General features: G+C 69.4%; 50 protein-coding genes and 1 pseudogene. 23 read left to right on the top strand and 28 right to left on the bottom strand.

Going from position 1 to position 57,379, the window contains the following annotated elements:
- Both DNK54_RS18770 and leuE read right to left on the bottom strand, forming a co-directional pair.
- Positions 1–541, bottom strand: a pseudogene (locus DNK54_RS18770) (hypothetical protein); the annotation flags it as partial.
- 137 nt (positions 542–678) lie between these two features.
- Positions 679–1,332 carry a leucine efflux protein LeuE gene (leuE, locus tag DNK54_RS18775; RefSeq protein WP_110208546.1) on the bottom strand — a complete coding sequence of 218 codons (654 nt, stop codon included), beginning with the start codon at positions 1,330–1,332 and terminating at the stop codon, positions 679–681.
- A gap of 112 nt (positions 1,333–1,444) precedes the next feature.
- On the opposite strand from leuE, the gene DNK54_RS18780 reads away from it, so the two are divergent.
- The gene (locus DNK54_RS18780) at positions 1,445–2,917 is read left to right on the top strand and encodes an NAD-dependent succinate-semialdehyde dehydrogenase (protein ID WP_110208547.1); all 1,473 of its coding nucleotides are present in this window, start codon (positions 1,445–1,447) and stop codon (positions 2,915–2,917) included.
- 79 nt (positions 2,918–2,996) lie between these two features.
- On the opposite strand, the gene bar is transcribed toward DNK54_RS18780, so the two are convergent.
- The 12 genes from bar to DNK54_RS18840 all read right to left on the bottom strand — a co-directional run bounded on the left by bar (position 2,997) and on the right by DNK54_RS18840 (position 18,783).
- Positions 2,997–4,091, bottom strand: coding sequence for a barbiturase (bar, locus tag DNK54_RS18785; protein ID WP_110208548.1), 1,095 nt, complete (start codon positions 4,089–4,091; stop codon positions 2,997–2,999).
- 56 nt (positions 4,092–4,147) lie between these two features.
- Positions 4,148–5,086 (bottom strand): carbamate kinase, encoded by a 939-nt coding sequence (locus DNK54_RS18790; protein ID WP_110208549.1) that lies wholly within the window; start codon positions 5,084–5,086, stop codon positions 4,148–4,150.
- A gap of 88 nt (positions 5,087–5,174) precedes the next feature.
- Entirely contained in the window at positions 5,175–6,002 is an 828-nt protein-coding gene (locus DNK54_RS18795) for an NmrA family NAD(P)-binding protein (protein WP_110208550.1), read from the bottom strand.
- A gap of 7 nt (positions 6,003–6,009) precedes the next feature.
- The gene (locus DNK54_RS18800) at positions 6,010–7,953 is read right to left on the bottom strand and encodes a hydantoinase B/oxoprolinase family protein (protein WP_110208551.1); all 1,944 of its coding nucleotides are present in this window, start codon (positions 7,951–7,953) and stop codon (positions 6,010–6,012) included.
- Positions 7,950–10,052: a hydantoinase/oxoprolinase family protein gene (locus DNK54_RS18805; protein ID WP_110208552.1), complete on the bottom strand. Its 2,103-nt coding sequence runs from the start codon at positions 10,050–10,052 to the stop codon at positions 7,950–7,952. The genes DNK54_RS18800 and DNK54_RS18805 overlap by 4 nt, the downstream gene beginning before the upstream one ends.
- Positions 10,053–10,240: 188 nt before the next feature.
- The gene (locus DNK54_RS18810) at positions 10,241–11,623 is read right to left on the bottom strand and encodes an amidase (protein ID WP_239460189.1); all 1,383 of its coding nucleotides are present in this window, start codon (positions 11,621–11,623) and stop codon (positions 10,241–10,243) included.
- Between the two features lie 8 nt (positions 11,624–11,631).
- Complete coding sequence (locus tag DNK54_RS18815) at positions 11,632–12,279, bottom strand: SRPBCC family protein (RefSeq protein WP_110208554.1); 648 nt, start codon at positions 12,277–12,279, stop codon at positions 11,632–11,634.
- A 13-nt stretch (positions 12,280–12,292) separates the two neighbouring features.
- Positions 12,293–14,674, bottom strand: coding sequence for an aerobic carbon-monoxide dehydrogenase large subunit (gene cutA, locus DNK54_RS18820; protein WP_110208555.1), 2,382 nt, complete (start codon positions 14,672–14,674; stop codon positions 12,293–12,295).
- Complete coding sequence (locus DNK54_RS18825) at positions 14,674–15,183, bottom strand: (2Fe-2S)-binding protein (RefSeq protein WP_110208556.1); 510 nt, start codon at positions 15,181–15,183, stop codon at positions 14,674–14,676. Before DNK54_RS18825 ends, cutA begins: the two co-directional genes overlap by 1 nt.
- Entirely contained in the window at positions 15,176–16,018 is an 843-nt protein-coding gene (locus tag DNK54_RS18830) for an FAD binding domain-containing protein (RefSeq protein WP_110208557.1), read from the bottom strand. The genes DNK54_RS18825 and DNK54_RS18830 overlap by 8 nt, the downstream gene beginning before the upstream one ends.
- Before the next feature lie 4 nt (positions 16,019–16,022).
- On the bottom strand, positions 16,023–17,393 hold the full coding sequence (locus DNK54_RS18835) for a uracil-xanthine permease family protein (protein WP_204164695.1): 1,371 nt from the start codon (positions 17,391–17,393) through the stop codon (positions 16,023–16,025).
- A gap of 133 nt (positions 17,394–17,526) precedes the next feature.
- Positions 17,527–18,783, bottom strand: a complete 1,257-nt coding sequence (locus DNK54_RS18840; RefSeq protein WP_162602553.1) for a PucR family transcriptional regulator — start codon at positions 18,781–18,783, stop codon at positions 17,527–17,529.
- Between the two features lie 81 nt (positions 18,784–18,864).
- Here DNK54_RS18840 and DNK54_RS18845 point away from each other — a divergent pair, with 81 nt between their 5' ends.
- The 7 genes from DNK54_RS18845 to DNK54_RS18870 all read left to right on the top strand — a co-directional run bounded on the left by DNK54_RS18845 (position 18,865) and on the right by DNK54_RS18870 (position 24,970).
- The gene (locus DNK54_RS18845) at positions 18,865–19,587 is read left to right on the top strand and encodes an oxamate carbamoyltransferase subunit AllH family protein (RefSeq protein WP_110208559.1); all 723 of its coding nucleotides are present in this window, start codon (positions 18,865–18,867) and stop codon (positions 19,585–19,587) included.
- On the top strand, positions 19,584–21,062 hold the full coding sequence (locus tag DNK54_RS18850) for an FdrA family protein (protein WP_110208560.1): 1,479 nt from the start codon (positions 19,584–19,586) through the stop codon (positions 21,060–21,062). Before DNK54_RS18845 ends, DNK54_RS18850 begins: the two co-directional genes overlap by 4 nt.
- Before the next feature lie 18 nt (positions 21,063–21,080).
- Positions 21,081–22,469, top strand: a complete 1,389-nt coding sequence (locus tag DNK54_RS18855) for a YlbE family protein (protein WP_110208561.1) — start codon at positions 21,081–21,083, stop codon at positions 22,467–22,469.
- A gap of 70 nt (positions 22,470–22,539) precedes the next feature.
- Positions 22,540–23,241, top strand: a complete 702-nt coding sequence (locus DNK54_RS18860) for an energy-coupling factor ABC transporter permease (RefSeq protein ID WP_204164696.1) — start codon at positions 22,540–22,542, stop codon at positions 23,239–23,241.
- The gene (locus tag DNK54_RS21345) at positions 23,238–23,540 is read left to right on the top strand and encodes a PDGLE domain-containing protein (RefSeq protein ID WP_204164697.1); all 303 of its coding nucleotides are present in this window, start codon (positions 23,238–23,240) and stop codon (positions 23,538–23,540) included. The genes DNK54_RS18860 and DNK54_RS21345 overlap by 4 nt, the downstream gene beginning before the upstream one ends.
- 3 nt (positions 23,541–23,543) lie before the next feature.
- Positions 23,544–24,233 carry a cobalt ECF transporter T component CbiQ gene (cbiQ, locus tag DNK54_RS18865; protein ID WP_110208562.1) on the top strand — a complete coding sequence of 230 codons (690 nt, stop codon included), beginning with the start codon at positions 23,544–23,546 and terminating at the stop codon, positions 24,231–24,233.
- Positions 24,230–24,970, top strand: coding sequence for an energy-coupling factor ABC transporter ATP-binding protein (locus tag DNK54_RS18870; protein ID WP_110208563.1), 741 nt, complete (start codon positions 24,230–24,232; stop codon positions 24,968–24,970). Before cbiQ ends, DNK54_RS18870 begins: the two co-directional genes overlap by 4 nt.
- 109 nt (positions 24,971–25,079) lie before the next feature.
- Here the strand turns inward: DNK54_RS18870 and DNK54_RS18875 are convergent, their stop codons facing one another.
- On the bottom strand, positions 25,080–26,309 hold the full coding sequence (locus DNK54_RS18875) for a serine hydrolase domain-containing protein (protein WP_110208564.1): 1,230 nt from the start codon (positions 26,307–26,309) through the stop codon (positions 25,080–25,082).
- 143 nt (positions 26,310–26,452) lie between these two features.
- On the opposite strand from DNK54_RS18875, the gene DNK54_RS18880 reads away from it, so the two are divergent.
- On the top strand, positions 26,453–27,772 hold the full coding sequence (locus DNK54_RS18880; RefSeq protein WP_110208565.1) for a D-arabinono-1,4-lactone oxidase: 1,320 nt from the start codon (positions 26,453–26,455) through the stop codon (positions 27,770–27,772).
- Positions 27,773–27,916: 144 nt separating this feature from the next.
- The gene (locus tag DNK54_RS18885; protein ID WP_110208566.1) at positions 27,917–31,615 is read left to right on the top strand and encodes a hypothetical protein; all 3,699 of its coding nucleotides are present in this window, start codon (positions 27,917–27,919) and stop codon (positions 31,613–31,615) included.
- A 105-nt stretch (positions 31,616–31,720) separates the two neighbouring features.
- On the opposite strand, the gene DNK54_RS18890 is transcribed toward DNK54_RS18885, so the two are convergent.
- Positions 31,721–32,317, bottom strand: a complete 597-nt coding sequence (locus DNK54_RS18890) for a TetR/AcrR family transcriptional regulator (protein ID WP_110208567.1) — start codon at positions 32,315–32,317, stop codon at positions 31,721–31,723.
- Between the two features lie 138 nt (positions 32,318–32,455).
- Here DNK54_RS18890 and DNK54_RS18895 point away from each other — a divergent pair, with 138 nt between their 5' ends.
- Entirely contained in the window at positions 32,456–32,893 is a 438-nt protein-coding gene (locus tag DNK54_RS18895) for a universal stress protein (RefSeq protein WP_110208568.1), read from the top strand.
- A 13-nt stretch (positions 32,894–32,906) separates the two neighbouring features.
- Here DNK54_RS18895 and DNK54_RS18900 read toward each other — a convergent pair whose 3' ends face one another.
- A complete protein-coding gene (locus tag DNK54_RS18900) occupies positions 32,907–33,668 on the bottom strand; it encodes an inositol monophosphatase family protein (protein WP_239460190.1) in 762 nt (253 codons plus the stop codon).
- A 260-nt stretch (positions 33,669–33,928) separates the two neighbouring features.
- Positions 33,929–34,579, bottom strand: coding sequence for an NAD(P)-dependent oxidoreductase (locus DNK54_RS18905; RefSeq protein ID WP_110208569.1), 651 nt, complete (start codon positions 34,577–34,579; stop codon positions 33,929–33,931).
- Positions 34,580–34,721: 142 nt separating this feature from the next.
- Between DNK54_RS18905 and DNK54_RS18910 the strand changes: the two genes are divergently transcribed.
- Entirely contained in the window at positions 34,722–35,093 is a 372-nt protein-coding gene (locus DNK54_RS18910; RefSeq protein WP_110208570.1) for a winged helix-turn-helix transcriptional regulator, read from the top strand.
- 15 nt (positions 35,094–35,108) lie between these two features.
- On the opposite strand, the gene pruA is transcribed toward DNK54_RS18910, so the two are convergent.
- Together pruA and DNK54_RS18920 are read right to left on the bottom strand one after the other, a co-directional pair.
- Positions 35,109–36,758, bottom strand: coding sequence for an L-glutamate gamma-semialdehyde dehydrogenase (gene pruA / locus DNK54_RS18915; protein ID WP_110208571.1), 1,650 nt, complete (start codon positions 36,756–36,758; stop codon positions 35,109–35,111).
- 18 nt (positions 36,759–36,776) lie between these two features.
- On the bottom strand, positions 36,777–37,712 hold the full coding sequence (locus DNK54_RS18920; protein ID WP_110208572.1) for a proline dehydrogenase family protein: 936 nt from the start codon (positions 37,710–37,712) through the stop codon (positions 36,777–36,779).
- 81 nt (positions 37,713–37,793) lie between these two features.
- On the opposite strand from DNK54_RS18920, the gene DNK54_RS18925 reads away from it, so the two are divergent.
- Positions 37,794–38,954, top strand: coding sequence for a PucR family transcriptional regulator (locus tag DNK54_RS18925; RefSeq protein WP_162602554.1), 1,161 nt, complete (start codon positions 37,794–37,796; stop codon positions 38,952–38,954).
- A gap of 39 nt (positions 38,955–38,993) precedes the next feature.
- Here DNK54_RS18925 and DNK54_RS18930 read toward each other — a convergent pair whose 3' ends face one another.
- A complete protein-coding gene (locus DNK54_RS18930; RefSeq protein ID WP_110208574.1) occupies positions 38,994–39,215 on the bottom strand; it encodes a hypothetical protein in 222 nt (73 codons plus the stop codon).
- 103 nt (positions 39,216–39,318) lie between these two features.
- Between DNK54_RS18930 and DNK54_RS18935 the strand changes: the two genes are divergently transcribed.
- The gene (locus DNK54_RS18935) at positions 39,319–40,011 is read left to right on the top strand and encodes a lysoplasmalogenase (RefSeq protein ID WP_110208575.1); all 693 of its coding nucleotides are present in this window, start codon (positions 39,319–39,321) and stop codon (positions 40,009–40,011) included.
- Here DNK54_RS18935 and DNK54_RS18940 read toward each other — a convergent pair.
- Complete coding sequence (locus DNK54_RS18940; RefSeq protein ID WP_239460191.1) at positions 40,008–40,790, bottom strand: serine aminopeptidase domain-containing protein; 783 nt, start codon at positions 40,788–40,790, stop codon at positions 40,008–40,010. The genes DNK54_RS18935 and DNK54_RS18940 overlap by 4 nt on opposite strands.
- 117 nt (positions 40,791–40,907) lie before the next feature.
- Positions 40,908–42,164, bottom strand: a complete 1,257-nt coding sequence (locus tag DNK54_RS18945; RefSeq protein WP_110208576.1) for an NADH:flavin oxidoreductase/NADH oxidase family protein — start codon at positions 42,162–42,164, stop codon at positions 40,908–40,910.
- A gap of 63 nt (positions 42,165–42,227) precedes the next feature.
- Between DNK54_RS18945 and DNK54_RS18950 the strand changes: the two genes are divergently transcribed.
- The 5 genes from DNK54_RS18950 to DNK54_RS18970 all read left to right on the top strand — a co-directional run bounded on the left by DNK54_RS18950 (position 42,228) and on the right by DNK54_RS18970 (position 45,809).
- Positions 42,228–42,806, top strand: coding sequence for a TetR/AcrR family transcriptional regulator (locus DNK54_RS18950; RefSeq protein ID WP_110208577.1), 579 nt, complete (start codon positions 42,228–42,230; stop codon positions 42,804–42,806).
- A 108-nt stretch (positions 42,807–42,914) separates the two neighbouring features.
- Positions 42,915–43,838: an acetoacetate decarboxylase family protein gene (locus tag DNK54_RS18955; RefSeq protein WP_204164698.1), complete on the top strand. Its 924-nt coding sequence runs from the start codon at positions 42,915–42,917 to the stop codon at positions 43,836–43,838.
- Positions 43,839–43,843: 5 nt separating this feature from the next.
- Positions 43,844–44,536 (top strand): type 1 glutamine amidotransferase domain-containing protein, encoded by a 693-nt coding sequence (locus tag DNK54_RS18960; protein WP_110208655.1) that lies wholly within the window; start codon positions 43,844–43,846, stop codon positions 44,534–44,536.
- A gap of 42 nt (positions 44,537–44,578) precedes the next feature.
- The gene (locus DNK54_RS18965; protein WP_110208579.1) at positions 44,579–45,214 is read left to right on the top strand and encodes an alpha/beta hydrolase; all 636 of its coding nucleotides are present in this window, start codon (positions 44,579–44,581) and stop codon (positions 45,212–45,214) included.
- Positions 45,215–45,311: 97 nt separating this feature from the next.
- Entirely contained in the window at positions 45,312–45,809 is a 498-nt protein-coding gene (locus tag DNK54_RS18970; RefSeq protein WP_110208656.1) for an O-acetyl-ADP-ribose deacetylase, read from the top strand.
- A 33-nt stretch (positions 45,810–45,842) separates the two neighbouring features.
- Here DNK54_RS18970 and DNK54_RS18975 read toward each other — a convergent pair whose 3' ends face one another.
- Positions 45,843–47,207 carry an amidase gene (locus DNK54_RS18975; RefSeq protein WP_204164699.1) on the bottom strand — a complete coding sequence of 455 codons (1,365 nt, stop codon included), beginning with the start codon at positions 47,205–47,207 and terminating at the stop codon, positions 45,843–45,845.
- Positions 47,208–47,813: 606 nt separating this feature from the next.
- On the opposite strand from DNK54_RS18975, the gene DNK54_RS18990 reads away from it, so the two are divergent.
- The 3 genes from DNK54_RS18990 (at position 47,814) to DNK54_RS19000 (ending at position 53,032) form a co-directional block, all read left to right on the top strand.
- Complete coding sequence (locus DNK54_RS18990) at positions 47,814–50,306, top strand: fibronectin type III domain-containing protein (RefSeq protein WP_162602555.1); 2,493 nt, start codon at positions 47,814–47,816, stop codon at positions 50,304–50,306.
- Positions 50,307–51,121: 815 nt separating this feature from the next.
- Entirely contained in the window at positions 51,122–52,492 is a 1,371-nt protein-coding gene (locus DNK54_RS18995) for an ApeA N-terminal domain 1-containing protein (protein WP_162602556.1), read from the top strand.
- Between the two features lie 48 nt (positions 52,493–52,540).
- On the top strand, positions 52,541–53,032 hold the full coding sequence (locus DNK54_RS19000) for a hypothetical protein (RefSeq protein WP_110208584.1): 492 nt from the start codon (positions 52,541–52,543) through the stop codon (positions 53,030–53,032).
- A gap of 604 nt (positions 53,033–53,636) precedes the next feature.
- On the opposite strand, the gene DNK54_RS19005 is transcribed toward DNK54_RS19000, so the two are convergent.
- The 4 genes from DNK54_RS19005 to DNK54_RS19020 form a co-directional block, all read right to left on the bottom strand.
- Positions 53,637–54,317: a nucleotidyl transferase AbiEii/AbiGii toxin family protein gene (locus tag DNK54_RS19005; RefSeq protein WP_110208585.1), complete on the bottom strand. Its 681-nt coding sequence runs from the start codon at positions 54,315–54,317 to the stop codon at positions 53,637–53,639.
- The gene (locus DNK54_RS19010) at positions 54,272–54,793 is read right to left on the bottom strand and encodes a helix-turn-helix transcriptional regulator (RefSeq protein WP_110208586.1); all 522 of its coding nucleotides are present in this window, start codon (positions 54,791–54,793) and stop codon (positions 54,272–54,274) included. The genes DNK54_RS19005 and DNK54_RS19010 overlap by 46 nt, the downstream gene beginning before the upstream one ends.
- A gap of 38 nt (positions 54,794–54,831) precedes the next feature.
- Positions 54,832–55,623, bottom strand: coding sequence for a hypothetical protein (locus DNK54_RS21180; RefSeq protein WP_162602557.1), 792 nt, complete (start codon positions 55,621–55,623; stop codon positions 54,832–54,834).
- A gap of 493 nt (positions 55,624–56,116) precedes the next feature.
- On the bottom strand, positions 56,117–56,500 hold the full coding sequence (locus DNK54_RS19020; protein ID WP_204164700.1) for a nuclear transport factor 2 family protein: 384 nt from the start codon (positions 56,498–56,500) through the stop codon (positions 56,117–56,119).
- Positions 56,501–56,714: 214 nt separating this feature from the next.
- On the opposite strand from DNK54_RS19020, the gene DNK54_RS19025 reads away from it, so the two are divergent.
- Complete coding sequence (locus DNK54_RS19025) at positions 56,715–57,368, top strand: hypothetical protein (RefSeq protein WP_110208589.1); 654 nt, start codon at positions 56,715–56,717, stop codon at positions 57,366–57,368.
- The last annotated feature ends 11 nt before the right edge of the window (positions 57,369–57,379 follow it).

Consider the following 57,379-nt stretch of genomic DNA (forward strand, 5'->3'; position numbering starts at 1 on the left):
CGATCACCCGCCCCGGCGCCTGGGTACCCAGCATCGGCGCGACCGCCTGATCCACCACCCAGGTCTGATCAGCCGCTAGGACACGAGACAGGCGCGCGACCTTCCGGGCCACCCACACCTCCCCCTGCCCCGAACACAGCTGGCGCCACAGCAACGGCAACCTGTGGCGCAGATCCAGTGCATCGGCCAGCAGGTTCATCGTCGCCATCAACCCCGCCGAACGCGCCAACGCAATCTCACCCAGGCACCACTCCTGCACCCGCGGCGTACCCGCCCCACCCACACGCACCAGACACGGAGACGACCGACCCTGCCGAGGCTTACTCCTGCTGCCGGCGCCTGTGCCGTTGTCACCGCCGGTGTCGTTGTCGCCGCCGGTGTCGTCGTCGCCGCCGGTGTCGTCGTTGTCGTTGCTGTGCAGATCAGCCCACTGCAACAACAGTTCCAACTCCCGCACCTCGGCAACCCGGCGTACGCGGACCTCTTCGGTAGCGGCGGTGAGGACCTCACCCGCAGACAACTCCACGACCGAATCACTCATCACACCCACCTCCCGAACACCGGCTGAACCTTGATGAACCCACTCTCCTCGCAGGGTCCGACACTCGACGGCCTCAACCACCAGGTCTCGACAAGCTCGACCACCGGGGCAAGCTCGACCGCCGGGGCGGGTTCGGGTCAGGCGGCGGAGGCTAGGGCCAGCTTCACGGCGAAGCCGAGGAAGACAGCACCGACGACGGTGGTGCCACCGGCGGAGAGGGCACGGCGGCGGCGTACGGCACTGGCCAGTCGAGCGCCGGCGAAGATCAGGGCAGTCAGGTAGAGGAAGCTCGCGATCTCCACCAGCGTGCCGAGCACCAGGAACGACAAGGCCGGGCGCGGGTAGCTCGGGTCGACGAACTGCACGAAGAACGCGATGAAGAAGAGAATCGCCTTCGGGTTGAGCAGGCTGATCACCAGGGCCCGCCGGTAGGGGCGCTCCATCGAGACCCGAGCGTCGACCACGTCCCCGGCGATCTCAGCGTCGCGACGTCGCCATACCGAGCAGGCACCGCGCAGCATCCCCAACGCCAGCCATCCGAGGTACCCGGCTCCGAGATACTTCACCACGTCGAAAGCGACCTCGTTGGCCTTCAGCACCGAGGCGACGCCGGCGGCCGACAGCACCATGAGCACGGCGTCACCGGTGAACACACCGCATGCGGCAACGTACCCACTGCGAATCCCTCGGCGGGCGGCGACCGAGAGCACGTACATCGAGTTCGGTCCCGGCAACAGGATGATCAGCACGAGTCCGACCAGATAGGTCCCCAGGTCCGTGATGCCCCACACGCCGGAAATGATCCCACGTCGAGTGGCTCGTGCACGAGCGGAACGGCCCATCGGCTGCGGCGTACTGTCGGCGGTGCAGGCGTTGGTTCGTATCCCCGACTCAGGAGGCTTGATGTCCACCGTCCCCGAAGCGCTCCGCACCTACGTCTCCGGCCTGGAGCCCTCGCTCGGCATCTGGGTCGGCGGCGGGACCGCAGCCGACAACGACGAGACCTTCGCCGTGCACGACCCGGCCGACGACAGCGAGATCACACAGATTTCGGACGGCGGCGTCTCCGACGCGGTCCGCGCCGTCGATGCGGCCGAGGCTGCCGCCGCCGGCTGGGCGGCGACCGCTCCCCGCGAGCGCGGCGAGACACTGCGCCGGGCGTTCGACCTCATGCATGCCCAGGGCGAGGAACTCGCCGGCCTGATGGCCTGGGAGAACGGCAAGTCGCTGGCGGACGCACGCGCCGAGGTGACCTACGCCGCAGAGTTCTTCCGCTGGTTCGCCGAGGAGGCAGTGCGTCCCGATGGTGGCTACGGCAGCTCGCCGGCCGGCGGCACCCGCACCATCGTGACCCAGCGGCCGGTCGGTATCGCGGCGATGGTGACCCCGTGGAACTTCCCCGCGGCGATGGCCACCCGCAAGATCGGCCCCGCCCTGGCCGCGGGCTGCACGGTGGTGCTCAAGCCTGCCGCCGAGACCCCCCTGACCGCGCTTGCCGTGGCGCGCATCCTCGGCGAGGCCGGCGTGCCGGACGGCGTGGTCAACGTGGTGCCCACGACCCGCGCGGGCGATGTGGTGAGTGCCTGGCTCGACGACTCCCGGGTTCGCAAGATCTCCTTCACCGGATCGACCGGTGTCGGCCGCCGCCTGCTCGCCCAGGCGGCCGAGCGGGTGGTGAACACGTCGATGGAGCTGGGCGGCAACGCCCCCTTCGTCGTCGGCCCCGACGCCGACGTCGAGGCAGCGGTGACCGGTGCGATGCTGGCCAAGTTCCGCAACGGCGGCCAGGCCTGCACAGCCGCCAACCGCTTCTACGTGCATGAGGCAGTGGCCGCCGACTTCATCGCCCGCTTCGGGGCCGAGATCGAGCGGCTCACCGTCGGACCGGCGTTCGACGACAGCCAGATCGGTCCGCTGATCACCGCACAGGCACAACAGAAGGTGACCGCGCTGGTGTCGGAGGCGACCGCTGCCGGTGCGCGGATCGCCCACCAAGGCAGCTGTCCAGACGGAGCGGGCCACTTCTATCCGCCGACGCTGGTCGCCGACGTACCAGCGGACTCCCCGCTGCTCAGCGAGGAGATCTTCGGCCCCGTCGCGCCCGTCGTCACCTGGCATGACGACGCGGAGGTGCTTGCCCTGGTCAACGGCACCGAGTTCGGGCTCTCCGCCTATGTCTACGGCGAGCTGGGTTGGGCGCTCCCCTTCGCCGAGCGGGTCGAGGCCGGGATGGTCGGCATCAACCGCGGCCTGGTCTCCGATCCCGCGGCCCCGTTCGGGGGCGTCAAGCAGAGCGGGATCGGTCGGGAGGGTGCCCACGAAGGCATCCGCGAGTACCTCGAGACGCAGTACTTCTCGGTGGCCTGGCCGAGCTAGCCGGACGGCCGAGAGGGCGGACCGTGAATCCGGCCCGCCCTCTCCTCACCTCATCCCCACGGGGTCTGTGCGTACGCCGTCAGGACATGTCGACGATCGCGGCCACCGGGCCGCCACCCTCGGGCCCCTGGTGCGCCGCGGAGACCGAGACGAAGACCGCCGGGTCTCCGGTGACGGCAGCGGTCACGCCACCGACGCAGGACTTGATCTGACGGTGCCAGTGCACGTCGGAGTCGTCGAGCATGGCGTTGCGACGGCCGCGCACCTCGCCGGACTGGGACGCCTCGCACTTGAGGAAGACGTTGACCAGGCGGCCGTCGAGGTCCGAGGTACGTGGGCGCTCGGGCAGGTCGAGGCCGGCGTCCTTGATCGCCTCCCAGATGCCGTCAGCGTCGAGCGCGTCCTTCATCACCGAGTGACCGATCCGGTACTTGCCGCCGACGCCGCGAGCGTTGCCGACCACCACGATCTGGGCCTGGTCGAGCTCCACCCCCGAGGAGCACGAGGCGACCGAGGAGTAGAGGTCACGGCTGTTCATCACGTCGGCGTCGGTCGGCATCTCGATCTCTCCGAGCGCGACGGCGATGCCGAGTCCGGTGACGCCGTTGGAGAGATCCATCGACTCGTGGGTGTGCTCGGTCCACACCTCCTTGCCGCGCGACTTGGCGTCGCGGATCGTGTGGATCGTCAACAGCGGCGTCTTGGTCTGCACGTAGTGCACGTCGGCAGGGTCGGTGATGCCGGCCCGCTCCATCGCCACCTTCACCCCGGCCGCGACCTTCTCGATCATCGCGACGTAGCCGATCTCCTCCGGCAGGATCGGCTCGCTCATGGCGAAGCCGACGGTCAGCCGCAGCTCGTCACTCGGCTCGGCGTCAGTGGTCGCGAAGATCGTCGCGTGCGGGCTGATGACACCGTCGGTGCCACCGGACCAGACGATCGGCACCTGGCGGACCTGCTCCTCGGGTGCCCCCTTCTCGATGAGCACCTCGCGGAACGCACGGTCGGCGATGATCCGCGTGTAGTCGTTGACGCCGCCGTTGCCCTCGGTCTTGCCGATGATGGCAATCACGCGCTCGGCGGCCATCACGCCGTCGTCGATCAGCTTGGCCAGCTCCGAGGCGTCCGCAACGGAGTGGATCGGGACCTTGCGCACCTCAATGGCAGAAGGCATGGAGTGTTCCTTTCGGTTGTGCGAGCGATGTCTCGACGGGGTCAGAAGTAGGGGAATCAGGGATCGGGGACGACGCGGGTGCCGGCCTGGCCGTGCACAGCGTCGGTGATGGCGGAGAGGCTGGTGATGATGCCGACCTGGCCGGTGGCCTCGACGAACCTGCAGACCGCGTCAACCTTCGGCCCCATCGAGCCGGAGCCGAAGTGTCCCTCCGCGGCATAGGCACGCATCTGGGAGAGCGTGACCTCCCCGACCGGCTCCGCCTCAGGGGTACCGAACCGCAGCACGGCCTGCGGCACATCGGTGGCGATCACGAGCACGTCGGCACCCACCACGCGGGCGAAGAGCTCGGCACCGAGGTCCTTGTCGATCACTGCCGGGACCCCCGTCAACGAACCGTCCTCACGGCGCACCACGGGGATGCCGCCGCCGCCGTTGGCAATGACGACGAAGCCGGCCTCGATCAACGCCAGCGCGGCCGGCGCGTCGATGATCTCCAGGGGCGCCGGGGAGGCGACCACGCGGCGCCACCCCTTCGCACCCATGTCCTGCCAGGTCTCGCCGTGGTCGATGAGCACCTGCGCCTCCTCGGCCGGCAGGTGCCGCCCGATGGGCTTGGTCGGATGGGTGAACCCGGGGTCCGCGGCGTCCACCCGTGCGCGGGTGACCAGGGTCGCCGTACGGCGGGAGACATGACGGCGAGCCAGCTCGGCGTCGAGCGCATCCATCAGGATGAGCCCGAGGGTGGCCTGGGTCTGGGCCCCGCACCAGTCCAGCGGGACCGGCGGCACCACCTGGGCGGCGAGCTCGTTCTTGACCAGCAGGTTGCCGACCTGGGGTCCGTTGCCGTGCGTGACGACCACGTCGTGGTCGTGCTCCAGCAGCCCGGCCACGGCCGCCATCGCCGTCTCCGCTGCCGCGATCTGGTCCTCGGGACGGGCTCGCCCCTCGGCATTGGTCATGGCGTTTCCGCCCAGTGCCATGAGTACTCTCATGACGCCAAGTTAGTGGCGTGGGTCACGCCCGATCACCGTCAACTTCGGCCAGACCCACGCCGGTTCCTCGGCACTTATTGCCTACGGGTCAGAGGTCGCGGCGGAGGATGTCGTCCAGCGGCAACGGGTCACGGCCCAGGACCGCCCGGACCCCCCGGCCGCCGACCGGCAGACCGTAGTGGTCGTAGTGGTCGAACATCCGCAGCAGCCAGTCACGCTCCCGCGCCGGGAGTGTGGCGCCCGGACCGGAGGCCCACTCCCCCGCATCCGTACGCCGGCACTCGACCTCCCGGCCCAGCACCCGGCCGGCGGCGCTCGCCACGTCGCGGACAGTCGCCAGCGCCGGCCCGGCCACCTCGTAGGTGGCACCGCTGTGGCCGTCGGGCGCTGCCAGGATCTCGGCCGCCATCGCCCCGACGTCGGCAAGGTCCGCGAACCCGAAGGGCAGGTCGACGGCGTAGGGCACGGTCAGCGCAGGCGGCTCGGCACGCAACGCCGGAAGGAAGTTCTGCAGGTAGGCGCCGGGCTGGAGGATCGTCCAGTCCAGCCCACTGCGACGGACCAGGTCCTCGGAGTGCGCCTTGGCCAGATGGTGCGGCATCGAGGGCGCGAAGGGCGTCGCCACCGAGTGGTAGACGACCTTGGTCACGCCTGCGGCCGAGGCCGCCTCGAGGGCGCCCCCGGTGTAGCCGACCTCGTCCGGATGCATGTTGGGAGCGAGCAGGTAGAGCGCCGCGCAGCCGCTCAACGCGGCCCGGAGGCCCCCGGGAGCAGCCAGGTCGGCGCGGCCCAGACCGCGCACCCCGAGCCCTCGCGAGACGAGCGCCGCAGTGACCGCCTGCCCGGTCTTGCCCGAAGCACCGAGCACCGCGACGACGGATCCCTCCGTCGTCGCGGTGCTCGTCGTGTTGATCATCACCGGGTCAGCGGACGTCCACGTCCGCCCGGGTCGCGCCGCCGGCAAGCTGGGCGTAGCCCGGACCGCGGTCGAAGAACGCGTCGTCGTCGGCCTCCCACGCCGGTCGGCCGGCTCGCTCGGCGGTGGTCGCAGCGGCGTCGTACCCCAAGGTGTCGTCGTCGAGCGAGCCGGTGAGCACCACGCCGTAGTCGGCAAGTGCCGCCTCGGGCGAGACCTTGCGCCAGACCACGTCCCGCACGACCAGCTCGGGGTCGCGCTTCAGCGGGTCGCCCCAGCCACCACCGCCGGTGGTGCGGATCCGGATCACCTCGCCGGCCTTGACCTCCTCGGCGTCGGCCAACGCGTCGACCTCCCGCTCGTTCGGGCCGCCCGGATCGATGGTGACCTCGAACGGACGTCCGGCCTTGCCGCCCTTGACGCCCCAGCAGGCCAGGATCGAGCGGTCGGCGATCGACATGAAGTGGGCGTCCTTGAGCATCCGGATGTGCTTCTCGTAGCCGAGGCCGCCCCGGTAGGTGCCCGCGCCGCCGGAGTCGACAGCGAGGGTCAGCGACTCGACGAGGAACGGGAACCGTGACTCGGTGAACTCGCTGGGCAGGTTGCGGGAGTCGGGGACCACGTGGATGGTGTCCTCACCGTCGGCGTAGTAGCGGCCGCCTGAGCCTCCACCGAGCACCTCGCGCATCAGGTAGGGACGTCCGTCGCGGTCCTCGCCGTACACACCGGTGTAGCGGATCGTCTCCTGGTCGGCCGGCATCTTGCCGTCGACCGCCTTGGCGACCACACCGGCCAGCACGCCGAGCAGCCGCAGGATCACGAAGGTGCGGGCGTTGGTGGGTGCCGGGAAGATCGGCGTCAGCAACGTCCCCGGCTCCGGGAAGCGCATCTCGATGAGCGGCACGATGCCCTCGTTGACGTCGAGCTCCGCCATCCGCTCCGGGGTGTCGGCCAGGTTGCGCAGGATCGGAGCGAGCCACTTCTTGAGGAAGACGCCGTCGGCATAGTCCCCGCAGTGGTTGATCGGCCCCTTGGCCTGCGGACTGGTCCCGGAGAAGTCCAGGATCAGCCGCTCTCCCTCGGGATCGTCGGCAGCGGTCCGGGTGAGGGTGATCCGCTGCGTGTGCAGCTGCGGCTCCTCGACACCGTCGTGCTCGGCGTAGTCCTCCCAGACCCACGAGCCGACCGGGATCTTGGCCAGGATCTCGCGGCGGTAGGTCTCGGTGGTGCGCTCGAGGATCGCGTCGAAGCACGACTCGACGGTCTCGACGCCGTACCGCTCGAAGAGCTCACCGAGCCGACGGGCGCCCATCAGGCAGGCGGAGCACTCGGCGTCCAGGTCGGCGGCGAGCGACTCCGGCATCCGGGAGTTGCGGGTCATGATCGCGAGCGCGCTGCGGTTCGGCACGCCGGCGTCCCAGAGCTTGATCGGGGGCACCATGAGCCCCTCTTCGAAGACGCTGGTGGCGGCCGAGGGCATGGAGCCGGGAACGGCGCCGCCGATGTCGTCGTGGTGGCCGAACGCCTGCACGAAGGCCACGACCTTCCCGTGCGCGAAGACCGGCACCGTCACGCAGAGGTCCGGGAGGTGGCCGATGCCGCCCTCGGAGCGGTAGACGTCGTTGTGGAAGAAGACGTCACCCTCCTTCATCTCCTCGAGGGGGAAGTCGCGGGCCACCGGGTGCACCAGCGCCGAGTAGGAGCGGCCGGTGAGCTTGCGCATCAGGCGGTCGTGGATGCCTGCGCGGAAGTCGTGGGCGTCGCGGATCATCGGGCTCCGGCTGGTGCGGGCGATGGCGGTCTCGACCTCCATCTCCACACTGGCCAGCGAACCCTGCACGATCTCCACCAGGACCGGATCGGCGCTCGCGCCGCGGTCCTCGGTGAGGAAGTCGTAGGGGAAGTCAGTGGGGGCCCTGCGGCCCACCTGCTCCTGCGTAACCGCGCTCATCGGGCGTCGTCCTTCCGGGTCACGATGATGTTGCCGAAGTCGTCGATGCGGGCCGCGAAGCCCGGGTGCAGCGGCACCGTGGAGCCGAACTCCTCGATGATGGCCGGGCCATCGATCTCGGTGCCCGGCGCCAGGTCCGTTCGCCAGAGGAGCGGCGTGTCGACGTACCCCTGGTCGGGGTCGAAGCAGACCTGACGCGAGCCGCGCGCCGGGTCCGCTCCGGTCGGCTCGACCCGCCGGATCTCCGGGCGCTGGATCGGGCCGATGCCGGAGACCCGGAGGTTGACCCACTCGACCTGCTGGCTGTCGTCACCGGAGAAGTCGTAGCCGTAGAGCGCCTTGTGCTCGGCGTGGAAGCGGCGGGCGACCTCGTCGCAGGCGGCCTCGTCCAGCGGCCCGTCCGGTACGGCGACCCGCACCTCGAAGGCCTGCCCGAAGTAGCGCACGTCCGCGGTCCGGGCGAACCCGTGCTGCTCGGGTGCGAAGCCCTCCTTGGTGAGGGCGACCCGCGCCTGCTCGGTCAGGTCGTCGATGACTGCCGTGATCGCGTTCGGGTCGAGCTGGTCGTGCAGGGTGACGTGGGTCTGCACGTAGTCGTTCTTGACGTCGACGGTGAGGAGTCCGAACGCGGAGACGTTGCCCGGGTTCGGCGGCACCAGCACGGTGGGAACGCCGAGGATGTCGACCAGCCGGCAGAGCAGCAGCGAGCCGGAGCCGCCGAAGGTGGTCAGAGCGAAGTCGCGAACATCCAGGCCGCGCTTGACCGTGACCTGCCGCAGCGCGTTGGCCTGGTTCCAGGCGGAGATCTCCAGGATGCCGACCGCGCAGGCCTCGGGCGTCAGGCCGAGCTTCGCGGCCAGGTCCTCGATGCCGCGCTGGGCGGCGTCGACGTCGAGCGGGATCTCGCCGCCGAGCAGGTGGGGTGGGATCCGGCCCAGGAAGACGTGGGCGTCGGTGATGGTGACCTCGGAGCCACCCTTGCCGTAGCAGATCGGGCCCGGGTCGGCGCCAGCCGACTGCGGACCGACCTTGAGGGTGCCCTCGGGCGAGAGGTGCGCGATGGAGCCACCTCCGGCACCGACGGTCACGACATCGATCATCGGGATCTTGCTGGGGTAGACGCCGACCGAGCCCTCGGTGGTGAGGGTCGGCTCACCGTCGATGACCACGGAGACGTCGGTCGACGTACCACCGCCGTCGCTGGTCAGCACCTTGTCGAAGCCGGCGTTCTGCGCGATGAGCGCGGCGCCGAGCGCCCCGGCCGCCGGCCCGGAGAGCACCGTCGTGATGGGCTGGTGCACGACCTCGTCGGCCGACAGCACGCCGCCGTTGGACTTCATGACGTAGAAGGGCACCTGCCGGCCCGCACCTTCGGCTAGACGCGCCTTGATGTTGTTGACGTAGGCACTGAGCCGGGGCTTCACGGCCGCGTCGACGAGGGTGGTCATCGAGCGCTCGTACTCGCGGTACTCACGCAGCACCTCGCTGCTCACCGAGACGATCGCCTCGGGGTGCTCCTCGAGGAGGATCTCCCGCATTCGCTCCTCGTGGGCAGGGTTGGCGTAGGCGTGCAGGAAGCAGACAGCCAAGGTGTTGATGCCCTTGTCCCGGAACCAGCGGCCGACCGTGCGCGCGGCGTCCTCGTCGAGGGGCCGCACCTCGGCACCGGTGAAGTCGAGCCGGCCGCCGACCCCCTTCACCAGGTGGCGAGGCACGATCCGGTCGGGCTTCACCCAGAAGTAGGAGTTGCCATAGCCGTCCGGCACGCTCTGCCGGGCGATCTCGAGCATCGCCTCATAGCCCTCGGTGGTGATGAACCCCAGGGCGTCGACCTTGCCTTCCAGCAGCTGGTTGGTGGCGACGGTGGTGCCGTGGCTGACGGCGGCGACGTCGTCGTACGACGCACCCTCCAGCAGGCCCAGCACCTTGTCGATGCCGGCCAGGAAGCCGTCGGCGGGGTTGCTCGGGGTGGACGGGGTCTTGGTCGTCACCATGCGGCCCGTCGCGTGGTCGAACGCGACCACGTCGGTGAAGGTGCCGCCGGTGTCGATGCCGATCCGGATGCCGCGATCCGTCGGCTCGTGCGCGGGAGTGCTCATGACGACGATTCAACCGTCCACCTGTGGCCCAGACCACGGCAATATCTGCCATCGAATCGCACTTTCCTCGGCAACTTCTGCCCCGCGCCTTGGCCGCTCAAGGCACGATTCGCGCGCACTCGACGTCGAGTGCGCGCGAATAACGGGTTGAGTGCGCGCAAGTAACAGGTCGAGTGCGCGCAAACGACTCAGGCGAGCGCCTCGAAACCAGCCGCGATCTCCAGGAGCCGGCGGTCGGCGCCGTGCGGAGCGACGAGCTGGACGCCGACCGGCAACCCGGCCGCAGTCGTGCCTGCAGGCACCGAGATGGCCGGGCATCCGGTCACCGTGATCGCCCACGCCGAGCGCATCCAGGCGAGGTAGTCCGGCATCTCCTGGCCGTTGATCGTTGCCGGGTACTCCTGGTCCACGGGGAACGGCGGCACCTGCGAGGTGGGCAGCAGCAACACGTCGTACCGCTCGAAGAAGCGGCGCATCTCCTCCGAGAGCGCGGTCCGCTGGCGGTAGGCCCGCGCAACGTCGGCACCGGTGAGCGACTCCCCCGCGCGGATGTTCGCCGCCAACGACGGCTTGAACGCATCGGGCTGCTCGGCCAGCAGCGCGCCGTACTTCGCCTGGAAGTGCCAGGCCCGCAGCGTGCGGAAGGTGTCGTCGGCGACCGCGAGGTCAGGATGCGCTTCGCTGACTTCTGCTCCAGCCGCGGCGAACCTCTCCGCGGCCCCGCGTACGACGGCGCTCACCTCATGATCGACGACGAGCGTGCCGCCCAGGTCCCCCGCGTAGGCGATCCGCAGCCCGGTCAGGGGCGCGGCCAGCGTCGCACCGAGCGGCGGGGCGAAGGCGGACCCAGGATCCCCCAACGCCTGGGGCGCCCGCGGGTCGGGGCCTGCGAGCACCGAGAGCAGCAGGGCGAGGTCATCGACGTTGCGTGCCATCGGACCGCCGACGGAGGTGGTCTCCCACTGGTTGTAGAGCGGCCACTCCGGGACCCGGCCCAGCGAGGGCCGCATGCCGACCACGCCGCAGAAGGAAGCAGGGTTGCGCAGCGAGCCGCCCATGTCGGAGCCGTCCGCGAGCGGCACCATGCCTGCCGCGAGGGCACACGAGGCGCCCCCGCTGGAGCCGCCGGCCGACCGGCTCGGGTCGACCGGATTGCGGGTGACCCCGAAGACCGGGTTGAACGTGTGCGAGCCGGCCGCGAACTGCGGCACGTTGGTCTTGCCGACGAAGACGACGCCGGCGCCGCGGATCCGCTCGACCAACAGGTCGTCGCCGTCGGCGACGTGCTCGGCATGGGTGGGCGAACCGTAGGTGGTGCGCCAGCCGGCGAGACGATGCGTGTCCTTGACCGCGAACGGCAGCCCGTGCAGCGGGCCCACCTCATGCCCGGCGGCCAGCGCCTCGTCGGCCAGCAGGGCCGCGGCGCGGGCCCGCTCCTCGTCGATCGAGACGATCGCGTTGAGCTCCGGGTTGCGCGCCGCGATCCGCTCCAGGTGCAGGTCGAGCAGCTCACGTGCGGAGACCGCACGCGAGCGAACCGCAGCGGCCATCTCGCGCGCGGTCGACTCCACGGACAGGCTCATCGCCGCCGGCCGAAGATCCCGCCGACCACGACGCCGAGCAGCACCAGGCCCGCACCCAGGACGACGCCCTTGACGAAGTCGTCGGGCGAGCCGGCACCGGAGGAGGCCGGTGCAGTGAAGACCGCGCCAGCCGCGGGCGCCGCGGCGACACCCGATGCACCGGGCGCCGACGCCGCGGCGTCCGTCGGGGCAGGCGCCGGGGCGGCCCCGGAGAGCACCTTGTCGACGTTGCCGAAGAACTCGCCGGCCATCCGGCGCGAGACCGAGGTCAGCATCCGCTGACCGACGCCGCCGATCATGCCGCCGACCACCGCATCAGCCTCGTAGCTGATCGTGGTGGTGCCGTCGCCGTTGTCGGCGAAGCGCACGTCGACGACCGCACCGATGGTGCCGGGAGCGCCCGCGCCGTCGAGCTTCATCTTGAGCGACTGACGGTCGACCAGGTCGCTCATCACGCAGGTGCCGGCGTACGTGCCCTTGATGGAGGCGACGCCGGCGGTGACGGTCATGGCGTAGGCGTTCTCGCCGGTCGCCTCGAGCCGTTCGCAGCCGGGGATGGTGCGCACGAGGACGGCGGGGTCCAGGAGGGCCTGCCAGGCGCGGTCGACATCGGCCTTCAGGACGTTCTCGCCGGTGAACTTCATCGGGTTCTGCTCCTCAGGAGTTGTGGTGGCGCCGCAGCTCGAAGAGCTCCGACGGAGAGATCGGCATGGCGGTGATCGGGATGCGCTCGGCGTCCTCGATCGCGGCCGCGAAGACCGCCGACACCGGGATGACGCCGGCTTCACCGGCCCCCTTGATGCCGAGCGGGTTGAGCGGGGAGGGCGTCTCCTGGTGGTCGATCGCGATCGAGTCGGGGATCTCGGTGACGAACGGCATCAGGAAGTCCATGTAGGAGGCGTTGAGCAACTGCCCGGAGTCGTCGTAGGCCATCCGCTCATAAAGGGCTCCGCCGATGCCCTGCGCCACTCCGCCGTGGATCTGCCCCTCGACGATCATCGGGTTGATGACGTTGCCGCAGTCGTGGACGACGGCGTACTTGAGGATCGTGATCTCGGCGGTGTCGGGGTCTGTCTCCAAGATGGCTGCATGCATCCCCGACGCGAAGGTGGACCGAGACGGTGAATAGAAGTCCTTGCCCTCCAACCCCGGTTCGTCGTCCTCGGCGACCGGCGGCTTGCCGGGGTCCCCCACCGAGAACTGCGTGGCGCGCTTCGAGGCTTCGTCGAAGGCGTAGCGCAACGGGTTCGAGAGGACGGCGACGGTGCCGAGATCGATCTGCGCATCGGTGCCCTTGACGCCGACGACGCCGTCCGCGATCTCGAGGTCGGCCTCGTCGACCTCCAACGCCTCGGCGGCGATCCGGAGCGCCTTCTCCTTGGCCCGCAAGGCGGCCAGGTGGATCGCCGAGCCGCTCATCACGGCCGCCCGGGAGGCGAAGGTGCCGACCGCGTAGGGCATCTTGCGGGTGTCGCCGGTGGTGATCTCGACATCCTCGAAACGGACGCCGAGCGTGTCGGCGACGATCTGGGCGAAGGAGGTCTGATGGCCCTGGCCCTGGGTGGTCAGGCCGGTGGCGACCTTGACCTTGCCCGAGGTCTCGATGTGCACGTGCGCGCCCTCGTAGGGGCCGGCACCGGTGCCCTCGACATAGCAGGCCAGGCCGATACCGACCCGGCGTCCCTGGGCTGCCATCTCGGCCTGATAGGCGGGGAAGCCGTCCCAGTCGATCAGCGTCAGGAGCTTGTCGAGCAGCGCCGGGTAGTTGCCCGAGTCGTACTCCAGCTCGCGCCCGTCCTGGAAGATCAGGCCCTGGTCGTAGGGGAACTCGTCGGGCTGGATGAAGTTCGCCCGGCGTACCTCGACCCGGTCCTTCCCGAGCGCCTTGGCGATCGCGTCGATGGTCCGCTCCATGACGAAGCAGCCCTGCGGTCGCCCGGCTCCGCGGTACGGCGTCACGATGACCGTGTTGGTGTAGAGCGAGTCGAAGACGACCCGATAGACCTCCGGCTTGTAGGGCCCGAGCAGCTGCGTGGAGGCGACGATCGGCACGATCAGGCCGTAGGGGATGTAGGCGCCGTTGTCGTGCCAGAAGCGCACGTCGAGACCGATGATCCGGCCGTCGTCGTCGAAGCCGACCTCGACGTGGTGCTGTTGGGCGCGCTCGTGCGCCGAGGAGATGAAGTGCTCGCGGCGGTCCTCGGTGAACTTCACCGGCACGCCCAGCGTCTTGGCCGCGAGCGGCACCAGGAGTTCCTCGGGCCACGGGTGGTTGATCTTCACGCCGAACCCACCGCCGACGTCGGGGGTGATCACGTCGACGGCCGCCAGGTCGAGGCCGAGCTTCGCCGAGATGCAGCCACGCACGCCGGTCGAGGTCTGCGTGGAGGACCACACGGTCAGCCGCGAGGTGTCCGGGTCCCAGCGTCCGACGACCCCACGACCCTCCATCGGCATGCAGGCACTGCGCTCGATGTCCCAGTCCAGGGAGAGTCGGTGCGGCGAGCGCGCCAACGCGGCCTCGACGTCACCGGTGTTCTGCTCCATCCGCGCGGCCACGTTGCCCGGTACGTCGTCATGCACCAACCGCTCGGCCTTGCGGGCGGCGTCGATCCCGACCACGGCCGGCAGGGTCTCGTAGCTGACCCGGATCCGATCGAGCGCGTCTTCGGCGACGTAGCGGTCGGTCGCCACGACGAAGGCGATCGCCTCGCCGACGTAGTTGACCTCGTCCTTGGCCAGCGCATACTGCGTGCGGCCGTGGGTCAACGTCGGGTGCGGGATCAGCAACGGCAGCGGCTCGGCCATCGCGTCGGTCAGGTCGTCATAGGTCCAGACCGCCACCACACCGTCGACCTCGAGCACGTCGTCGACGTTGATGTCGAGGATCCGGGCGTGGGCGTGGGGTGAGCGGAGCACCGCGGCGTGCAGGAGGCGCGGGTCATCGACGAGGAGGTCGTCGGCGTACGTGCCGTGGCCGCGGAGGAACCGCTGGTCCTCCACCCGGGCGACCCCGGTGCCGAACATCTTCGTGGTCATCAGGCCTCCTCTCCCGCGGCCGACTCCCGCTCCCGGGTGATCTCCGCAGCGCGGAGCACGGACTTCACGATGTTGTGGTAGCCGGTGCATCGGCAGAGGTTGCCGGCGATCATCTCGCGGGCCTCCTCCTCGGTGGGCTCCGGATTCTCCTCGAGCCCGGCCGCGATCGTGGTGAGGAAGCCGGGGGTGCAGAAGCCGCACTGCAGGCCGTGACACTCACGGAACGCCTGCTGCACCGGGGAGAGTGTGTCGTCGGGCTCGGTCAGGCCTTCGACCGTGGTGATCTGCGCGCCTTCGGCGGCGACCGCGAAGATCAGGCACGAGCGCATCGGCACGCCGTCCACCAGCACGGTGCAGGCGCCACACACGCCGTGCTCGCACCCCACATGGGTGCCGGTCAGGCCGCAGTCGTGGCGCAGCGCGTCGGAGAGCAGGCGCCGGGCCGGCACCCGGATCTGCTGGATGCCTGCGTTGACCCGGAGTCGGACGTCGTGCAGTTCCTCAGACATGGTTCCTTCCTTGGGCCATCGCGATCGCCCGTTCGAGCACACGTGGGCTGAGCACCCGGATCAGCTGGGTGCGGTAGTCGGCAGACGCGTGGATGTCGTCGGCCGGCTCCAGATGAGGAAGCGCGGCGGCAGCCGGGTCATCGAGTGCATCGGTGACGTCGACGACGACCGGAACGTCGCTCACGGAGACGAAGCCCAGGCGCGCCGACGTGACGGTGTCTCCCTCGAGGAGCACCCGGGCGGCGACCCCGACGAGCGCGTAGTCGCCGTGCCTGCGGGCGACCTCCTCGAAGGCGACCCCTCCATGCTCGGGGAGAGCGGGGAAGAACGCCTCGACCGCGATCTCGTCGTGGGCGAGCGTCGACTCCAACGGGCCGGCGAAGAGGTCGGCTGCCGCGATCGTGCGGCGCCCTCGGGTGGAGACGACGTCGACCGAGCCGTCGAGCAGCGTGAGCACCATCGGCATCTCCGCCGCCGCGTCGGCATGCACGATCGAGCCGACCGTCGTCCCGCGGTTGCGGATGGTGGCATGGGCGACGTTGGCCAGCGCCAGGGCCAGGAGTGGCTGGCTCCTGCGGGCGGCGACCGAGGTGAGCACCTCAGCGTGCCGGGCCAGGGCCCCCACCCGGACCCCGGTCGCGTCGACAGAGACGTGACCGAGATCCGGCAGGTGGTTGATGTCCACCAGGGTGTCGGGCGCCGCGAGCCTCATGGAGAGGAGCGGCACCAGGCTCTGCCCGCCCGCGAGCACCTTTGCTCCCGGGGCCTCGGTCAGCAGGCGGGTGGCCTCGTCGAGGGTGGTGGGTCGCCGGTAGGCGAACGGGGCGGGCTTCACCGGATCACTCCTTGTGGGACAGGGCTTCGGTGACCTGCCCGGCGCCTGGGCCGCGGCGACGGTTCACCATGTGGAAGTAGACGATGACCATGATCGTGCCGAGGGCGATGCCCTCCAGGACGAAGTCGTCGGTGAAGGTCAGCTTCACGCCACCGATACCGGCGATGATGCCGCCGGCCAGGCCGACCATGTTGACCGGGTCACCGAAGTCGATGCGGTTCTCCACCCAGATCTTTGCGCCGACGAGACCGATCATGCCGTAGAGCACGACGGTGATGCCGCCGAGGACGCCACCTGGGGTGGCGTTGACGATCGCACCGAACTTCGGGCACAGGCCGAGGAAGATCGCTACGCCGGCGGCGACGTAGTACGCCGCTGTCGAGTAGACCTTGGTGGCGCTCATGACGCCGATGTTCTCGGCGTAGGTCGTGGTGGGCGATCCGCCGAAGGCACTGGCGAAGGCCGTGGCGATGCCGTCGGCTCCGATCGCGCGACCCATGTAGGGGTCGAGGTTCTCGCCGGTCATCTCGGCGACGGCCTTGACGTGTCCGGTGTTCTCGGCGATCAGGGCGATCACACCGGGCAGCACCACGAGGATGAAGCTGAGCTTGAAGTCCGGCGCGTGCACGACGCTGACGCCGTCGGCCAGCTTGCCGCTGGGCAGGCCGATCCAGTCGGCCTTCTCGACCAGCGCCCAGGAGACGCGGTCATGCTCCGTGGCCTCCGTGGCACCGCCCAGCACCGAGGTGATCGGCCCGAAGATCTTGTCGGCGAAGAACGAGACGAGGTAGCCGAAGATCAGCGAGAGGAAGACCGCGATCCGCGACCAGAAGCCGGGAAGCACCACGGCCGCGAAGACCATGAAGGTCGCCGTGATGAGGGCGATCCACTGGTCCTGGGGCCAGTAGACCCCGGCCACGACCGGCGCGAGGTTGAAGCCGATGAGCATGACCACCGCGCCGGTGACGGCCGGCGGCAGCACCGCGTGCAGCACCCGTGCACCCATGAAGTGGATGAGCACACCGATCAGCGCGAGGACGAGGCCACCGACGAGGATCGCGCCGGTCACCTCGGCGGAGGTCCCACCCTGGAGACGGATCGCGCTGACGCTGGCGACGAATGCGGCGCTGGTGCCGAGGTAGCTGGGGATCCGGTTCTGGGTGATCAGCAGGAAGATGATCGTGCAGATGCCGGAGAAGAGGATCGCCAGGTTGGCATCCAGCCCCATGACGATCGGGAAGACGAAGGTGGCACCGAACATGGCGACGACGTGCTGCGCCCCCATGCCGAACGTCTTGCCCCACGGCAGGCGCTCGTGGGGCAGGACCGGTGTTCCCGGCGCTGGGTCGACTTCGACCCACTTGAACATGGACATATGGCAGACCCTCCGTTGATGGCTGGCTGAGGTGGCCCGAGACTCCACAACGTAGTGGCACGCATCACACATGCTCACTGGCAAAGTCTGCCCAATGGGACCGGGTTGTGCTGGCAACCCTGTCCGGCGCGGGCTACCCGGCGATCTCCAGCACCCGCAGCGCCACTGCCACGTCCAACCGTAGATGGGGGTCGGTGGCCAGTGGTCCGAGGAGCCGCTGCAGCTTGCCGACCCGGTAGCGCATCGTGTTGTAGTGGAAGAACTGGGCGCGGGCCGCCTCCGCGACGTTGAAGTTGGTGTCGAGCAACACCCTCAACGTCTCGCGCAGATCGGCTGCCTCCGGCGTACGCTCCGCCAGCGGGCCGAGGATGTCCTGGGCGTACGCCGACAGCTCAGCCGGGTCAGGCACCAGCGCGAGCAGGCGATGCAGCCCCAGCTGATCGAAGTACGTCGTCGAGCTCCCCCCACGGACCCGGCGCCCGATCTCGACGGCACGACGGGCCTGCTGGTAGGCCTCGGGGAGCTCGCTCATCGTCGGCGCGACACGACTGACGCCGACCGAGAACGGGAGGCGCCCGCCGCCGCGGTCCCCCTGCACCGCCTCGACCGCCCGGCGCACCACGGCAGCCCCGGCCGGCGGCTCCGATCCTTCCGCGACCGGGAGCAGCGTGACCACCTCGGAGGAGAAGTCGACGGCCGGCACACGTTCGTCGATGGTGCGCGAGACCTGGCGCCAGGCGTTCGCGAAGCGGTCCTGCCAGGCGCGCCGCTTGGCGCTCGACGACTGCTCACCCTCGAGCCCCTCCGGGTCGAGCTCGGCGACCACGACGACCACCGGCCGGTTGAGGTCCCAGCCGAACGCCTCCGCATGCTCGGCCACGTAGGCGGGATCCTCGGCGCGACGCAGGAAGAGCTCCCGGAGGAAGTCGCCCCGGTACTTGTTCTCGATCGCGGTGATCGCCTCTTCGCGGGTGATCAGCAGCGCGGCGACGATCGCGGCCCGCTCCAGCGCATGCGCGTCCGACTCCGACAGTGGCCCGGTGGGGTCGTAGGCGACCAGCCGGGCATGGTCCACGCCCGCGGCCCCGACGGTGAAGTGCCGGATCTGGCCGGAGCCGACCGGCGTCCCGTCGGCATCCATCCGCTCGACGCGGATCCGGCCCGTCGGGTCGACCAGGTCGGCGGCCACCAGGGCAGCGCGCGAATCCTCACGGAGGTGCGCGGCACGCTCGCGGCCGTCGGGGGTGATGAAGCAGACCTCGCACTCGAGCGCTGTCGCCACCTCACGCGCGATCTGCTCGAGATCGCCTCCCTCGAGCACCAGGTGGGTGAGCGCGCGATGCAACGCATCCGCGCGGGCCAGGGAGCGCAGTGCCACCTCGTCGTTCATCAACATCTGCTCCCTTCTGGAGGTTCCTTTGTGACCTCCTGACATGGGGTGAGTGTGACACGAGCCACTAGCGTCGTTGATGTGCTCCCCGTGATCGCCCCGATCCGCCTGCGTGCCCGACTGCTCGCAGCGCCGGATGGCCCCCGCCCGGTCGTGCACCGCGGCGAGCACGCGATCTACGTCGAGCTCGACGGCCAGCTCGCCGGGGTCACCTCGGCTCGGGCCACTCGGGTGCCGTGTGCCCTGTGGAGCACGACGCCGGATCTGCCTTCCGCCGGGTTGACCGGCGAGCGCGCCGAGCTGCGCGGCGGTTGCCTGGTGCTGGACGGACACGAGCTCCGAGTCGGCCGCGTGGTCGATCCGCGGGTGCGTACGCTGACCGGCCTGCGTGCCAGCGGGCATCGCCTCGACTCCGCACTGCTCGAGGCGATGATCGGGCTGGGCGACGGCTTGACGCCCCTCGGCGACGACGTCGTCTCGGGCTGGCTCGTCGCCCGGATCGCCGCCGGCGCCGCCGACGACGAGGTGGCTCACGCCGTACGTCGCCTCGCGACCCGCACCACCGCCCTCTCGGCGACGCTGCTCGACTGCGCGGCCCGCGGAGAGGCCCTACCCGAGCTCGCGGACTGGCTGCGCGTCCGCGCCGGCTACGGCACGAGCCCGCGCCGGCTGGAGGCCAGCACGCGGGCGCTCGCTGCGGTCGGCGGCAGCTCCGGGGCGGGCCTGCTTGCGGGCGCTCGGCTGGCCCTGATGCCCGCCGCGCTCGATCTTCCTCTAACCACCCACGACAGGAGTGTTGCGTGAGAGACCACGTCGAGATCCGGACCGGTGCCTATGCCGACTCGGTGACTCTGCTGCAGGTCAGCCGGACCGTCCAGGAGGTGTCCGGAGTGGAGGCCGCTCAGGTCGCCATGGCCACCGAGCTCAACCTGGAGGTACTGGCCCAGATGGGCTTCGACCTCCCTGCCGATCTGGGTACCGGCGACATGGTGGTCGCACTCCGGCTGTCCGACGACACCGAGCTCGACACCGTGCTGCGCGCCGTCGACGCTGCGTTGGCGCCCCGCCGCGAGTCCAGCCAGGAGACCGGCCAGGCACCGCCGCGGACGACCGCGAGCGCTCTCGACCGCACCGGTGACGGCGCCGTGGTGCTGGTCTCCACGCCAGGTGCCAACGCCGTCGTCGAGGCGGCTGATGCGATCACCCGCGGCCACGACGTGATGATCTTCAGCGACAACGTGCCCACACAGCAGGAGGTGGCGCTCAAGGAGCTGGCCGCCCAGCACGACCGCCTGGTGATGGGGCCCGACTGCGGCACTGCGCTCGTCGATGGCGTCGGTCTCGGCTTCACCAACGCGGTGCGACCGGGTCGGATCGGGATCGTCGCGGCCTCCGGCACCGGCTGTCAGCAGGTGCTCACCCTGCTGCACACCGCCGGCGAGGAGCACGACGACGTGGGCGTCTCCTGGGCGCTCGGCGTCGGCGGCCGTGACCTCTCCTCGGCCGTGGCCGGGCGCTCCACTCGCCAGGCTCTCGCCCGTCTCGACGCAGACCCGGAGGTGGACCTGCTCCTGGTGCTCTCCAAGCCACCGGCACCCGAGGTGGCCACCGCCCTGGAGGAGTACGCCGCCACCTTGACGACCCCGGTCGAGTTCGGTCTGCTCGGGCCGGGCCAGCGCGACCTGACCGCCGTGGCGGAGGCAGCCCTCGCCCGGCTCGGTCACCACGCACCGCAGTGGCCGGTCGCGGGTGCCGAGAACACCGGAGCCGCCACCGGTGACCTGCTCCGCGGTCTCTTCGTCGGCGGCACCCTGTGCGACGAGTCGATGCTCCTCGCCGCCGAGGCCCTCGGCCCGATCCGGTCCAACATCCCGCTCTCCCCCGAGCTCGCTCTCGGTTCCGACCTGAGCGCCGATGACCACACGATGATCGACTTCGGCGACGACGCCCTCACCCAGGGCCGGGCACACCCGATGATCGACCCGACCCTGCGCCTCGAGCAGCTGGCGAGAGCCGCGGCCGATCCACGTACCGGGGTCCTGCTGCTCGACCTCGTCCTCGGCCACGGCGCCGAGCCCGACCCGGCGTCGCGGCTCGCCCCCGCCATCGCCGCGGCCCGCGCCGACCGCCCGATCCCCGTGGTCGTGACGCTGATCGGCACCGACCTCGACCCCCAGGGCCTGGCCGCACAGCGTGACGCGCTGGTGGCCGCCGGCGCGGAGGTCCACCTGTCCAACGCGGCGGCGACCCGGCGGGCCGTGGCCCTCCTCGGCGCCTGACCCTGAGAAGGAGCACAGATGAATACCACTGTCGTGTCCGTCGGCGCCGACATGTTCGCCGATGCCGTGGCCGCCCAGGCCGTCGAGGTCGAGCGGGTCGACTGGCGCCCGCCGATGCCCGGCACGGAGGAGGACCTCGCCACGGTCGCCACCGACCCGCGCCGCAGCGCCGCCAATCGGCAGGCCGTCCAGGCGATGCTGGGCGTCACCGCCCACCTGGTCGACGTCGCGCCTGCCTCGGAGGTGCTGGACCTGCAGCCCGGCCAGTTCCTGCACGCCGGCCCGCCGATCGCTTGGGAGCGGACCTCCGGCCCGCTGCGCGGTGCCCTGATGGGTGGCGCAGCCCTCGAGGGGCTGGTCGACGATCCCGAGGATGCCGCCGACCGGTTCGCCGCCGGTGACTACACCCTCGAGCCCTGTCACCACCGCAGCGCCGTCGGCCCCATGGCGGGCGTCGTCACTCCGTCCATGTACCTGTGGGTGCTGGAGGATCTCAAGACCGGCCGCCGTACCTACTGCTCGCTCAACGAGGGTCTCGGGAAGGTGCTCCGGTACGGCGCCTACTCACCCGAGGTGCTCACCAAGCTGCGGTGGATGTCGGAAGTGCTCGGCCCGGTCCTGCGCGACGCCGTACGGACTGTCCGGGACGCCGACGGCCCCGTGGACGTGACGGGCATCCTCACGCAGATGCTGCAGATGGGCGACGAGGCCCACAACCGCAACCGCGCGGGAACGCTGATGCTGCTGCGCGACCTCTCCCCGGCCATGGTGAGCGGCAGCGGGACCCCTGCGGAGGTCTCGGACGTGCTCCGGTTCATCGGCGGCAACGACCACTTCTTCCTCAACCTCGCGATGCCGGCCTGCAAGCTGGCCCTCGATGCCGCGCGCGACATCCCCGGCTCCACGATGGTGGTGGCGATGGCACGCAACGGAACCGACTTCGGGATCCAGGTGTCGGGCACCGGCAACCAGTGGTTCACCGGGCCTGCCCAGGTGGCCGAGGGACTGTTCCTCGGCGACTACGGCCCCGACGACGCCAACCCGGACATCGGCGACAGCGCGATCACCGAGACCGCCGGGATCGGCGGCTTCGCGATGGCGACCGCGCCCGCGATCGTGCGCCTGGTGGGCGGAACGGTGCCCGATGCGCTGGCCACCACCCGACGGATGCACGAGATCACCCTGGCCGAGAACCCGCGCTGGTCGGTGCCGGTGCTGGAGTTCCAGGGCGTGCCGACCGGCATCGACGCGGCGCTGGTCTGCCGCACCGGCATCCTGCCGCAGATCAACACCGGTATGGCGGGGGCGGTCGCGGGCACGGGCCAGGTCGGTGCCGGCCTGGTCACTCCACCGGCGGAGATCTTCCCCGCAGCGCTGCGAGCGCTCGCCGCCGCCGTACCCGCCTGACGCCTGACGTCCCGGGCTCTGCAGTTGCGAAGCATTTGCAACAGCCCGGGACGCGGCGCAGAATCGAGCCATGCACGTTCCCGACGGATTCCTGGACGCTCCCACCTCCATCGCGACGGGCGTGGTGGCCGCCGCGGGCGTCGGCCTGGCGTTGCGGGGAGCGCGCAAGGAGCTGGACGAGCGGACGGCGCCGCTGGCCGGCCTCGTCGCCACCTTCGTCTTCGCCACCCAGATGGTGAACTTCCCGGTCGGCGCCGGCACCAGCGGGCACCTGCTCGGCGGCGCGCTGGCTGCGGCACTGGTCGGCCCCTGGACGGGCATCTTGGTGATCACCGTGGTGCTGCTGGTACAGGGCCTGCTCTTCGCCGACGGCGGTCTGACCGCTCTGGGCACCAACATCACCCTGATGGGCCTCATCGGCGTCGGCGTCGGATGGCTGGTGCTCGTCGCCGTCCGCTCGCTGCTGCCCAGGCGTCCGGCGTCGATCGCGCCGGCCGCGGCGGTGGCCGCGCTGCTCTCGGTGCCCGCGGCAGCAGCCGCCTTCACGCTGCTCTTCGCGGTGGGCGGCGCCGCCGACATCCCGTTCGGCAAGGTGCTGGCCGCCATGGTCGGCTGGCACGTGGTCATCGGCATCGGCGAGGCCGTGATCACCGCACTCGTCGTCGGCTCGGTGGTCGCCACCCGTCCCGACCTCGTCTACGCCGCCCGACCTCTCGTCCGAGCACGCACCCTCGAGGTGCGCCGCAACACCACGGCAGGAGACGCCGCATGAGGAACCGTCGCTTCTACCTGGGATTCCTGGTCGTCGCACTGCTCATCGCGGGCATCGTCAGTGGCTTCGCCTCGGCCAACCCCGACGGTCTCGAGCATGTCGCCGAGACGCTCGGCTTCAGTGGCACCGCAACCGACCACGCCACGGGCGACGGACCGTTCGCCGACTACGGGATCAAGGGCATCGGCAACGCTCGGCTCTCCGGCGGCCTGGCCGGGGTGCTCGGTGCCCTCGTCTGCCTGCTCATCGCAGGCGGTCTCGCCTGGATGCTGCGGCGGCGTACCTCCCCGGAGGAGTGAGCGGTGAGCGTCGGTCACCGGCTGCTCGCTCCCGGTGACTCGCCGGTGCACCGCTGCCCGGCCCACCTGAAGGTGCTCGGGCTGCTCGGCTTCATGCTGCTCGTGGTGGCCACCCCCGCCGCCTGGTACCCGGCCTACGGCGGCTACCTGCTGGTGCTGGCCGTCGTGATCGGCGTCGCCCGCGTCCCTCCCCTGCACCTGCTCCGCCGGATGGTCGTGGAGGTTCCCTTCGTCGTCTTCGCGATCGTGCTGCCCTTCGTCGCGCACGGCGAGCAGGTCGAGGTGCTCGGCCTGATGGTGAGCCAGCCTGGCCTGGTGGCGGCCGGAACCCTGCTCGCCAAGGCGACCCTCGGCGTACTCGCCGGGCTGACGCTGGCCGCCACGACCGAGCCCCACGACCTCCTGGTCGGCCTCGAGCGGCTGCGGCTGCCCTCGATGCTGGTGCAGATCATGAGCTTCATGGTGCGCTACCTCGACGTGGTCACCGACGACCTGCGCCGTCAGCACATCGCCCTCTCCTCGCGCGGCTTCACCGCTCGCAACCCACGGCACTGGCCGGTGCTGGCCCGCTCCATCGGCGCCCTCTTCATCCGCTCCTTCGAGCGGGGCGAGCGGATCCACCTCGCGATGCTCTCCCGGGGCTGGAGTGGAAAGATGCCCCGCGGAATGAGCAGCGAGATGAGCAACCGATGAGCACCCCCGTCCTCGACGTCCGCGGCCTCGCCCACGCCTACCCCGACGGGCACCAGGCGCTCTACGGGGTCGATCTGCACGTGCACGCAGGCGAGCGGGTCGCGCTGCTCGGCCCCAACGGCGCCGGCAAGACGACACTCGTGCTGCACCTCAACGGCATCCTGACTGCCGGCGCCGGCTCGGTGGCGGTCTCCGGATTGCCGGTGACCAAGGCGAACCTCCAGGAGATCCGGCGGCGGGTCGGGATCGTCTTCCAGGACCCCGACGACCAGCTCTTCATGCCGCGGGTGCGTGACGACGTGGCGTTCGGCCCCGCCAACCTTGGCCTCCGGGGCGCTGCCCTCGACCGACGGGTGCTCGAGGCCCTCGAGCAGGTCGGCATGGCGGCGTACGCCGACCGCCCGCCGCACCACCTCAGCTTCGGTCAGCGGCGCCGGGTCGCCGTCGCCACGGTCTTGGCGATGGAGCCCGAGATCCTGGTGCTCGACGAGCCCTCCTCCAACCTCGACCCCGCCTCCCGGCGTGAGCTGGCCGAGATCCTGGAATCCCTCGACGTCACTGTGCTCATGGTGACCCACGACCTGCCCTACGCCCTCCAGCTCTGCGAGCGTTCCGTGATCCTCTCCGACGGCGTGGTCGCCGCCGACGCCCCCACCCGCGAGCTCCTCAGCGACGCCGCCCTCATGGCCGCCCACCGCCTCGAGCTCCCCTACGGCTTCGACCCGAGCCACACCTGACCCACCCACCTCACAATTCCCCGCCCGGGCGGGGAAGTTGCCACTTGTCGGCCGTAGCTACGCACACCAAGCACATAATTTCCACGGCAAGTGCGTCCCCGCTCCCGCCTCACCCACCCAGGTGTACGGCGATCTCTCGCATGACCTGCACCGTGTCGAGCTCGTCCTGCTCGGTGCCGTGGTCGCTCACCTTGACGATGACGGTGTGGGTGTCGGGGTCGACGAAAATGTACTGCCCGTGGATGCCGATGGCGGTGAAGTCGTCGTCAGCGCCCTCGGGGTGCCACCACTGGGCGGAGTAGCCCCAGTCACTGACGGCATGCGGGGCAGGGGTGGAGATCCGGTCGATCCACGCCTCAGGCACGACCTGCCGCCCGTCGACGACACCCCTGTCCAGCACGAGCTGGCCGATCCGGGCGAAGTCGGGCACGGTCGCGTTGAGGCAGCAGAACGCCTTCTCGACACCACCGTCGTGGTCGAGGTTCCACGTCGCCGCCGCAGCGGCGCCCGCCGGCTGCCAGAGATCGCGCTCCAGCAGCGCCGCCAACGACGAGCCGGTCACCTCGCGCAGCACCATGCCGAGCAGTTGCGTGTCGACGCTGCGGTATTCGCCCTTGCTCCCGGGCTCGAAGCGCAGCCCGCGGTGATCAACGAGGTAGCCGGGCAGGTCGGTCGAGAGGAAGAGCCGCGCGGTGCCGGTGAAGGGCCACCACTCGCGGTAGTTCTCCGCCACGTCCACCCCCGAGGCCATGTCGAGCAGGTCGCGGAGGGTGATGGCGTCGTACCCCTTGCCGGTGCGGAGCTTGGGCACCAGATCGACGAGCCGGTCGGCCTCGCTGAGCTCGCCGCGTCCGATGGCCTGCCCGACCAGCAGCGAGACCACCGACTTGGCCACCGACCACGAGGAGAACCGGGTCGTGTCGCCTACCCCGTCGGCATACCAGTCGTCGACGACGCGGCCGTGGTGCAGCACCAGGAAACCGCGGGTGTGCGTGTCGGTGAGCACCTGCTCGAGGGGGATCTCCTTGCCCTTCCACGACACGCGCTCGGGCAGCGCCTCACCGGTTGCCGCGGGCAGCGCACGCGGCTGCTCGGCGGGCGCCACCTCGCGCGCCGCGAAGAGCTCGCCCTGCTCCGACGGTGCGGTGGTGAGCAACCGGGCGAGGGTGTGCGGCGGCGGCACGTGCATCACCGCCGTGCCGACGTACGACGCCCCGACCGCAAGTGCGAGCACCAATCCGGCGATCGCCACGCGGCGTCGCCACCGCCGGGCACGGACCGGCGAGGCATGGGCCTCCGCCGAGTCGTCCGAGGGCTGCTGCAGGTCGTCGTCGGTCATCGCTCCACCTCGGGATCGGGCATGTCTCGCCAGGCCATCGTCGGGCACCAGTTGGACGACTGTCCCGGAAACCCTCCCGAAAGCCTCCGCGACACCGTAACCTGACTCTGGGTCAAGTGACCCACCTGGGCGAGAGGACGAGCATGACGCAGCAGTGGCAGAACTGGGCCCGGACCGAGCGGGTCACACCGCGTCAGGTACGCACTCCCCGCACGACCAGCGAGCTCAGCACCATCGTGACCGAGGCGGCCCGCGACGGACTGCGCGTGCGTGCCATCGGCTCGGGACACTCCTTCACCGGCGTCGCGGTCGCGCCCGACGTGCAGGTCCGCCCCGACGCGATGGACGGCCTGATCGCCGTCGACCGCGCGACCGGGCTGGTCACGGTGCAGGCCGGCATCCCGCTGCATCGCCTCAACCCTCTCCTTGCCGAGCATGGCCTGGCCATGGAGGTGCTCGGCGACATCGACCGGCAGACCATCGCCGGCGCGATCTCCACCGGCACCCACGGCAGCGGCGAGCGATTCGGCAGCATCTCGACCCAGGTGCGCGCCCTCGAGCTGGTCACCGCCGACGGCTCGGTGCTCACCTGCTCGGCAACCGAGAACCCGGAGCTCTTCACCGCTGCCCGGGTGTCCCTCGGCACGCTCGGCATCATCGCCACCGTGACCCTGCAGTGCGTACCTCTCTATGCCCTGCACGCGGTCGACGAGCCCCGCCCGATCGACGACGTGCTGGACGAGATCGACGACCTGGTCGCCGCCAACGACCACTACGAGTTCTTCTGGTTCCCCCACACCGAGACCGCCCTGACCCGCCGCTACACCCGCCTGCCCGGCGACGTGGAGCTCCGGCCGTGGAACAGGGTGAGCCGCTTCGTCGACGACCGCCTGGTCACCAACATCGGGTTCGAGGCGCTGCTGCGCGTCGGCACCCGTCGCCCCAGCCTGATCCCCGGCATCACGCGCTTCGTCACCAAGGCGGTCGGCAGCCGCGACATCGTCGACCTCGCGCCCAACGTCTATGCCTCGGCGCGCAACGTGCGCTTCCGCGAGAGCGAGTACGCAGTGCCCCGAGCACACCTCGTCGAGGCGCTGCGCGAGCTCAAGTCCTGGCTCGACAAGCACGGCGAGCCGGTCTCGTTCCCCTTCGAGGTCCGCTTCTCGAGGGCCGACGACATCTGGCTCTCCCCCGCCCACGACCGCGATGTCGCCTACGTGGCGTTCCACCAGTACCACCGGCTCCCGCACCAACGCTGGTTCGGGATCTGCGAGCAGGTCCTCGGGGAGGCAGGGGGCCGGCCACACTGGGGCAAGCTGCACAGCCTGGGCGCGGAGGAACTACGCCAGCGGTACCCGCGCTTCGACGACTTCGTCCGGCTCCGCGACGCCCTGGACCCCGCCGGCAGGTTCGGCAACGACCACCTCGACCGGGTGCTGGGACCCGCCCCCGCATCTCGTTGAAAATTGTTCTAGCACACCTGACCCACTTCTCACCAGACCACTTGTGACCACCAAGAAATAGCCCGTAACCGGCACGGCTTCGCACGGTTGCTCCGGGACCGAGCTCCGCCCTCATGGCGGACCCGATTCCCCAGGAGTGTGTGCATGTTTGTGCGAGGAACGACTCGCCGCGGCGCCAAGCTTGCGGCCGTCGCGGCTGGGGCCCTTGTGGTCACCGTCCTCCCCGGACTCAGTACCGCCAACGCCGCCGTCACCGGTCCCGCCAACGGAGCTGTCGTCTCCGGCAAGGTGCAGATCAACGAGGGCCGCGGTGGCACCACCAACTGTCTGCTCAACGGCGGGTCGCCGAAGTCGCGGATGCAGGTGACCCGGGTCGCCGACGGCGCCAGCGTCCATACCGACAACCGCAACGGCTCGGGCGGCTGGAGCTCGGAGTGGAACACGGTCGGACAGCCACTGGGCGCCTACCGGATCCGCACCTGGGCCACCGACTACGAGAAGTCCGGCTTCCTCGGCACCTCCTGCAACGCCAAGTCGGAGGCACTTCTCTCCGACCTCACGGTGACCGTGCAGAACAAGGCCGACGTCACCCTCAGCCTGCCCTCCCATGTGGTCACCGGCGAGACGCTCCCGGTCAACGTCCAGACCAACGTGAAGGCCACCAACATCAGTGGTACGGCGGCCCCCGAGCGCCGGGTCAGCGTGACGGTCCCAGGGGTGGGCACCGAAGAGGTCACTACCGATGCGCAGGGCAAGGGTCAGGTCGAGTTCGACCTCCCCGACCTGCCGCAGGGCACGCTCGGCGTCGAGGCGTCCGTCGCCGACGACGGCACCTACCTCGGCCTCAGCGGCACCGGGCAGACCACGCTCGACCGTCGCACCACGGGCACCCTCTACTCGGGCGACACCAGGGCGCAACCCGACACGCGGCCCCGACTTGCCGGCACCCTGGTCGACCTGACCCCCGAGAGCGACCGCTTCGGCACGCCGCTCGGCGGTCACCCGCTCCGGCTCAAGCTGGCCGGCGACGAGGCCACCGTGGAGACCACCGCCTCCGGACGAGCCGTGCGCAGCGTCCCGGTGACCGGCCAGAGCCGGGTCCTCACCGCCTCCGCCACCTTCGACGGTGACCAGGTGTGGAGCCCCAGCAAGGACGAGATCGACTTCCTGGTCGGCGACGCGACCGCTCCGCAGGCACCGGTCGAGCACAGCACGGTCGGCGGCACCACCCGTGGACTCGGCAGCCTGCTCTCCGGGCTGCTCTCCCCCGTGGTCAACCTGCTGGGCCTGCCCGGCCTCCCGCCGCTCACGCTCAACGGACTGCTCAACTCGCTGCTCGGTCCGAACGTGACTCTTACCCTCGGTGCGCTCGGCGACGCCAACCTGCTGCACCTGGCCAGCGCGCTGCAGCTGCAGGAACTGCTCGACGACCTCCTGGGCACCGTCACCCAGGGCGTCAGCCGCCTCGGCGATCCGGTCGACAAGGTCATCGACAAGGTGATCGACAAGGTGACGGCCAACTCGCCCCTGGCAGAGCTCGCCGACACCGCCCGCTACGAATGGCGCAGCGTCTACGTTGCCCCCGACGGACGTCAGGTGGCGAAGGAGTTCGGCGCGATCATGGACGTTCCGGAGCCGCTCGACGTCACCGGCGACGGTGTGCCCGACGTGATGGCCAGCCTCGTGATCACGCAGAAGCTGATGCCGCGCCTCAAGATCGCACGCCTCAAGGGAGCCCCCACGGACCTGCCGCTCAGCCTGCAGGCCGTGCTCACCCTGCCGGGCGACCAGACCCGCTACCGCTTCGGCTACGACACGCGCACCACACAGGCCCCGAAGGCCTTCCAGGCCGACATCGCCCTGAGCTCCGCCGGCGCGACGCTCCAGGTCGCCTCCACGAGCGACCAGGCCCTCTCCGTCACCGGTGCGGTCAGCCCGCGCGCGGCCAACCAGGCCGTGACGCCGCCCAGCAGCGGCACTGCCACCGATGACGACGGCTCCACGGCCGGCGTACCGGCTCTGGCTCCGAAGGAGCAGCGTTTCGGCGTCAGCTTCGACCCCGCCCCGGCCAGCGCCTCGCTGGCCCTGGCCATGCCGAACGGTCAGGTGAGCGCGCAGAACGTGGCCGCCACCCTGCACACCGATCGCCCGACGACCGTCGGCATCAACCTCGCCGACGACTCCGGCGGCGACCAGGTCTTCCTGGCCAACGCTCGGATCAGCAAGGTCGACGGCGACCTCGCCCTCAGCCTCAACGGCGGCACCGAGGGTGCGATGGGCGCCGACCTGCGCGCCGACGGCGGCCTCGACGAGATCGAGGTGACCGCGACCGATCTCGACAAGGGCCGCACCGCCAGCGACATCCGGCTCCGGATGACCGACGTGCCCGACACCATCTCCTTCGGCCTCGGCGCCGACGGCGCGGGCTCGATGACCTCGAGTGGTGCGATCGGCGACTTCCAGGCTGGCTACAGCACTGGCGGCAAGCTCGTCACGCTCGACGAGGACGCCTACCTCCGCCTGCTGACACGGGGCGAGCACACCTCCGTGGCGCTGCGTCTGCCCGGCTTCGAGGGCATGGCGCTCGACATGGCCGACAACGTCGGTCTTGGCCTGACCATGGCTCCGACCCCGCTGCACGCGCTGATGACCCAGGAGGGGCTCGAGCTCGACGCCACCATCCAGGACGCCCCGCACCAGCTGACGCTGGGGCTCTCCACGGACGGCAACGTGAAGATCAAGGGATCCGACCCGATCGACCACGTGAGCATCGACGCCCACGACGACAACGGCATCATGATGGGCGCCACCGACCTGTCCCTCGCGCTCACCGACATCCCGTCGGAGCTCTCCGTCGAGGTGACCGACGCCGGGGCCGTCTTCGACACCGGCAACCAGGCGATCGGTCTGCTCGAGCTCTCCGCCGGTAGCGGCGAGCTGCCGGTGATCGCCGACGGCTCGGACGGCCTGACCCTGGAGCAGGGTGGCCCCGGTGGGCTCGCCCTCGCCGCCCGGATCAGCGGGCTGCGCAAGGTGGCGGCCAACCTCACCGGCGCGCCCGAGGTGCTGCTCGACACGACGGCCGGCAAGGTCTTCGACGTCTCCCTCAAGGAGTACGACGACGCGGGCGCTCTGACCAACGACGTCAAGGCGACCATCGATCACCTGGTGCCGAACCTGCGGCTCGGCCTGGTCGACGACGGCACGGGGGCGGTGCAGCTGCACTACACCGCCGACGAGCCGACCAACAGCCTCAACATCTCGATGGGCGACCTCAAGGGCAGCATCGCCAACCCGCTGCCGACCCGCCTGGACATCTGTATGGCTGGCGACGAGGCCTGCCTGCCGGAGGTCGGCATCGAGGCACCGGCACTGGGCACGATCAGCTTCTCCGCCGACGACTACACGACGCTCAACCTGGCCGACCCGGCTCGGGGGATCAACGTGAAGGACCTGCGACTGCAGCGGCTCGACCTGACCGGTGACCTCAACACCGACGACGGTGGCCCGGTCTACCTCAACACCACCGACTTCGATGGTGACTGCGGGAACGCCGGATGCGAGCGGCCGATCCAGGGCGGCCTGATCGGGGCCAGCCTGAGCGGTGCCGAGCTGAACTTCACCCCGGGCAACGGCTTCTCCGCCGTCGATGCCCGCACCGACCTGGTGCCCACCAAGATCCTGGGCCAGACCACCGGTGTGAAGGGTGTCGGAGGCACCGGGATCGTGCGGTGCGTCTCGGCCACCGCCCTCAAGGTGACGGTCCAGGTGATCGGGATCCCGATCACCCTCGACCTGAAGGACGCCATCTGCAACGTGCCCAACCGGACGCCGCGCGGCTGACCTCCGCCAAGGCACACCACAGCGGGACGTCCTGCGTTCGAAGGCCGCCAGGCCGACGAACGCAGGACGTCCCGCTTCCTGGTCGACGCGAGCGGGCTAGAACAGCTACCGCTCGACCTGCTGCAGCACCGAGGCGACGACCAGCTCAGTGAGCCGTTCCAGCGCCGCTTCGTCGCGGGTGACCAGGTAGTCGAGGGTCAGGCCGTCGGTCATGGCGATCACCATGCGCGCCAACAGCGCGGTCTCGACGCGGTAGGTCACCTCGCAGTGCTCCGCGATCCGGCGGAGCACCGACTCCGCGAAGGCGTGGTAGGCGCCGTACTGGGCGGTGGCGATGGTGCGCAGCTCGGGCGTCCGGATCGAGTAGAGCGACAGCTCGATCATGCCCTGCTCCCGAGCCGGATCGGCGCGCAGCAGCTCGACGTAGTGGGAGATGGCGGCGTGGGCGAGCGCCTCGAGCTGGACCGGTCCGTCGAGCTCGAGATCGGCCTCGGCTGCGGCGTACCCGTCGACCACCCGGCGTACGACGGCCTCCAGCAGCTCGTCACGCGAGGTGTAGGCGTAGTGGAAGCTCGCCAGCGACATGCCCGCCTCGGCGACGATCGCTCGGGTCGTGGCAGCGTGCACGCCGTCCCGCTCGATCACAGCGAGCGCCGCTCCGACCAGCGCTTCGCGTCGATCGGCCACCGACATCCTGGCCATCTATCCCCGCCTCTCCTGAGTCGTCGCTGGCTCGATCGTCCCACAAGCGCGGACACAGTCCTCCGGCGACTCTCCCGCCTGCTACCCGCACGCGGTAGGTTCACGAGCAACCAACGCCCGAGTTCCCAGGGAGGACCCATGAGCAAGACCATCGTCTGCGGCGTCGACGGCAGCGAGACGGCAGCCGCCGCGGCACGCAAGGCGGCCGAGTTGGCCCAGGCGTTCGGAGGTCGGCTCCATCTGATCTCGGCGTACGGCAAGTTCCAGGCCGAGACCATCACCGTCGGCTCCGACAAGATGCTGCTCAGCAACGAGCAGGACGCCGACACGATCGCGAGCCAGGTGGCGCTGTCGGTGCGCAAGGAGTTCCCCGACCTCGAGGTCACCGTGGCTCCCGCCGAGGGTCAGCCGGGCGAGGCTCTCGTCGCCGCAGCAGAGGCGGTGGACGCCGACGTCATCGTGGTGGGCAACAAGAGGGTGCAGGGCATCGCACGGGTGCTGGGCAGCGTCGCCCGCGACGTCGCCGCCCACGCGCACTGCGACGTCTACGTCGCGCACACGCACCACAAGGCCTGAGCGCCGCGCTGCGTCAGTCGGCGGCGTGGAGCAGCTCGACCACGCCGTCGACGGCGAGCGGGCGTCCGGCCACGTGCCAGGCGAACCCACCCACCTCGATCACCCGCGCCGTACCACCGGCTCCCTGGACCAGCGCCGCACCCGGGTACCAGTCCCACGGAGGCGTCGAGTGCTGGAACCAGACGCCGAGCCGACCGAGCGAGACCTCGACCATCTCCATGGATCCCGACCCGAAGGTGCGCAAGGTGGCTGGCCCTCGGGCGGCGCTCAGCCAGGCCCGGCGTACAGCATCGGTGTCCATCCAGCCGGGATGCAGGTAGGTCGCCGCGCCGACACTGTCGAGGGGCAGGTCGTCGAGCCGCTCGACCGGCTTCCCGTTCTCCGTCGTGGGGACCTGCGGGCCACCGACCCAGACCCGACGGCCGGCAGCGTGGGCCACCGCGCCCAGCACCAGCTCCTCGCCGTCGAGCAGCGCCACGGCAGAGCACCAGTGGTGCAGCCGGTTGGCGAAGTTGTAGGTGCCGTCGACGGGGTCGATGACCCAGCGCCTGCCGGAGGTGCCGTCGTGCGCCGCGCCCTCCTCGCCGAGGACGCCGTCCTCCGGTCGGTGTCGCTGCAGCTCGGTCACCACGAATCTCTCGGCGGCGCGGTCGGCGTCGGTGACGAGGTCGGAGATCGACGACTTGTGCTGCACCGCGATGCCCGCCTTCCGCATCCGCCGGGCCAGGGCTGCCGCTTCGGTGACCAGGTGCGCAGCGAGGGTCGCGTCGTCCACGGCCTCACCCTAGCGCCACCGCGCTAGCCTGGATCACTAGGAGAGGAAGGCCTTCCCATGACAACTCGGCCCGACGACCCAGCCTCAGAGGCAACCCCTCGGACCGCGCGCACCACACGCACGCACGCCGAGGCCGATGCCCTGGTCGACCAGATGAGCGAGCAATCGATGGCAGCGAGCGATGCGCCCTCGACCTGGGCGGGGCCGGACCGCCCGTGACCCCGTCAGGCGCCGTCGCGGCTCCCCGCCACGCAGCCCGATCAGTAGGCGACGGTGAAGCGGGCCCGACGGTGGCGCGGCTGCTCGATCTCGCCGACGACGGCACGACCGAAGTCGGCGCCGGAGATCTGGGACTCGCCGGACTCGTCTGCCAGCAGCACATCGCCGCCGATGCGATAGCTGCCGGTCTCCTCGCCCGCAGCCCAGGGGCCGAAGCTTGCGGCGGGGCTGACGAAGAACCAGTCGAGCTCGGCGTCGCCGGCACGCAGATCCTGCAGGACGCCGTCCATCTCGGCCGCCTCGGCCCTGAACTCGTCAGGGAAGCCGTCGGTTTCGGCCAGCTTCGGGCCGTCCGCGGAGACCAGCAGCGAGCCGGCGCCCCCGACGACGCCGAAGCGGAGGCCGCGCTCGCGGGCGAGTTCGGCGATCGACGCCTCCAGGGCCCGCAGCCGCCCGGCGCCTTCGAGGTCGCCACGCGGTGAGAGCGCAGAGACGACGACGTCGGTCTCGCCCAACGCCCGGCCCAGGGTCTGGGGATCGGCGACGTCACCACTCTGGTAGTCGACGCCGTCAAGCCGCCCCTCGGGAAGGCTCCGACTCCAGGAGGTGACCTGGTGACCGTTGCGTGCCGCGATCGCCGCGATGTTGCGACCTGCGTAGCCGGTGCCGCCGAGGATGGTGATGCGTGCCATGGGTTCCACTCCTAGATAGGTCGGGTCGGCCACAGGGGCCGCCGGAAGAGTCTCTTCACCAGACCTAACAGTTACTGTTGGTGAGTAACTTCCCGTTGGGGAGTAGGCACTTTGAAGTAACCCACGCACCGAGGAGAGAGCGATGGCCAGCCCCGCCTGGGACCCCTACGTCCGCGACTGCCCCACCCGCGACCTGCTCGACCGCATCGGAGATCGCTGGACCGTCCTGGTGATCGGCACGCTTGCCGAGGGACCGCGCCGGTTCGGCGACATCGCCAAGGCCGTCGACGGCGTCTCCCAGAAGATGCTGACGCAGACCCTGCGGAGCCTCGAGCGTGACGGCCTGGTGACCCGCACCGTCTTCCCCCAGGTACCCCCGCGCGTCGACTACGAGCTCACTCCGCTCGGCCACTCCCTGCGCACGCCGCTGCACACCCTGGAGGTCTGGGCGACGACGCATATGGAGCAGGTCGTCGAGGCCCGGCGCAGCTACGCGAGCGCCGCGGCGCGGTAGCGCCCTGCGCTCCCCTCAGCTGCCCGGAACGTCCATGTGCGGGTAGCGGTGGTCGATCGGCGGCACCAGTGTCTCCTTGATCGACCGGGCCGAGGTCCAGCGCAGCAGGTTGAGCATCGACCCCGCCTTGTCGTTGGTGCCGGAGGCACGCGCACCACCGAAAGGCTGCTGCCCGACCACGGCACCGGTCGGCTTGTCGTTGACGTAGAAGTTCCCGGCGGCGAACCGCAGCTCCTCGCTGGCCCAGTCGATGGCCCGCCGGTCGGTGGCCAGGACTGCACCGGTGAGCGCATACGGTGCCATCGACTCGGCCTGTCGCACGATCTCCTCGAACGCCCCGGGCCGGGTGTCGTCGTACACGTGGAGGGCGAGGATCGGCCCGAAGTACTCGGTCCGGAACATCTCGTCTGCAGGATCCTCGGCGACCACGATCGTCGGGCGGACGAACCATCCGACACTGTCGTCGACGGTGCCGCCGGCCACGACGTGCAGCCCGGCTGTCGACGACGCCCGTTCGATCGCCGCCTTGTGCTTGGCGAACGCCCGGCCGTCGATGACGGCGCCGGTGAAGTTGGCGAAGTCGGTCGGGTCGCCGATCGGCAGCGCGTCGGTCTCGGCGATCAGGTCGTCGCCCATCCGGGCCCACAACGACCGGGGCACGTAGGCACGGGAAGCTGCCGAGCACTTCTGGCCGGCGTACTCGAACGCACCGCGGATCAGCGCGGTCCGCAGCACGGCGGGATCGGCCGATGGGTGGGCGATCACGAAGTCCTTGCCCCCGGTCTCCCCCACCAACCGCGGATAGCTCCGGTACGACGACAGGTTCTCCCCCACCGTGCGCCACAGGTGCTGGAAGGTCGGGGTGGAACCGGTGAAGTGGATGCCCGCCAGCCCGGGGTCCGCAAGCGCGACCTCGGAGACCGCGAGGCCGTCGCCCGGCAGCATGTTGATGACGCCGGGCGGCATGCCCGCCTCCTCGAGCAGCTCCATGGTGAGCGAGGCGGCGAGCTGCTGGGTGGGCGACGGCTTCCAGAGCACCGTGTTGCCCATCAGCGCGGGGGCAGTCGGCAGGTTGCCCGCGATGGCGGTGAAGTTGAAGGGCGTGATCGCGTAGACGAAGCCCTCCAGCGGCCGGTGATCGGTGCGGTTCCACACCCCCGGCGCATTGCGGATCGGCTGCTCGGCGAGGATCTGACGACCGAAGTGGACGTTGAACCGCCAGAAGTCGATGAGCTCGCAGGCGGCGTCGATCTCCGCCTGGAAGGGGCTCTTCGACTGGCCGAGCACGGTGGCCGCGTTGAGACGCTGCCGCCAGGGACCGGCAAGCAGCTCGGCGGCACGGAGCAGGATCGCCGCCCGGTCGTCGTACGAGAGCCCGCGCCAGCCCGGCGCGGCCTCGCGGGCAGCGGCGATCGCCGCCCGGGTGTCGTCGGCTGTGCTGTTGCGCAGCACGCCCACGACCTGCTGGTGGGCGTGTGGCTGCACGACCTGGATCTCCTCGCCCCGGCCCGCGACGCGCTCGCCACCGATGTGGGCATCGAGCTGGCGCACGGTACCCACCTGTGCTGCTAGCTCGGCGGCGAGCTCCGCGCGCTCGGCAGTGCCCGGCGCGTAGCTGAGGTTGGGCTCGTTGACGGGAGCCGGCGGGGTGGTGATGGCGTCCATCTCAGTTCCTCTCGTGGGTCAGCGGTGGGCGAGCGCGCGCAGGAAGAACGCGACGTTGGCGGGGCGCTCGGCGAGTCGGCGCATGAAATAGCCGTACCAGTCGGTGCCGAACGGCACATAGACCCGGACCTGGTGGCCCGTGTCGAGCAGACGTTGCTCCAGCGCGGGCCGGACCCCGTGCAACAGCTGTGCCTCCCAGTCGGCGTCGCCGCGTCCGGCGTGTGCTGCAGCACGGACCGCGTGCTCGACCAGCGCCTCGTCGTGGGTGGCGATCATCGGGTAGCAGTCGGCGGCCATCAGCGCCTCGATCGCTTCGGCGTAGGCGCGGTCGACATCCGCCTTTCCGGGCCAGGCGACCGAGACGGGCTCGCGATAGGCGCCCTTCACCAGCCGGATCCGTACGCCGGCACGGGCCAGCGCCGCGATGTCTCCTGGAGTGCGGCGCAGGTTGGTCTGCAGCACGTTGCCCACCCAGGGGTGGTCCGCGCGGAGCTCTGCACCGATGGCCAAGGTCGAGTCGACGGTGGAGTGGTCCTCCATGTCCAGGGTGACTGTGCACCCGTGTGCCGCGGCCGCCATGCACACCTGCGCAGCGTGGTCGGTGGCGATCGCAGCGCCGTCAGGCAGTGCCTGTCCGAGCGCCGAGAGCTTGAGCGAGAGATCGGCGCCGGCGGCGTGGCCCGCCCGCGCCAACGCCTCGAGCAGGTCTAGGTAGGCGTCCCGGGTCTGGAGCGCGCCGGCCAGGTCGTGCACGTCCTCACCGAGGACATCGAGGGTGACCCGGCGACCGGCGGCCACGAGGCGACCCGTCGCTGCCAGGGCATCCGCTGTGGTCTCCCCCGCCACGAAGCGGTCAACGACCCGACGGGTCAGCGGGAACGACTCGACCGCCCGCCGGGTGCGGGCGCTGCGAGAGGCGCGGTTGAGCACGGTGCTGAGCGGGCTCACGGTCATGCCTCCACGGTAGGAGGACGGATCGCCGGAAGGAACCGACGAATGTCACATGATCAGAACACCGCCTGCGACACTTGTCGCATGACCTCGTTGGACGAGCTGGTGGAGGAGATGGCGCGCCTGACCGATGCCCCCTGCACCCTGGAGGACGCGGAGTTCCGGCTGATCGGGTTCTCCGACCATCACGGCGGAGACGTCGTCGACCAGGTCCGCCAGCGCTCGATCCTGGAGCGCCGCTCCACCGACGAGGTGCGCGCCTGGTTCCGCTCCCACGGCATCGAGACCGCACCGGGGCCGCTTCGCATCCCGGGCGATGACGCGCTGGGGATCGTGGGCCGCCTGTGCGTGCCCGCCCGTCACCTCGGCCGAGTCCGTGGCTACTTCTGGCTGATCGACCCGGACGACCGAATCGCCGCGTCGACCTGGCCCGAGGCCCTGCGGATCGCGGAGAGCGCTGCCGGACTGCTCAATGTCGCCGAGCGCCGGCAGGTGCACCGCGACGAGTTGTTCCGCGAAGTCATCGAGGGGGCGCGGACCAGCGCCCGGGAGTCGGTGACCGAGTTCGCCTGGGCCGGTGGCTTCGATCTCCACGAGCCGGTGCACTGCGTGCTCGTCGAACGGCCGGAGCTCCTCGACCAGGTGGCCAGCCGGCCGACCCGATCCGGCGTGCTGTGGGTGCGCACCGGCGACGAAACGGCGGCTGTCGTCGTGCGCTCCCCCCTGCTCGACCACGCCACGACGCTGGACGCGCTGCTTGCCGCGATCGGGCTGGGGCGGCGCGTCGACGCCCTCGACCGCAGCACTCGCGCTGCCGTCGGCCCGCGCGTCACCGGCATCGACGACCTGAGCACCGCCTACCGCGGCGCTGCCGTCGCGTTGCGCGTGGCCCGCTCTCGCGCTCCCGGCGAGGTGACCACCTGGGAGTCGCTGGGCCCACTGGCTCTCCTCGGCGTCGCCCGAGACGCCGACCTGCGCGACACGGTGCTCTCCCCCGAGCTCTCCGGGTTCCTCGCCTCCGCGCCGTCCGACGTACGCCGGACGGTGCAGGTGTGGCTCGACGAGGCAGGCAGCGTGGCGCGCACGGCGGCCCGCCTCGCGGTCCACCGCCAGACGGTCTACCACCGGTTGGCCCAGGTCGAGCGCGCCACCGGCTACGACCTCGACCGCGGTGACGCCCGGCTCCGGCTGCATCTCGCCCTCACCCTCGCCCCCTACGTCGAAGCGCCGGCAACCCAGGAGTGAGGTCCTCGCGCTCTCCGCGGGTCTCTCAGTAACGCGTACTCAGCGGCGCGGGCGCAGGCAGACCCAGAGCAGCGCCACCCCGAAGCCCGCGATGATCGGGCCCAGATAGCCGAACGCAGAGGGTCCCACCTCCTCGCCGACCGTTCCCCAGGACCACAGAGTCAGGTAGCCGCCGACCACGGCCAACGCAAGCCCGACAGGGAGCCCCAACCACAGGGCGGGGCCGCGCGACGGCTCACCGTAACGGGACGGATCCCTCACTGGTCCACTCTCCTCAAGCACGCGTACGAGCGCAGCCACCGTACCCGCCCGCGACTTTCGGGTTCCGCTGCGCCCCGCGCGACCGCACCCCTACCGTTGCGCCGTGCGCACCCCTACTCGACTGAAGGTCGCCTACGCCGCGATCGCCGCCCTCGACACGCTGCTCGCCGGATCGAGTCGACCCGCCGCGCATCGCCTGCGCCACCTGACCAAGCCGCTTCTGCTCCCGGTGCTCGGTGCGGCGCTGGCCACCGACCCACGAGCGGAGGCATCACCCCTGCGGCCCACCACCCTGGCGGCCCAGTGCGCGGGCTGGGGCGGCGACGTACTGCTGTTGCGGCACGGCGACCGCGCATTCGCAGCGGGCGCCACCTCCTTCGGCGTCGGGCACCTCGCCTATCTGACCGGCTTCGGCAGTCACCGTGACCGTCGGACGCCGTTGGCGCACGGCGGCGCTGCTCGCGCGATCGCCACGCTCTGGGCCGTGAGCGGTCCCGTCGTCGCGATGGTGGCGGCACGGCGCAACGGCCGCCTCGGCGCCACCGTCCTCGGCTACTCGGCACTGCTCTCGACCACCGCGATCGCCTCCACCCACCTCGACCCGGCGCTCCCCCGCGATGCCCGGATGCTCACCGCGGCCGGCGGGCTGCTCTTCCTCGCCTCCGACACCGTCCTGGGAGCGCGGACCTTCCTCCTCCCCGAGCCGTCGCAACGCCTGGAGTCGGTCGTGATGGCTACCTACACCGGCGCACAGCTCCTCCTGGCAGAGGGTGCCGCGCGAGCCGGACGCCGCTAGCCGACGCGTCGGGGCAACGGCGAGCGCGCACCCCACCACGCCAGGACCCGGTCCACGACGGGCTCCGGTGTGCGCACCCACGTGATGTGGTCATTGGACGCACCGGCCGGCACGTCGGCATCGCGATAGAGCCACCGCTGCTGCGCCGCGGGGTCGTAGAGCTCGGCGAGCGCATCGACCGCCGCCACCGGCGAGAGCTCGTCGCCCTCCAGGCTGATGATCAGGCTCGGCGTCTCCAACGGCTCCCCCACCGTGTACGGCGGTCGCCCGGTCAGCACCATGCGCGCCCACTCCCGCATCAGGCTCCGAGCCCCCGGTCCTCCGAAGGCGGGACGGGGCAGATGGCCGAACAGGGCGGTCGTCGCCGGGACGACGACGCCCGCCATCAGCGCGAGCGGCAACCCTCCGTAGCGGTAGTGCCGGAAGTACGGCAGCGCGCCACCGACGGTGATGACGCCATCGGCCTCCGACCCAGCCGCCTCGTAGCCCGTCACGAGCTGCGCCCCGAGGCTGTGCCCGAGCAACAGCACCGGCCGGCCGGGATCCTCGGCCCGCGCCCGTCGTACGGCGTCGGCGATGTCACCGATCTCGTCTGCGTAGGTCCAGTCGTGGGCCCGACTGGCGGGCGGCAGGGCGCGTTCGAAGCCCCGTCGCGGGAGCGCCCGCGCCTGCCATCCTCGCGCCTCGAACGCCTCGATGAGCGGCCGGTAGTAGCCCGAGCCGATGGCCATCGCCGGCGAGACGAGCACCACCGGCGCGGGGGTGAGCGGCTGAGTCACGGTCGGTGAGCTCCTGTCGTGGGGTGGGGGTGGGAGTGGCGTCGAACGTCGCGAAGACTATGCCGCGTCAGCCGGCGTCCTCGCGGTCGCACCGCAGCCAGGACGCCGAGACGAGGGTCAGCGCGCGGCGAGCCAGGTGCGGTAGCGGCGCAGCGCGCCCTGCTGGTGCAAGGTCTCCAGGGCGAGCGCGACCTGGGGGTTGGTCGACGGCCTGGTCGAGCGGCCACGACCGAGGCGTCGCAGCTGACGGCGTACCCGCGCCATGCTGGCCGCGGAGGCGATCGCCTTGTCGGTGATCGCCACCGGCGCCAGCCGTACGGCGGCTGACGCCTCGGTGCGCCAGGTGTTCGGCAGGTCCGGGTCGACCGCCAAGGCGCTGCCCATGCCGACCAGCGCGACACCGCCGGCGAGCACCTGCTCCGCGACCGGCCGACGCACGATCCCACCGGTCAGCATCAGCGACACCGGGCTGGTGGCGGCAAGCTCCTCGGCAAGGGTCAGGAAGTACGCCTCACGGGCTGCGGTGCGCTCGTCGCCGGCCTGGCCGGTCATCGCCGGCGCCTCGTAGCTGCCGCCCGAGAGCTCGACGAGGTCGACACCGAGCGGTGCGAGCATCTCGATCACCCGCGCGGCGTCGTCCGTCCCGAAGCCGCCGCGCTGGAAGTCGGCCGAGTTCAGCTTGACCGCCACGGCGAAGGTCGGAGCCACGGCAGCCCGGACCGCGCGCACGACGTCGAGCAGCAGTCGGGCACGGTTCTCGAGGGCGCCGCCCCAGGCGTCGGTGCGTCGGTTGGACAGTGGCGAGAGGAACTGGGAGAGCAGGTAGCCGTGCGCAGCGTGGATCTCGACACCGTCGAACCCGGCCTCCTCGGCGCGCGCTGCGGTGGTGGCGAACCGCTCCACGGTGGCCACGATCTGCGCTTCCGTCATCGCCGTCGGCTCGGCGAAGCGCTTGCTGTTGCGACCGAGGTCGACCCGCACCGCAGAAGGACCCCAGGCGACGCCCGGCATATCGGCGCGGATCTGACGCCCAGGATGGTTGATCTGCATCCACACCCGCGCCCCTCCGCTCTTGGCGGCGCGCGCCCACCTCCGGAACGGCTCCAGTGGCGCCGCTGCGTCGAGCACGACGCCCGCGGGCCCGGTCAGCGCCTCGGCATGCACCATGACGTTGCCGGTGATCAGGAGCCCGGCGCCGCCCTTGCTCCATCGCTCGTAGAGGCGGAAGAGCCCCTTTCCCGGAACCTGCCCACGGACAGCCATGTTCTCCTCCATCGCAGCTTTCGCCAGGCGATTGGGGAGCACCACGCCGCTGGGCAGGATGAGCGGGTCGAAGACCGGCGAAGTCGGCGCGGCTGGTGTCGTCGATGCCACAAGAAGCTCCTGAATGCGATATGTTTACGTCGATAACATCGAGCGTAGGCAGGGATGTAAACGGTGTCAACTTCCGCCCGGAGTGGCTATCATCACGGCGACCTGCGCGCAGCGGCCCTCGCCGCCGCCATGCGCATGCTGGAAGCCGGCGAGTCGTTCTCGCTGCGCGCGGTCGCGCGAGAAGTCGGCGTCTCGGCGCCCGCCCTGTACCGACACTTCACCGACCGCGACGCCCTGGAGTCGGCCCTGGCCACCGAGGGCCTACGCGACCTGCTCGCCGACCTCACGGCCGACCAGCCGACACCGGCCACCGCCGCCGACCTGGGCGAGCTCGCGGTCGCCTATGTCGCCTTCGCCCTCCGCCGCCCCGCACTCTTCCGCGTGATGTTCACCAACGCGTGCGACGAGGGCAACGAGCAACGCGTCGAAGCCGCCGACCAGATCCACCAGCTGCTTCAGGCGGCCATGCAGCTCGTCTTCCCGGCCGGCGACCCGAGCGCCCTCGCCGACGCCGGCTGGGCCTTCGCCCACGGCATGGCCAACCTCTACATGGACGGCAAGCTCGCGGCCGCATCGAACAAGGAGGTCGCCCAGCACGTCCGCTCCGCGTTCGCGGCGATCCTGGCGATCCGCGACTCCTGACCCGCCCGTCCGCGCCGTGGCGCGCACCACGACACACGGTGTTGACGGCGTTTACATTCTGCTCATAGCATCAGCAATGTAAACGCCGTCAACATATCGGGAGCGCTCGTGACCGCATCCACAGACCGGACCCACCCCATGGTCACCGTCGACCTCGGCGGGCGAGCCGTCGCCGTACCCGCGGGGGGTCTGTACGACCGCTACCGCATGGAGACCGATCTCGACGCCGTCGCAGCTGACCCTCAAGTGAGCAGCGTCGATTTCTTCCGGCCGTTGCCGAAGACACGCGTCGACTCCCCCGTCGGCCCGACCCTCTCCCCGAACTTCTACTACCGGATCTCCACCGCGCGCCTCACCATGCTGGCGCCGAGCCGTTCCCTGCGTGCGCAGCTTCCCCGCGAGCTGGCTCCCCTCGAGGTCGCGCCCGGCTTCGGCCTCTTCTCCGTGATGTTCTTCCGGTACGACGTGTGCGACATCGACTTCTACACAGAGGCGGCAGTCGGCATCGCCGTGAAGCCGGCCCGGCATGGCAACCTCGGCATGGTCGACACCGTGGCGGCGCTGAAGAACGAGCACCTCCACACCTATGTGCTGTCGTTGCCGGTCAGCAGCGAGATCGCCCAGGTGCGCGGCCACGACGGGTACGGGTTCCCGAAGTGGGTCGCCGATGTCGACGCCGACATCGATACGGGCCGGGTCGCCGCCCAGGTCGCCAACGACAGCGGCGGCACCGACATCGCTCTGTCGACGGCGACTCCCACGCCGCGCAGTCATCGCAGCGGCGAGCTCGTCACCGCCCTGACGTCGTACACCACGATCGACGGGGCGTGGCACGCGACCTTCAGCCAGACGAACGTGCTCGCCACCGGCACGAAGCGCCTCCCCCGAGGCGTGGACCTCACGCTCGGGTCGGGTCGTATGGCCGACGACGTACGCTCGCTGGCACCGATCAGGACCGTCCAGCTCGACGTTGTCACCGAAGGGCAGCTGGCCCTGCACATGCCCGTCCCGACCTCGATCCAGGCAAGGTGATCACCATGACCAAGCGCGTCCTGCACGTCGTCACGAACGTCGGACACTACGACGATCCGTCGCACCCGACCGGACTGTGGCTCTCCGAACTGACCCACGCCTGGCACGTCTTCGCCGGGGCCGGCTACGACCAGGCGTTGGTCAGCCCCGCCGGGGGCTCGGTTCCCCTGGAACCGCGTGCCCTGAAGTTCCCCAACTACGACAAGACGGCCAAGGCGTGGCGGAGCGACCCGGCGAAGATGGCGCTCCTGGAGCACACCGCCAGTCCCGACCAGGTCGATCCTGCCGACTATGACGCGATCTTCTTCACCGGCGGCCACGCGGTGATGTACGACTTCCTCGACAGCGAGGGCCTGCAGCTCATCACCCGCGAGCTCTTCGAGCGCGGAGCGATCGTCTCCTCCGTCTGCCACGGCTACTGCGGCCTTCTCAACACCACCCTCTCCGACGGCAGCTACCTGATCGCGGGCCGTCGGATGACCGGCTTCGCCTGGCGCGAGGAGGAGCTCGCCGGCGTCGCCAAGCTCGTCCCCTACAACGCCGAGCAGATCGCGAAGGAACGCGGTGCCCGCTACGAGAAGGCCCGGCTGCCGTTCGTCTCCCACGTGGTGGCTGAGGGCAACCTCGTCACGGGCCAGAACCCAGGCTCCGCCAAGGCGACCGCGAAGCACGTGGCGGCGGCGCTCACCACGCGATGAACCATCCCATCCGGCACCGGGCCCGCCTCCGAATGCACCACGATGTCTGAGATCCGTCCGCTATTCACCGATGTCCTGCTGCCGGAGGACCCCAGCGGCCTGGTGCTACTCCTGCACGGGGGCGCCCAGCAGGGCGCTCGGCCGGTCGACGCCCGCAGCCTCTCCTGGCGTCGTGGCCGCGCACTCGCCCGGCGGCTCCACCCTCGGCTGGCTGCCGAAGGGATCGGGACCGTCCTGCTCCGCTACCGGGTGAAGGGCTGGAACGCAGCCACCGGAGTCCCGCCCGCGCCCGTCGAAGACGCGCGGTGGGCACTGGCGCAGCTCGAGCAGGAGTTCGGCCTCCCGGTCGCGATCCTGGGGCATTCGATGGGCGCACGCACCGGCGTCGCGGTCGCCGATCATCCGTGCGTGCGCGGCGTCGTCGCGCTCGCGCCGTGGCTCCCCGCGGACGAGCCGGTCGGTCGGCTCCACGGCAAGGTGCTCCGTGCAGCCCACGGCCGCCACGACCGGATCACCTCTGCTCGCGCGACCCGGGCGTTCGTGGAGAGGGCGAGCCACATCGCCGATGCCCGGTATACCGACATGGGACCCGTCGGGCACTATCTGCTGCGCGACATCGGGCGGTGGCACGACGTCGCAATCGCCGGCATACGGGAGACTCTCGTCCGGACGACCTGAGACCTCTCCAGCACGGGTAGCGTCGGGATCGTGTCGCCCCGTGCCCGTGCCCCGTTCTCCGCCACACCTCTCCCGCACGCTCTCGCGGGGCATCGCCATGACTGAGGTCACCGTCGCCCTCGGAGACATCACCACCGAGCATGTCGACGCCATCGTCAACGCCGCCAACAACCGGATGCGCGGCGGAGGCGGCGTCGACGGAGCGATCCACCGAGCCGGCGGACCGGAGCTCCTCGCAGACTGCGTACGGCGCTTCCCCCGTGGCCTGGCCACCGGCGACGCCGGATGGACCACCGCCGGGGCGCTTCCTGCTCGCTGGGTGATCCACACCGTCGGCCCGAACCACCGCGCAGGCCAGACCGATCGTCACCTACTCGTCTCCTGCTACCAACGCAGCCTGGAAGTCGCCGACGAGCTCGGCGCGGAGACCATCGCGTTTCCCCTCATCAGCGCCGGCGTCTACGGCTGGCCCCTCCAGGACGCGATCCGCACCGCCGTCGAGACGTCGCGCACGACCGACTCGCGCGTTCGGGAGGCGCGGATCGTCGCCTTCGACACGACGGCGCTGTCGGCCGTTGACGCTCTCCTGCACTGAGGCCGGTCCCGGCCACGGCCGGCACGCTTTCCCTCAGAGCGGCGGTCGAGCCAGATGGTGATCAGTTCGCTCCTGAAAGGCGGCAGCCACGTTCAGCACCGCCGCATCACGCCCTGCGGGACCGGCGATCTGCAGGGAGAGCGGCATGCCGCCGGCAGTCGGAGCGATCGGCACCGCTGCGGTCGGATTCCCCACCGTGGCCCAGTAGGGCGTGTGCAGTGAGCCGAAGACCAGGGACTGATCGCCCTCGAGCAGGTCACGGAGCGTGGGCGCACCGACGGTGGCCATCGGGCTGAGATGGAAGTCGACCTGCTCGAAGAGCTCACTGGTCTCCTGCCAGGACCGAGCACGCACACGCTGTGCCTGGACATAGTCCGGCCCCGAGTAGGCCAAGCCTCCGCTCAACAGCTGGCGGGTGGAGCGCCCGTAGTCGTGCCACCGCTCCCGCAGGCCGGGCAGGTGGTAGGCCAGTCCCTCGCTCAGCATGATCACGTAGTTGGCGGCTGTCACCTCGACATAACGGGGCAGAGCGCACTCGACGATCTCGGCGCCGGCCTCGGCGAAGACTGCCAGCGCCTGCTCGAACGCCTCTGGCTGACCGTCGTCGGTTGCCGCCGTCATTCCGGCGAGGCGGTCGACCCCGATCCGGAGTCCGGCAAGGTCGGTGCTCGACGCAACCGGGTCGGTGGGGTTCGGCGACCGAATCGCATCGAGGATCGCGCGGCAGTCGGCGGCAGTACGCGCCATCGGACCGATGCTGTCGAAGGACCAGGCGAGCGGGAGGCACCCATCGGAACTCACCGCCCCCAGCGTGGTCTTCAGGCCGGTGACACCGCAGAACCCGGCCGGGATCCGCACACTTCCTCCCGTGTCGGTGCCGATCGCCCCCAACGCCAGACCGGCAGCGACCGCACTCGCGCTCCCGGCGCTGGAACCGCCTGCCCAGCGCTCGAGATCCCAGGGGTTGCGCGGGACCGGAAAGGGCTTCTCGGGATCGGGGAAACCGGCGGCGTACTCGCTCAAGGTCGTCTTCCCGGTGATGATGGCACCGGCTTCACGCAGGCGGGCCACGACCTCGGCGTCCCTCCCCTGACCCCACGACGGATCCTGGGCGGAGCTCTGGGCGGTGGTCGGGCCCTCGCGCGTGGTCAGGATGTCCTTGATGGCGATGGGAATGCCGTGGAGTGGTCCGCGGTCCCGCCCGTTGGCGAGCTCTGCATCGGCCTGGGCCGCAGCGCTTCGTGCCTCGTCGTCGAAGCGCGTGATGAAGGCCCCGAGCCGATCGTCTACGGCCTCGGCGCGCGCGATGGCCGCCTCGATCAGCGCAGCCGAGCTGACCTCACTCCGGCGGATCGCCGCAGCAGCCCCGAGGATGGTCTCGGGCAACCGGTCAGGCATCACGATCGCTCCTCAGACCACCGTGCGGCGCAGCAGGTGGCGGCGGTAGAGCCTCCCCTGCGTAGAGCGCTGATGCCAGAGCCCGTGATCCCTCGATCCAGGCCACGATGCTCTCGATCTCGTCATCAGGGACATCGAGGCCGGCGGCGGTCAACAGGTCACGAGTGGCCATGGCTACCTCCAGGTACATACCAACTAGAAGGAATGTAGAGCACTGGCGAGCATCTGACTAGACGGGCCGGCCATTCACCACCAGCGACCGAGATTTCCGCTGAAACATGTTGCACCCGTCTGGCGCCGCTGCTAGAAATGGGCCTGGCTGCGCCATCTTTGCGGTCGTTAAGACGGCGATCGCAAAGATCGTCAAGACAGAGAGTCGCCTCGGACCTCTCCCCTTGTAGAGGAGCCCCGGTGAATCCTGTTTCTCGCTGTTCTGTCGGACAGCGCAGCGTTGGTCACTTCTCGTTGTCCGCGTGATGCCTCCGAGTCTTCGAGCGTCGCGGCAACCGACCTGTTCCTGATGCCCCGGGCCGGCGTCGGCATCGGCATCGGCATCGGCATCGGCCAGTAGTTCCTGCCCCTGCAATCCCCAGGAGTGTGCTTCACATGTCATCGTCCTTGCCCGCGACCCACCCGATCCGGCGACTCTTCGTCGGCGCGGTCGCGGCAGCTCTGCTGGTTGCGCCGCTGTCAAGCAGTCCTAGCGCCCAGGCCACGCCCACCGCTGACACGGCGGAGTCGAGTCCGACCGCCCCGGCGGCGAACCCGAAGAAATCGAAGAAGAAGCTGACCGCCGTGCGGATCAGCGCCGCCAACCAGTCCCTCGTCCCGGGTGCAGTAGCGACCTTCACCTTGACCAACCTGAAGACGAAGAAGACTTCGACCGTCGTGGTCGACGGCCGTGGCAAGAAGTCCGCCACGCAGGTCAAGGTCGCGCCGGGCCGTTACAAGGTCACGAAGGGCAGTCCCGCTATCGCCAACGGCCTGACCTTCTCGGTGTCGAAGCTGAAGCCGGCCAACGGTGTGGTGAAGGTCAAGAAGGCGACCAAGCGCAAGCCCAAGCAGATCGCCCAGGTCAAGTTCACCACCGTGGTCGCGGCACCCGCCCTACAACTGCAGACAGGAAAGGTCTCGCCGAGCTCCGTGGACCTGTCGTGGACTGGCCCCGCAGACGCCAGCTACGTCGTACGCCGCACCCTCGGCAAGGTCGCGGCAGCCTCGCCTGCCGACGGCACCGGAGTCAGCCTGCCTTCGGCCACCGCGAGGTCGGTGAAGGCCGCAGGGCTGGAGCCGGGGACCGACTACACCTTCACGTTGTTCGGCACCGCGTCCAGTGGCAAGGCTCTGCCGCAGAGCAGCACCTCGGTGGCAACCGGCAGCTGGGACGGCAGCAAGGCCTCCTACGCCTTGGCTCCTAACACGATCGCCCCCCAGAATTTCGCGGCGCTGCAGGCGAAGGCTCTGCCCGGGAAGAAGGTGTCCGTGCGGATCAGCGCCGGGAACAGCGCTCGGCGCAGCGCTACGCCGATGCCCCGGATCGATGCTGCGGGCGCCCAGCACGGATTCGCTCGGCGTGCGGCGAAGCAGTCGAACTGTGTCGTGGGCGCCCCGTTCCTGGTGGCGCAGGAGGTCGCAGGCAGCAAGGGGTTCTACGGACGCATCGAAGCCTGCAAGGGCGACGAAGCGATCGTCAACACCAACGTGGGCCTGAGCGTGGTTCTCTCCCAGCTCGACGTCGGCGTCTTCCAGACCCAGTGCCTCTCGCTCGCGTCCCGGACGGCCGGCAAGCAGTTGCCCAACGAGAAGTGCGTCGGCACCGACACCGATGGCGACGGAGTCAGCGACAGCATGGAGGAGCAACTCGGGCTCAACCCGAGGAAGGCCGACACCGACGGCGACGGGCTCACCGACGGCGAAGAGCTCAACACCTATGGCACGGACCCTCTGAACGTCGACTCCGACTTCGACCTGCGTCACGACAACGAGATCTGGCCGCAGTACGGCGGCACCGACCCCCTCAGCCCCGATACCGACAACGACGGTTGCTGGGACGTCGGCGAGATCCAGCCAGGGATCGGCCGTAACCCCAAGGTCGCCGACAGCGGAGACTGCTTCGTCGGTGACGAGAACACGTCGCCGGGCGGCAACTGGCGGGCAGGCGTGGAGAAGCGTCGTGCGGCCTGGGAGGCCGCTCACCCGGCCCGGCCCCGCGCTACTCAGGCCACGACCAGCCGGGTGTTGTCCAGCGCTGACGACGTCGACCTGGACGCAGCCCGACCGACGCTCACCGTGGTCCAGTCGAACCGTGCCAAGCCGAAGGTGGAGTGCAAGGGATCAGGCGGCACCGTTGTCTCGGCCGGCGAGTACATCAACCTCGTGGGCGAGGCGAAGGTCAACCTCGATGTCGACGTAGCGGCGTTCCGTGGCGAGGTCACCTGGGACATCACGGGTGGTGTCGAGGTCGGGATGAACCCCTCGATCAAGCTCAACGGGAAGTACGAGTGTTCGCTGGATCTCGGAAAGGCGAAGTTCCAACTCGCCAACGCCCCGGTGCCGGTGAACCTCACGCTTGCCCCACTGATCACGGCCTCGGCCGAGGGCTCCATCGGGATCGAAGGACCGCAGATCGACGTCACCTTCGGGCTCAAGAGCAGCGGCATGGCTGTGGCAGACGTGGACTGGACCGGGCTGTGGAGCGGATACAAGCTCAAGACCGAGTTCAAGCACACCACCGCCCCCTACAAGTCTCTGAACGTCGGGGAAGCCGCGCTGACCATGTCGGGCGAGATCGGACTCGACCTCGGCGTCAGCGGTGAGGTCGCTTTCGGCTGGGACAACGTCTTCGTCACAGCGAAGGCCGGCGTGAAGATCGACCTCGTCCCGGCGTCGATCGAGGCGGAGGCGAAGGTCCGGAGCGGGAAGAAGACCAGCGCATGCGCCGAGCTCTCTGTCGGGGCCAAGGCCACGATCTCCTTCATCGCGAACGCAACGGTCGACTTCTGGGTGCTCGAGGCCGGCGCCGACTATGAAGAGGAGCTCTGGACAGGCAGGGTCACCTACCCGAACGCCAGCTGGGACATCGGCGACTGCGACGACTGACCTGGCAGACGAACAACCAGCACGGCAATCTGACCTGCGGTGGGCGAGATGACTCACTCTCGCCCACCGCATGGTCAGCGCCGAGCGGCGCTCATCGATGACGAGCTCCTGCGGAACCTGCACCTGGCTGCGCGGACCGGTGTTCTCACAGTCGGCCTCGCCCACACGGACGCCAACACGGTGAAGTGACTTCGAAAGCCCGCTCGCTGATCACGACTCGATCAGGCCCCGCACCCGGCTTCGGCATCCCACGAAAGCTGATCGCCGCCTGAGCGGATCACCGAATCAGCGAAGGCAACAACAGCAACGAGAACGTGCCAGTCAGCCCACGCCGAGACCTGTCGCCGTTGCCCGCATCGTTGGGGACGGTGGGGCTGATGAGTAGGTTCCTCATGACCAACTCTCTCCACCGGGCGCGGGCTCGCGCGAAGGGTGGCTGCGGAACCAGACCTCCGCATAGGAGGGTTGATCGACTCTCAAATGCTTTCAGGCCGGGATTCGCACTGAATCCCGGCCTGAACTTTGTAGCGGGGGCAGGCCAAGATCAACACCCTCCCCGACAGAGGGGCGGCTTCCGACCGCCTGCCTCGACACGCACGACGAGGCGACGCATCACCGACCGACTCCGGCAGCAAGTCATCGACCGCTACACGGCAGGCAACGTGAGCGCCTTGGAGGTTGGCGAGGAGTTCGGCATCGGCAAGTCGACCGTCCTCAAGGTGCTGAAGGATGCCAACGTTGAGGTCAGACCCCGAGGCAGGCGGTTGACGTAGAGAGGTTGGATGGGCCTCGCACTCACGAAGGAGACTCCAACCGTGGCAGTGGATACCGACAGCAAAGAACTAGACCTGCTCGGCTACTGGTGGCTGCCGGATAGCAGCGATCGGCGAGTCCCTGGACGTCTCATCTGGCACCCGCAGGATGGCGGACGACTGCACCTGCTAGGAGAACTCCGGCCGATCGTCTTCAAGGACAACCCGCTGTCGGATGGCACCGTCCAGCGCTACCGAGAGCGCCGCAGCAAGTTGGAGAACCAGTTCCCCGTCATCCACGGCGAGACCCAACACCACGCCTACACGCTGCTGAACTCGTTCAGTCTCAACGGCGTCGGCCTCCACGGCCTGGAGGAGATGCCCGAGAACATCGCCGTCAACGGGGTGCTGGCTGGCGCTTGGTACAACGATCTGGACGACATCGAAGCCGACCGAGCAATCTTCGACCTGCGCCACCTGACGACGTGGGTCGACACCAACGGCCTGGACACCAGATTCCCAGCGTTCGATGGACAGCCTGATCCCTACGCCGTGATCACCGCGAACCGCCTGCCGCCCTACGTGACCAGCCACGACGGAACAACTGTGAAGCTCGTGCAGGTGCTCAGTCACGTAGGTGATCAGGAGACCATGAGCGGAGTCTCCCAAGCCTGGAGGCTGGTCACTGTTCGCGAGCCGATGGGGCAACTGGAGCAGCACACGGACATCGCGATGGACATCCGTGCGCTGGTGACCATCGCGACCGGCAAGACCGCCGATCTGGAGAAGGTAGTCATCCAGCACCCCGAACTACATGCCCACAACCTGGCCGGCCAGCCGATCCGAGCGTTCCGAGACGACATCGTCTACTACAGCCGATGGGCACACCGCAGCGATGACAGCAGCCCGGTTCACACGTTCGACTTGTACTTCACGCTCGCTCAGTTCGGTGGGGCTGAGGCGATAGGGCGGTGGCTGGCGGCAGCCGCCGCCTACCCGACTGAACTACGCCGAGTCATGGCGACGAGGTACACCAACGAGATGTATCTCGAAGACCGCATCATGAACACCTGTGCTGTCTTGGAGTCGTTCGATGCCGTTCGTCGCGGCAAGCCGAAAAATGTCGACTTCGTCGACCGCATCAAGGCGTCGGTTGATCTTGCCGGGCCACCGTTCCACGACCTGGTTGCAAGTGCCACCGACGCATGGGCGCGCCGGGTGGTTCAAGCACGTAACCATCTGGCTCATCACGGCCAGCAGTTCCGTACTGACGGCAGGATTGGCGAGCGCCTGCTTGCCGAACAGCTCTACTGGCTGTTCGTCTTGGCCTTCCTGCGTGTCTGTGATGCAGCACCAGCGACATTCGATGCCATCAGCAAGCACAGGGAGATTCACTGGCTCACGGAGCAGGCGCAGGGCCAGTCTCCCGCCTAGCGCAAGATCCATCCGACAATTCCAGCGACATGGGCCACACTAAATCGCATGGACCGCAACCGCCCGTGGACCAGCGACGACGTTCCGCCTGGTCCCTACTTTCACGGCACGCGATTCGAGATTCAGCCTGGAGAACCGTTCTATCTGTCCAGGCCCAGGAGCATCGACGCCCTCTACGACTTCGGCCTCGTCAACAACCAGGACGGCGAACGGGACGACAGGGTGATGTTCTGGGCGACGACCGACATAGCTGCCGCGCTCGACTGGGCGTACAGGAAAGGACGTTTCGCCCTGGACAACCCAGGGTCGTTCACCCGTCTCTACGTCTGGCAGGTCGAACTGGACGATCCCGAAGTTGATGTGAACATGCACAACCGATGGAACACGGAGCCTGATGAGATCACCAACGTCATGGCCCGAGCTGGGCGGTTCCAGCGTCTCGTCAAGGACATCCCCGTCAGCGAATACCGGGGCGGAAGAGGCAGCAAGCGACTGAGCGGCAGAGAACACCAGTCATCGGAGGGTCGCAGACAGTCGTAAGTACGCAGCTTAGGTGCTTGATGTAACTCCCACCAGCACGCCGTAGGCCAACAAGAACCGTTCAAAGTCTGCAAGCTGACCGAGTTCTATCTAGGGCACACCGCAAGGTCATTGTCTGCTCCCAGCGCAGGCGTTGCCTCCACGCTTCCGGCTCACGTCTTGGGTCCGGCAAGAGCGAGCCCTTGCCCCACTCCGACGCAAGTTCCTCAAGCAGCTGCATGAAGAAGTCGAAGACCTTGACGACGTCAGTGAGCCTCTCGCACCAGTGGGGCCCGCCGATTTTGAACGCATTCAAATCGCCAGCGTCTTCCGGGATGCGGCGTCGACCAAAGTGGACGACGTACTTGCTGGCGTCGTCGTGGTAACTCGTAAGCCTGCCGACTTCCGCACGATCAGGTGTGCTCATCAAGAGAACTCGCCATCGCAACAGGATCCAGCGTGTTACTCCTGTTCGCAAGGCCATCCGCGTCCAGATCGTCATCCGCAGATCAACTCCCTGCAGGAGTAAACCACCGACCCTGCCAGCAGTTCTGAATCGAGCCACTTCGGGACCGAAGTCACCCCGCGTCAAGCTGGGTGATATGACTCACTGGCCCTGACCGGACTACGCGAGTTCGCTGGCCCACTCGGCGAAGAACCGCCGAAGCTCTGGGAGTTGGTCCGCCGCGACGGGGATCTCGTGGTCGTCGAAGCGGTCGAGGGTCCGGATCATCTGTGCGAGCACCTTGCGGTCGAAGCCCGCGTCCAGTGCTTGTGCCTGTTCGATCAGGAGCTCTTTGCTGAAGCGTTGCGCGAGCAGGTAGACGTCGGCGAAGTCGCGGGCCTCCGCGCGGCTGAAGAGCGCGAGCAGTTTCCTGCCAGCGAGTTCGAGGGGAGCCAGGGTGGGCCCGAGGATGGTGATGGTCGGCTGCTCGTGGGGTGGAGAGTCAATGGCGAGGTCAACCAGGGTTTCCTCCCCCGTCCGGGTGATGATCATCCGGCAGAACGTCGGCCCGTCTTGGACGATGACGACGCCATAGTCCCGCGTGTGGAGGGCTTGTGTGAAGGCGTCTTTGGCCTGTGTCACTGAGGTCGTGGGGCTGGCGGCGAACAGGTCAAGGTCTTCAGTGGGGCGGGTGATGAGGTCGGAGGCGAGGAGTGCGGCGCCACCGGCGACGAGGTAGTCGGCGGTTTCGTCGAGTAAGAAGAAGATCGCAGCGAGGTCGACCTGCAGGTTGCTGAGTTGTTCGGGACGTTCCATCAGGCGACCTGTCCCGCGTTCTCGCCGGTGACGACGGGCTGCCATGCCGCGTGGACCGTGGTGGGTAGCACGAGCTCGTCCCACAGGTCGACCAGCAGAGCTCCGTCAATGTACGCGAGAACATCTGCTGGTCCACCTTCGCGCAGGGTGATCTCATACACGCGGGCGCGTTGGCGGCGATCCCGCAAGTTGTAGCGGCGGCCTCGGTCGGACCAGTTCAAGTGCAGTGGAAGCTCCACCGTGGCGAGCGCTCGATCGATGGGCAGCCTGGGCAGCACGTTGGGCACCTGGATAGAGCGTCCCCGGTCGATCGCCACTTCTCGGAATTCGATGCGTGGGGTGATGCTGAGATCGAAACCGGCGGCGACGACGATCCGGGCCGCTGTCGCGAGAGTAGGCGACTTCCGCTCGTGCTCGTACGCCGAGAGCGTGGGCCGAGAAGTTCCGGCCCGAAGCGCCAAGGCAGCCTGCGAGAGACCCGCGGCTTCGCGGGCCTCTTCGAGCAGGTTCCCAGACCCCATGTCACCAACGTATCTGATCGGATACGTACGCTCAACTCTCACTTACAGTCCCAGGTCTCGACTGGAGGTGTACTCCAGTGCTTGAGCAGGTCGGATGTAGCCCTCAACGAGGGTGGAGAGTCGTTTGTGTCTGGTCTGGGCGGCGATCCGGTCCGTGGCGTAGCCGGCGGCTTTGGCGTGGCGGCGGAGCAGGACGGTGATCGCCGTGAGCGACAGCGATCGTCTGTCCGTCGTCGTACTGGTCGGTCTTGGAACGATGAACGGTGAGGACCACTCCCCCCGGGCTGGAACTCGACGTCGGCCAGGGCGAGGGCCACGATCTCAGAACGTCGCATCGCGGAGGCTAAGCCAAGCAGGATGATCGCGGTGTCGCGGATCCCGACCGGTCTGGTGCGGTCGATGTGCTCGACGATCTGGCGGATGCCGTCGGTGCCGAAGGGGCGGGCTTGACGTTGGGGTGCGGCACCGACGAGGCGGCGCAGCCCGCGGCGTACTTGGCGGACGCCTTCGTCGAGGATCGGGTCGGGGTGTCCGCTGCGGTAGTGACGGCAGGAGAGAGCGCTGCACGCCAGGTCGATGCTGCCGACGGAGAGGCCGGCTGCAGCGCTTTCGGTGAGGTGGGCGCAGATCAGTGGCGGCTGCGCGGGCAGCGCGTCGACGTCGCGGGCGGTGCACCAGCGCTCACAGCGGCTCCAGGCATAGTCATAGACGGCTCGGGTGTAGTCGGCGTGGGACGCCTGGAGGGCCTCCGCGATGCGGACGGCCACCTCCACGCTCAGCCCATCGTGCAGGTCAAGGTGGTCGTCGTGTCCAGTGGAGGTGAGGTTCATCCAGAGGTTGTACGGGGCGGGCAGCGACGCGGGCCGTTCTCCCCTGCCCGCGGGCCTGGACCAGCGTCGATCCAGCCGGCGTACCACACCCCGGTCACCAGGACTCACCGAAGAGAACTTCGCCGTATCAGCTAAATGCACCGTAAGTGGCACCTGGTTCAGGTCCTCAAATGCTTTCAGGCTCGGAATCCGTAGATTCCGAGCCTGAACTTTGTAGCGGGGGCAGGATTTGAACCTGCGACCTCTGGGCGCCGTCAGGGGCGTCGCGGCTACCGCGGTCAAGGACCGGAAGCTACCGATTCGCACGGTGCGGTGAGGGATTCGCCCTCGCTTCCAGTCACAGGATACCCGGTTGGGACGGACTAGAACGGATCCAATCTGGACCGTTTTCGGTACCAGATTGAATCCGTCCCAGCGGTTGTCAACGCAGGCGACTTCCAGACTTGACCAGATGGACCAGCCCCTGCCAACCCGAAGGCGACTGGACTCGTCGTCAGAAGACGCCGTTGGTGTGGGGCAGGTCTTCGGGGATGGGTGTGACGACGTCCCAGTGTTCGACGATCTTGCCGTCGGCCACGCGCCACAGGTCGTTGTAGATCGCGGGGACGCCGAAGGTGCCTTCTGCACGGGTGAAGACGAAGTTGCCGTCGGCGATGATCTGGTGTGCCGTGCTGTAGACCAGCGGCTTGCCTGCTTCGGCCCAAGCACCGGCGGCGGCCCCGAAGCCGTCGAGTCCGTCGGCTGCTTCGGGGTTGTGTTGGGCGTAGGACTCGGTCGAGACGTAGTCGGTCAGGATGGAGTAGTCCGCGCCGATGAGCACCTTGGTGACCCAGTCGGTCACGAGCGCCTTGTTGGCGGCGGTCTTGTCGAGGTCCAAACTCCATGTCGATTTCGTGCGGCTCGGGCAGTCAGCCAGGCGCGGTAGCGGCGCAGCTGACGAGGGTTGCCAACTCCATGGCTCGCCCAGGACGTCGGCAGCCCGGGGCTCTAATCAATCCAACTGGCCGATACGAACACGCCCGATCGTTTGACGTTTTTCGACCTCGCATGAGGTACTATTTCGTCAAGTTCCCGGATCCGTAGGAGATGAGATGAGCAACCTCGCCATCGAACGTGCCGCCGAGTACCGATTGCATACGCTCGGCCTGACGACCGACCAAGTGCTTCGTGCTCTCCTGCGCGCGGACGCGGAGGCCAAGCACACGACCGGGCTGGAGCCGCCTACGGCCGAAGGCACCATCCGCTACCTCAAGACGGTGCGGTTCCTCCGCGAGGAGCTCGTCCCTCTGGGCTGGGACGTCGACAACTACAAGAACTTCTGCCGCACGATCCATCCCAGCCACGCGTTTTCTGTCGTGACGAGCTCGGGTGACGATGTCACGGGTGTGGAGATCCCGGGCAGGGTGCCGTGCACGAAGTATCCAAAGGGCGAACTAACCGCTCTTGCGGTCCAGAAGAACGCCGAGCAGGGCACTCTTGACCTCGGTGAGGCGTTCACCGAGCCCGCCATTGACCCGGCCGAGTTGGAGAACATCTGGTTCCTGCTGCAGCGAGTCACTCCCGAGTACATCTACGCCGAGTTGTCGCTGCCGACTCGTATCGAGGGCGGGATGATCACCGATTGGGAGGAGCGCATCCTGCTTCCGCGGGTCCCCCGCGAGGACCCGGAGCCTACCGCGAGCACGGTCGAGGAGCCGCCGGCCGGGGATGTCGATGCCTACTCCGTGGACGTCGCGATGCGCTGACGCCTGTCAAC

The organism is Nocardioides daejeonensis (assembly GCF_003194585.1).
GTDB lineage: Bacteria > Actinomycetota > Actinomycetes > Propionibacteriales > Nocardioidaceae > Nocardioides > Nocardioides daejeonensis.

Excerpts from the sequence above, each read along its gene's own strand:
- DNK54_RS19025 (WP_110208589.1), top strand. The coding sequence starts at position 56,715 with ATGAGCAACCTCGCCATCGAACGTGCCGCCGAGTACCGATTGCATACG.
- cutA (WP_110208555.1), bottom strand. The coding sequence starts at position 14,674 with ATGACCACGAAGATGTTCGGCACCGGGGTCGCCCGGGTGGAGGACCAG.
- DNK54_RS19000 (WP_110208584.1), top strand. The coding sequence starts at position 52,541 with ATGGACCGCAACCGCCCGTGGACCAGCGACGACGTTCCGCCTGGTCCC.
- DNK54_RS18880 (WP_110208565.1), top strand. The coding sequence starts at position 26,453 with ATGACGCAGCAGTGGCAGAACTGGGCCCGGACCGAGCGGGTCACACCG.
- DNK54_RS18780 (WP_110208547.1), top strand. The coding sequence starts at position 1,445 with ATGTCCACCGTCCCCGAAGCGCTCCGCACCTACGTCTCCGGCCTGGAG.
- DNK54_RS18990 (WP_162602555.1), top strand. The coding sequence starts at position 47,814 with ATGTCATCGTCCTTGCCCGCGACCCACCCGATCCGGCGACTCTTCGTC.
- DNK54_RS18835 (WP_204164695.1), bottom strand. The coding sequence starts at position 17,393 with ATGTCCATGTTCAAGTGGGTCGAAGTCGACCCAGCGCCGGGAACACCG.
- DNK54_RS18970 (WP_110208656.1), top strand. The coding sequence starts at position 45,312 with ATGACTGAGGTCACCGTCGCCCTCGGAGACATCACCACCGAGCATGTC.
- DNK54_RS18860 (WP_204164696.1), top strand. The coding sequence starts at position 22,540 with ATGCACGTTCCCGACGGATTCCTGGACGCTCCCACCTCCATCGCGACG.
- DNK54_RS18870 (WP_110208563.1), top strand. The coding sequence starts at position 24,230 with ATGAGCACCCCCGTCCTCGACGTCCGCGGCCTCGCCCACGCCTACCCC.
- DNK54_RS19005 (WP_110208585.1), bottom strand. The coding sequence starts at position 54,317 with ATGGCAGCCCGTCGTCACCGGCGAGAACGCGGGACAGGTCGCCTGATG.
- DNK54_RS18925 (WP_162602554.1), top strand. The coding sequence starts at position 37,794 with ATGACCTCGTTGGACGAGCTGGTGGAGGAGATGGCGCGCCTGACCGAT.
- bar (WP_110208548.1), bottom strand. The coding sequence starts at position 4,091 with ATGCCTTCTGCCATTGAGGTGCGCAAGGTCCCGATCCACTCCGTTGCG.
- DNK54_RS18885 (WP_110208566.1), top strand. The coding sequence starts at position 27,917 with ATGTTTGTGCGAGGAACGACTCGCCGCGGCGCCAAGCTTGCGGCCGTC.
- DNK54_RS18910 (WP_110208570.1), top strand. The coding sequence starts at position 34,722 with ATGGCCAGCCCCGCCTGGGACCCCTACGTCCGCGACTGCCCCACCCGC.
- DNK54_RS18855 (WP_110208561.1), top strand. The coding sequence starts at position 21,081 with ATGAATACCACTGTCGTGTCCGTCGGCGCCGACATGTTCGCCGATGCC.
- DNK54_RS18805 (WP_110208552.1), bottom strand. The coding sequence starts at position 10,052 with ATGAGCACTCCCGCGCACGAGCCGACGGATCGCGGCATCCGGATCGGC.
- DNK54_RS18795 (WP_110208550.1), bottom strand. The coding sequence starts at position 6,002 with ATGATCAACACGACGAGCACCGCGACGACGGAGGGATCCGTCGTCGCG.
- DNK54_RS18790 (WP_110208549.1), bottom strand. The coding sequence starts at position 5,086 with ATGAGAGTACTCATGGCACTGGGCGGAAACGCCATGACCAATGCCGAG.
- pruA (WP_110208571.1), bottom strand. The coding sequence starts at position 36,758 with ATGGACGCCATCACCACCCCGCCGGCTCCCGTCAACGAGCCCAACCTC.
- DNK54_RS18960 (WP_110208655.1), top strand. The coding sequence starts at position 43,844 with ATGACCAAGCGCGTCCTGCACGTCGTCACGAACGTCGGACACTACGAC.
- DNK54_RS18975 (WP_204164699.1), bottom strand. The coding sequence starts at position 47,207 with ATGCCTGACCGGTTGCCCGAGACCATCCTCGGGGCTGCTGCGGCGATC.
- DNK54_RS19010 (WP_110208586.1), bottom strand. The coding sequence starts at position 54,793 with ATGGGGTCTGGGAACCTGCTCGAAGAGGCCCGCGAAGCCGCGGGTCTC.
- DNK54_RS21180 (WP_162602557.1), bottom strand. The coding sequence starts at position 55,623 with ATGAACCTCACCTCCACTGGACACGACGACCACCTTGACCTGCACGAT.
- DNK54_RS18905 (WP_110208569.1), bottom strand. The coding sequence starts at position 34,579 with ATGGCACGCATCACCATCCTCGGCGGCACCGGCTACGCAGGTCGCAAC.
- DNK54_RS18875 (WP_110208564.1), bottom strand. The coding sequence starts at position 26,309 with ATGACCGACGACGACCTGCAGCAGCCCTCGGACGACTCGGCGGAGGCC.
- DNK54_RS18890 (WP_110208567.1), bottom strand. The coding sequence starts at position 32,317 with ATGGCCAGGATGTCGGTGGCCGATCGACGCGAAGCGCTGGTCGGAGCG.
- DNK54_RS18920 (WP_110208572.1), bottom strand. The coding sequence starts at position 37,712 with ATGACCGTGAGCCCGCTCAGCACCGTGCTCAACCGCGCCTCTCGCAGC.
- DNK54_RS18840 (WP_162602553.1), bottom strand. The coding sequence starts at position 18,783 with ATGAACGACGAGGTGGCACTGCGCTCCCTGGCCCGCGCGGATGCGTTG.
- DNK54_RS18965 (WP_110208579.1), top strand. The coding sequence starts at position 44,579 with ATGTCTGAGATCCGTCCGCTATTCACCGATGTCCTGCTGCCGGAGGAC.
- DNK54_RS18800 (WP_110208551.1), bottom strand. The coding sequence starts at position 7,953 with ATGAGCGCGGTTACGCAGGAGCAGGTGGGCCGCAGGGCCCCCACTGAC.
- DNK54_RS21345 (WP_204164697.1), top strand. The coding sequence starts at position 23,238 with ATGAGGAACCGTCGCTTCTACCTGGGATTCCTGGTCGTCGCACTGCTC.
- DNK54_RS18815 (WP_110208554.1), bottom strand. The coding sequence starts at position 12,279 with ATGAAGTTCACCGGCGAGAACGTCCTGAAGGCCGATGTCGACCGCGCC.
- DNK54_RS18825 (WP_110208556.1), bottom strand. The coding sequence starts at position 15,183 with ATGTCTGAGGAACTGCACGACGTCCGACTCCGGGTCAACGCAGGCATC.
- DNK54_RS18895 (WP_110208568.1), top strand. The coding sequence starts at position 32,456 with ATGAGCAAGACCATCGTCTGCGGCGTCGACGGCAGCGAGACGGCAGCC.